Annotated in this window: 54 protein-coding genes (1 of these 54 running past the window's edge); 26 read left to right on the top strand and 28 right to left on the bottom strand. The window is 69.9% G+C overall.

Annotated elements, in window-relative coordinates; all coding sequences use genetic code 11:
* Both IG54_RS0111050 and IG54_RS0111045 read right to left on the bottom strand, forming a co-directional pair.
* Positions 1-173, bottom strand: partial view of a DNA cytosine methyltransferase gene (locus IG54_RS0111050; RefSeq protein ID WP_030780740.1) — the 5' end (the start) only. The gene continues 1171 nt to the left of window position 1, outside the view; only the first 173 of its 1344 coding nucleotides appear in the window; the start codon lies at positions 171-173; its stop codon lies off the left edge, out of view.
* Between the two features lie 205 nt (positions 174-378).
* Entirely contained in the window at positions 379-1353 is a 975-nt protein-coding gene (locus tag IG54_RS0111045; RefSeq protein WP_234336100.1) for an RNA ligase family protein, read from the bottom strand.
* A 137-nt stretch (positions 1354-1490) separates the two neighbouring features.
* Here IG54_RS0111045 and IG54_RS0111040 point away from each other — a divergent pair, with 137 nt between their 5' ends.
* On the top strand, positions 1491-2051 hold the full coding sequence (locus IG54_RS0111040) for a hypothetical protein (protein ID WP_051819428.1): 561 nt from the start codon (positions 1491-1493) through the stop codon (positions 2049-2051).
* Positions 2052-2113: 62 nt separating this feature from the next.
* On the opposite strand, the gene IG54_RS0111035 is transcribed toward IG54_RS0111040, so the two are convergent.
* The 8 genes from IG54_RS0111035 to IG54_RS0111000 form a co-directional block, all read right to left on the bottom strand.
* Positions 2114-2977 (bottom strand): hypothetical protein, encoded by an 864-nt coding sequence (locus IG54_RS0111035; RefSeq protein WP_030780735.1) that lies wholly within the window; start codon positions 2975-2977, stop codon positions 2114-2116.
* A 155-nt stretch (positions 2978-3132) separates the two neighbouring features.
* Positions 3133-3765: a hypothetical protein gene (locus tag IG54_RS0111030; RefSeq protein WP_030780732.1), complete on the bottom strand. Its 633-nt coding sequence runs from the start codon at positions 3763-3765 to the stop codon at positions 3133-3135.
* 84 nt (positions 3766-3849) lie between these two features.
* A complete protein-coding gene (locus IG54_RS0111025) occupies positions 3850-4533 on the bottom strand; it encodes a hypothetical protein (protein ID WP_030780729.1) in 684 nt (227 codons plus the stop codon).
* A gap of 79 nt (positions 4534-4612) precedes the next feature.
* Positions 4613-4996, bottom strand: a complete 384-nt coding sequence (locus tag IG54_RS0111020; protein ID WP_030780726.1) for a hypothetical protein — start codon at positions 4994-4996, stop codon at positions 4613-4615.
* A gap of 64 nt (positions 4997-5060) precedes the next feature.
* A complete protein-coding gene (locus tag IG54_RS0111015; RefSeq protein ID WP_030780723.1) occupies positions 5061-5273 on the bottom strand; it encodes a hypothetical protein in 213 nt (70 codons plus the stop codon).
* Positions 5274-5339: 66 nt separating this feature from the next.
* Positions 5340-5723 carry a hypothetical protein gene (locus tag IG54_RS0111010; protein WP_030780721.1) on the bottom strand — a complete coding sequence of 128 codons (384 nt, stop codon included), beginning with the start codon at positions 5721-5723 and terminating at the stop codon, positions 5340-5342.
* A 205-nt stretch (positions 5724-5928) separates the two neighbouring features.
* Positions 5929-6126, bottom strand: coding sequence for a hypothetical protein (locus tag IG54_RS37860; RefSeq protein WP_037896857.1), 198 nt, complete (start codon positions 6124-6126; stop codon positions 5929-5931).
* Between the two features lie 14 nt (positions 6127-6140).
* Positions 6141-6524: a hypothetical protein gene (locus tag IG54_RS0111000; protein ID WP_030780718.1), complete on the bottom strand. Its 384-nt coding sequence runs from the start codon at positions 6522-6524 to the stop codon at positions 6141-6143.
* A 263-nt stretch (positions 6525-6787) separates the two neighbouring features.
* Between IG54_RS0111000 and IG54_RS0110995 the strand changes: the two genes are divergently transcribed.
* From IG54_RS0110995 to IG54_RS0110925, 15 genes are all read left to right on the top strand, one after another.
* Positions 6788-7207, top strand: coding sequence for a hypothetical protein (locus IG54_RS0110995; protein ID WP_030780714.1), 420 nt, complete (start codon positions 6788-6790; stop codon positions 7205-7207).
* A 77-nt stretch (positions 7208-7284) separates the two neighbouring features.
* Positions 7285-7530 carry a hypothetical protein gene (locus IG54_RS0110990; protein ID WP_030780711.1) on the top strand — a complete coding sequence of 82 codons (246 nt, stop codon included), beginning with the start codon at positions 7285-7287 and terminating at the stop codon, positions 7528-7530.
* A gap of 145 nt (positions 7531-7675) precedes the next feature.
* The gene (locus IG54_RS0110985) at positions 7676-8086 is read left to right on the top strand and encodes a hypothetical protein (RefSeq protein WP_030780708.1); all 411 of its coding nucleotides are present in this window, start codon (positions 7676-7678) and stop codon (positions 8084-8086) included.
* 72 nt (positions 8087-8158) lie between these two features.
* Positions 8159-8644 (top strand): hypothetical protein, encoded by a 486-nt coding sequence (locus tag IG54_RS0110980; protein ID WP_030780706.1) that lies wholly within the window; start codon positions 8159-8161, stop codon positions 8642-8644.
* A gap of 164 nt (positions 8645-8808) precedes the next feature.
* Positions 8809-10533 (top strand): hypothetical protein, encoded by a 1725-nt coding sequence (locus IG54_RS0110975; protein WP_158708852.1) that lies wholly within the window; start codon positions 8809-8811, stop codon positions 10531-10533.
* Positions 10534-10685: 152 nt separating this feature from the next.
* The gene (locus IG54_RS0110970; protein WP_030780701.1) at positions 10686-11099 is read left to right on the top strand and encodes a hypothetical protein; all 414 of its coding nucleotides are present in this window, start codon (positions 10686-10688) and stop codon (positions 11097-11099) included.
* Positions 11100-11172: 73 nt separating this feature from the next.
* A complete protein-coding gene (locus IG54_RS0110965; protein WP_051819427.1) occupies positions 11173-11661 on the top strand; it encodes a hypothetical protein in 489 nt (162 codons plus the stop codon).
* Between the two features lie 62 nt (positions 11662-11723).
* Entirely contained in the window at positions 11724-11963 is a 240-nt protein-coding gene (locus IG54_RS39210) for a hypothetical protein (protein WP_051819426.1), read from the top strand.
* A gap of 80 nt (positions 11964-12043) precedes the next feature.
* Positions 12044-12676, top strand: coding sequence for a hypothetical protein (locus IG54_RS0110955; protein ID WP_051819425.1), 633 nt, complete (start codon positions 12044-12046; stop codon positions 12674-12676).
* A 94-nt stretch (positions 12677-12770) separates the two neighbouring features.
* Positions 12771-13640: a hypothetical protein gene (locus IG54_RS0110950; protein ID WP_030780694.1), complete on the top strand. Its 870-nt coding sequence runs from the start codon at positions 12771-12773 to the stop codon at positions 13638-13640.
* Between the two features lie 91 nt (positions 13641-13731).
* Positions 13732-15300 carry a hypothetical protein gene (locus tag IG54_RS0110945; protein ID WP_051819424.1) on the top strand — a complete coding sequence of 523 codons (1569 nt, stop codon included), beginning with the start codon at positions 13732-13734 and terminating at the stop codon, positions 15298-15300.
* Positions 15301-15401: 101 nt separating this feature from the next.
* On the top strand, positions 15402-15806 hold the full coding sequence (locus IG54_RS41975) for a hypothetical protein (protein ID WP_030780687.1): 405 nt from the start codon (positions 15402-15404) through the stop codon (positions 15804-15806).
* 84 nt (positions 15807-15890) lie between these two features.
* Positions 15891-16301: a hypothetical protein gene (locus tag IG54_RS41970; RefSeq protein ID WP_030780685.1), complete on the top strand. Its 411-nt coding sequence runs from the start codon at positions 15891-15893 to the stop codon at positions 16299-16301.
* A gap of 72 nt (positions 16302-16373) precedes the next feature.
* A complete protein-coding gene (locus IG54_RS0110930; protein ID WP_051819423.1) occupies positions 16374-17432 on the top strand; it encodes a phosphoadenosine phosphosulfate reductase family protein in 1059 nt (352 codons plus the stop codon).
* 62 nt (positions 17433-17494) lie between these two features.
* The gene (locus IG54_RS0110925; protein ID WP_030780678.1) at positions 17495-17947 is read left to right on the top strand and encodes a hypothetical protein; all 453 of its coding nucleotides are present in this window, start codon (positions 17495-17497) and stop codon (positions 17945-17947) included.
* An 86-nt stretch (positions 17948-18033) separates the two neighbouring features.
* On the opposite strand, the gene IG54_RS0110920 is transcribed toward IG54_RS0110925, so the two are convergent.
* Genes IG54_RS0110920 through IG54_RS0110905 form a run of 4 tightly spaced genes read right to left on the bottom strand, consistent with a single transcriptional unit; the run spans position 18034 to position 20870 of the window.
* The gene (locus tag IG54_RS0110920) at positions 18034-18615 is read right to left on the bottom strand and encodes a hypothetical protein (protein WP_030780675.1); all 582 of its coding nucleotides are present in this window, start codon (positions 18613-18615) and stop codon (positions 18034-18036) included.
* The gene (locus IG54_RS0110915; RefSeq protein WP_051819434.1) at positions 18612-19778 is read right to left on the bottom strand and encodes an MAB_1171c family putative transporter; all 1167 of its coding nucleotides are present in this window, start codon (positions 19776-19778) and stop codon (positions 18612-18614) included. Before IG54_RS0110915 ends, IG54_RS0110920 begins: the two co-directional genes overlap by 4 nt.
* 49 nt (positions 19779-19827) lie before the next feature.
* Positions 19828-20418 carry a hypothetical protein gene (locus IG54_RS0110910; RefSeq protein ID WP_030780666.1) on the bottom strand — a complete coding sequence of 197 codons (591 nt, stop codon included), beginning with the start codon at positions 20416-20418 and terminating at the stop codon, positions 19828-19830.
* Positions 20415-20870: a hypothetical protein gene (locus IG54_RS0110905; protein ID WP_234336104.1), complete on the bottom strand. Its 456-nt coding sequence runs from the start codon at positions 20868-20870 to the stop codon at positions 20415-20417. Before IG54_RS0110905 ends, IG54_RS0110910 begins: the two co-directional genes overlap by 4 nt.
* A 250-nt stretch (positions 20871-21120) precedes the next feature.
* Here IG54_RS0110905 and IG54_RS0110900 point away from each other — a divergent pair, with 250 nt between their 5' ends.
* Positions 21121-21612 carry a hypothetical protein gene (locus IG54_RS0110900; RefSeq protein WP_158708851.1) on the top strand — a complete coding sequence of 164 codons (492 nt, stop codon included), beginning with the start codon at positions 21121-21123 and terminating at the stop codon, positions 21610-21612.
* Between the two features lie 629 nt (positions 21613-22241).
* Here IG54_RS0110900 and IG54_RS0110895 read toward each other — a convergent pair.
* Positions 22242-22769: an NUDIX domain-containing protein gene (locus IG54_RS0110895; protein WP_030780658.1), complete on the bottom strand. Its 528-nt coding sequence runs from the start codon at positions 22767-22769 to the stop codon at positions 22242-22244.
* A 194-nt stretch (positions 22770-22963) separates the two neighbouring features.
* Here IG54_RS0110895 and IG54_RS41965 point away from each other — a divergent pair, with 194 nt between their 5' ends.
* Positions 22964-23137 carry a hypothetical protein gene (locus IG54_RS41965; protein WP_158708850.1) on the top strand — a complete coding sequence of 58 codons (174 nt, stop codon included), beginning with the start codon at positions 22964-22966 and terminating at the stop codon, positions 23135-23137.
* 32 nt (positions 23138-23169) lie between these two features.
* Here IG54_RS41965 and IG54_RS39205 read toward each other — a convergent pair whose 3' ends face one another.
* Entirely contained in the window at positions 23170-24000 is an 831-nt protein-coding gene (locus IG54_RS39205) for a helix-turn-helix transcriptional regulator (RefSeq protein ID WP_078593965.1), read from the bottom strand.
* Between the two features lie 411 nt (positions 24001-24411).
* Between IG54_RS39205 and IG54_RS41265 the strand changes: the two genes are divergently transcribed.
* From IG54_RS41265 to tgmC, 5 genes are all read left to right on the top strand, one after another.
* Entirely contained in the window at positions 24412-24561 is a 150-nt protein-coding gene (locus IG54_RS41265; protein ID WP_234336098.1) for a hypothetical protein, read from the top strand.
* 259 nt (positions 24562-24820) lie between these two features.
* The gene (tgmA, locus tag IG54_RS0110875; RefSeq protein WP_030780655.1) at positions 24821-25087 is read left to right on the top strand and encodes a putative ATP-grasp-modified RiPP; all 267 of its coding nucleotides are present in this window, start codon (positions 24821-24823) and stop codon (positions 25085-25087) included.
* Positions 25087-25929, top strand: coding sequence for an MvdC/MvdD family ATP grasp protein (locus IG54_RS43560; protein ID WP_324615412.1), 843 nt, complete (start codon positions 25087-25089; stop codon positions 25927-25929). Before tgmA ends, IG54_RS43560 begins: the two co-directional genes overlap by 1 nt.
* 718 nt (positions 25930-26647) lie before the next feature.
* Entirely contained in the window at positions 26648-28405 is a 1758-nt protein-coding gene (ltrA, locus tag IG54_RS0110865; RefSeq protein WP_030780650.1) for a group II intron reverse transcriptase/maturase, read from the top strand.
* A 175-nt stretch (positions 28406-28580) separates the two neighbouring features.
* Positions 28581-29705, top strand: a complete 1125-nt coding sequence (gene tgmC / locus IG54_RS0110860; protein ID WP_030780648.1) for an ATP-grasp peptide maturase system methyltransferase — start codon at positions 28581-28583, stop codon at positions 29703-29705.
* Between the two features lies 1 nt (position 29706).
* Here tgmC and IG54_RS0110855 read toward each other — a convergent pair whose 3' ends face one another.
* From IG54_RS0110855 to IG54_RS0110810, 12 genes are all read right to left on the bottom strand, one after another.
* Positions 29707-31173: a DUF6177 family protein gene (locus tag IG54_RS0110855; RefSeq protein WP_030780645.1), complete on the bottom strand. Its 1467-nt coding sequence runs from the start codon at positions 31171-31173 to the stop codon at positions 29707-29709.
* On the bottom strand, positions 31170-35225 hold the full coding sequence (gene eccCb, locus IG54_RS0110850; RefSeq protein ID WP_051819422.1) for a type VII secretion protein EccCb: 4056 nt from the start codon (positions 35223-35225) through the stop codon (positions 31170-31172). Before eccCb ends, IG54_RS0110855 begins: the two co-directional genes overlap by 4 nt.
* On the bottom strand, positions 35222-36334 hold the full coding sequence (locus IG54_RS0110845; protein ID WP_030780640.1) for a hypothetical protein: 1113 nt from the start codon (positions 36332-36334) through the stop codon (positions 35222-35224). Before IG54_RS0110845 ends, eccCb begins: the two co-directional genes overlap by 4 nt.
* Positions 36335-36343: 9 nt before the next feature.
* Entirely contained in the window at positions 36344-37708 is a 1365-nt protein-coding gene (gene eccD / locus IG54_RS0110840; protein WP_030780639.1) for a type VII secretion integral membrane protein EccD, read from the bottom strand.
* A 31-nt stretch (positions 37709-37739) separates the two neighbouring features.
* Entirely contained in the window at positions 37740-38042 is a 303-nt protein-coding gene (locus tag IG54_RS42895) for a hypothetical protein (RefSeq protein WP_078593963.1), read from the bottom strand.
* 75 nt (positions 38043-38117) lie between these two features.
* Positions 38118-39137: a hypothetical protein gene (locus tag IG54_RS41960; protein WP_158708849.1), complete on the bottom strand. Its 1020-nt coding sequence runs from the start codon at positions 39135-39137 to the stop codon at positions 38118-38120.
* Positions 39134-41533 (bottom strand): hypothetical protein, encoded by a 2400-nt coding sequence (locus IG54_RS0110835; protein WP_030780637.1) that lies wholly within the window; start codon positions 41531-41533, stop codon positions 39134-39136. Before IG54_RS0110835 ends, IG54_RS41960 begins: the two co-directional genes overlap by 4 nt.
* Positions 41530-41931: a DUF6507 family protein gene (locus IG54_RS0110830; RefSeq protein ID WP_030780635.1), complete on the bottom strand. Its 402-nt coding sequence runs from the start codon at positions 41929-41931 to the stop codon at positions 41530-41532. Before IG54_RS0110830 ends, IG54_RS0110835 begins: the two co-directional genes overlap by 4 nt.
* Positions 41932-41936: 5 nt before the next feature.
* On the bottom strand, positions 41937-42248 hold the full coding sequence (locus tag IG54_RS0110825) for a pore-forming ESAT-6 family protein (RefSeq protein WP_030780634.1): 312 nt from the start codon (positions 42246-42248) through the stop codon (positions 41937-41939).
* 45 nt (positions 42249-42293) lie between these two features.
* Positions 42294-42623 carry a hypothetical protein gene (locus IG54_RS0110820; RefSeq protein WP_030780631.1) on the bottom strand — a complete coding sequence of 110 codons (330 nt, stop codon included), beginning with the start codon at positions 42621-42623 and terminating at the stop codon, positions 42294-42296.
* A gap of 205 nt (positions 42624-42828) precedes the next feature.
* On the bottom strand, positions 42829-43434 hold the full coding sequence (locus IG54_RS0110815) for a GNAT family N-acetyltransferase (RefSeq protein ID WP_051819433.1): 606 nt from the start codon (positions 43432-43434) through the stop codon (positions 42829-42831).
* A 66-nt stretch (positions 43435-43500) separates the two neighbouring features.
* Complete coding sequence (locus IG54_RS0110810) at positions 43501-43740, bottom strand: response regulator transcription factor (RefSeq protein WP_037896854.1); 240 nt, start codon at positions 43738-43740, stop codon at positions 43501-43503.
* 257 nt (positions 43741-43997) lie between these two features.
* Here IG54_RS0110810 and IG54_RS0110805 point away from each other — a divergent pair, with 257 nt between their 5' ends.
* The 3 genes from IG54_RS0110805 to IG54_RS0110795 are packed head-to-tail and all read left to right on the top strand — an operon-like array spanning position 43998 to position 56292.
* Positions 43998-45410, top strand: coding sequence for an MFS transporter (locus tag IG54_RS0110805; RefSeq protein WP_078593959.1), 1413 nt, complete (start codon positions 43998-44000; stop codon positions 45408-45410).
* On the top strand, positions 45407-48877 hold the full coding sequence (locus tag IG54_RS0110800; protein ID WP_051819421.1) for a type I polyketide synthase: 3471 nt from the start codon (positions 45407-45409) through the stop codon (positions 48875-48877). The genes IG54_RS0110805 and IG54_RS0110800 overlap by 4 nt, the downstream gene beginning before the upstream one ends.
* On the top strand, positions 48874-56292 hold the full coding sequence (locus tag IG54_RS0110795) for a non-ribosomal peptide synthetase (RefSeq protein ID WP_030780614.1): 7419 nt from the start codon (positions 48874-48876) through the stop codon (positions 56290-56292). The genes IG54_RS0110800 and IG54_RS0110795 overlap by 4 nt, the downstream gene beginning before the upstream one ends.
* Positions 56293-56387: the final 95 nt, after the last annotated feature.

Below are 56387 nucleotides of genomic sequence, written 5' to 3'. Positions count from 1 at the left end.
TCGACGACGCGCTCGGGCTCCCCTTCCTCCCATGGGAGGAGCCAGCGGCCGGGCCATGGCGCGGCTATCTCGTCGAGCTGGGCCATGACGTGCGGGGGTATGGGGGCGCCGGTGGACTTGTAGGAGAGGGCGGTGGTGACGACGCTCTGTTCGGCTGCTGACAGCTCGGGCATGTGTGGGCTCATTCGCTTCGGGTCTGGTTGGCGGTTGCTCTCCACCAACACTGAAATAGTACAGCACATGTCACCGTGGTTGTGTCTATGCAGCTCAAAGCGCTGCGTGTGACGCTAACTGGGGTACCGGGCCCCGTGATGAGCGAGGTGCCTTGCAGGGCCGCGGCCGACAGCCCCACGGCGCAGCACTCAGGCGGGGCGCTCCCTACAGGGCCGGTACCTCGTGCGGAGTCAGATCGTCACGGACGCGGAGGTAGCGCACAGGGTGCCGGTGCCTGCCCTGATCCACTGCCGAGTCAGTGCGAACCTCCACGACCAACTCGGGCCGGACGGGGAGGAAACGCAGATACTCCCGCGAGCCCCACCCCGCGCTGATCCGTACGTCCGCCCACGGATGCTCGGGCCCACCCGGCACCAGGAGCGCCCCGAGTTCTCGACGTGCGGCGGCGGTCAGCGGCGTGGTGCGGGCGACGTACCGAAACCGCCCGGCCGAGTCGTAGCGGCCCAGGAGAAGAGAGTGCGGCGCGGATACGGGGCCGGTGACTCCGGCGACCACCGCTTCGGCCGACTGGAACGAGCGCACCTTCCACCAACCGCGCTGCCCCGGCCGGTACAGACCGGACGCAGGCTTGATCACCACGCCCTCCACGCCCACACGGCCATAGGCCGGGTCGAGCCATTCCGCCGCGACCTCACGGTCCCGCGTGCAGGCCACCAGCGTCCACGGGGGGCGCAGCACCCCAGTTGCGAACGCCGCCTCCAACCGGGTCCAGCGTTCGCCGTACGGGCGGGAGAGCCAGGCTTCGCCGTCGGCCTCCAAGAGATCGAACGCCACGAAGTGAGCCGGGGCCTCGCGCGCCGCCTCAGCCGCACCGCGCCCCGTACGGCGGGCCCGCTGCTGGAGCGCCGCGAAGTCCAGGCGGCCACCAGCGAACACCACCAGTTCGCCATCTACGACCAGGTCGTCGCGCACGCCGCGGGCGGCAGCGACCAGCTCGGGGAAGGCCGGTGCGAGGTTCGCGCCGCCGCGGCTTTGAAGGTGGAGGGCGCCGGAGCGGATGAACGCGAGCGCCCGGTACCCGTCGATCTTCTGCTGCCACAAGGCGTCCGGCATCTGGCCCGCGGGCGGCAGCACGTCTCGCGCCCGCGCCAGCATCGGTGTGATCGGCGGAGTCAACACCCTCCCACCCTCGCGCAAGGACGCGGACGGTGCTCGGCGGAGGGGCCGGACGGCCGACGCGATGCCGTCCCGGCTCATCCCGTTGGGAGTCGGACGAACCGCCCCCAGCTCGGCGTCATCTGGCGCAGAATCCCTGCATGCACCCGTGGATCAGCGGCATCCTGCTCCCCGCCGCAACGGCCCTCTTCATCGGTCTCGTCATCACCCCACGACTGGAGGCCCGCAATAAGCGCGTAGGACTCGTGCACGAAGCACGCGACGAATTCAGCCGCCGCGTGCTCACCATCTTGTCGGCCTCCGCCCGCCTCCGGGCCACGCCCATTCCGGAAACCCTCACCGAGCAGCGCCCCGCCCTCGCGGAGAAGATGACTGCCGATCGGGATCGGTGGGTGGACCAACTCGACGAGGCCACCCGCTACATGATCGACAACATGGAGACCTTCGGGCTGAGCTACCCAACGGAGCGGGGTCGTGATCTCATCGGCCGTTTCGTCACCCACTCCCGCGCCATCGTGCTGTCCGAGCGAACCATCGAAGTGAAGGCGGACCGGCTGGCCTCTCTCGCGGGCCCCGTTCAGCACATCTTCTTCACCCGCCGTTGGCGACTCATCACCATCGTGCGGAGTTTCGACGAGTTCGACCAGGCCCTCGTTGCTCTCGACGAAGACCTAGCCGAGCAAGTCCCCACGTCCCTCTAGCCACCCGGTGGTCCCCACCCCGCAGCCTGACTCATACCGGCCCCGCTACGAGACGAGATTGCTCAGGTGCCGTGCTGTTCGCCTCCGAGGCGCGCGGCAAGGTGGACCAGGTGGTCGATGCCGACGCCGTGCAGCTCGGCGACCACGGGCGTGGTGTCGCGGACGCGGGCGACGGGGTCGGTGGGCGGGGCGATGTACCCGAACGGGCCGGTCGCGGCACCGAAGCTGAGTCCGCCGTCGTCGAGCTGGTCGACGTCGGTGTACTGCACTAGGTGCGTGGCCAGTCGGCGTCCCAGCCGGGTGGTGATGGAGCGCATCGGGAACCTGGGCGTGGCGGCTGGGGCCTCGGGCAGGAACATCGGCAGCACGCGTTCCACGGACGCGACGGGGCCGGTGACGGTCAGGTCGCACGCAGGGTTCGCGCCGACGAGCGTCACCGCGTACCGCATTCCAGCATTCCCCCACGCCACGACGTTGCTGTTCGGCTGGTCACCGGCGCGGTACAGCGTCGCCGGGCCCTGGGCGCGCACCGCGCTGCCGACGAGGTCCAGGTGCCGCAGCCGGGCGTTCTCGGCCTCCGTGGGCCGGTCGGAGTACGCGAGGGCGGCGGCGTCGTCCAGGCGCGGCAGGACAAGCCGCAGGATCTCGCGGACCACAGGCTCCGACGCCATCCGGTCGAGGGTCAGGTCAGGCTCGTACGGCTCGCGGTCGTCGAGCTGCCACGCGATGTCGGTGCGCCAGGGGTGCACGGCGAGGATGAGGGTGCCGGGCCGCCCGGCCTGTGTGAGGCGCGCGGCGGGGCGGGTCGTCCACCACGCCGCGTACGGGGCGACCTTCCAGGCGTTGCCGTCGCGGTGCGGCAGGCGCTTGGCAACGCTGTGGGCGAGTGCCGGCGAGACGGTCGTGGGGGCGGTGGCAGTGGCCATCAGGTGGTTCCTTCGGGTCTTCCGGCGTTGCTCTCGCCGGGGAGTGGACCGGCAGGGGACGGCTTGCGTCGCCCCCTGCCGGACAGAGACGTCGGCCCCGGTTGTTCTCCGGGGCCGCGCGCCCCGGTCCGGTGACCGGGGCGCGGGCGGGGCGATCAGCCCTTGGTGGTGTGGAGGCTGAGGACGAGGTCAGCGACGCGTTCGGCGAGGGCGGCGAGTCCGTCGGCGGCGCACCCGTCCATGTACGTGCGGCTCCCGCCGCGTGCGTCGTCACCGAGGTACAGGTCCCCGTCGGCGTCGACTGCGAGGGTGTAACCCTGCTCGTCGCCCTCCTCCTCGATGTATGCGCCGACGCCCCAGGGCAGGGCCTCGGCTTCCCAGCCGGGGCCGAGGATCTGAACGGCGGCGCGGGCGATGTCGGAGACGCTGAACGGGTACTCGGTGCCCGGCGTGGGGCGGTAGCGGCCGTGCTCGTCGTACGGCAGCGTCACGTCGTGCGCCCGCTCGAACGCCAGGATCGCGCTCATGGTGATCGTGACGGCGACCTGGTGCTCGGCGTAGCGGTCCTTGCGCGGTACGGCCTGGGCTGTCGCGACGGCTCGGGTGGCGCGGTCGAGGTGCTGGGCGGCCATCTCCCAGAGGGGGACGGTGGTGCGCTCCGCCGCGTACTCGTGCATCGCCTTGAGGCGGTCGGTCAACTCGTCGGCTTGGGACTGGCTGCGGAGAGTGGCGTACGCGCCGTACGCGGCGCGGGCGGCGGGGGCAAGCGGGGAAATGGTGCTGCTCATCAGGTGGGGTCTTTCGGGTCTGGGCCGGTTGTTCTCCGGCCGTAGGGGCGGGGCGCACCGCGTGGTGCGCCCCGTCAGGGGTGGTCAGTTCGTGGTGTCGCGCGGGATGGCGGGGCAGTCGTAGCCGAAGCAGTCGCAGACCATGACGTCGCCCCAGGTCTGCGTCTTGCCGCACGCGCAGATCGCCGCCTCGCGGACGGTGAAGCGGATGGTGGAGCCGCCGCACGCGATGCACTTCAGGTGCCGCTCGGCGACGTGCGCCCGGTTGCAGGGGCGGGAGTTGTCGACGCGGACGGCGCCTTCGAGCCGCTTCCACTTCGCGAGGATGTTGAGCACCGCGCGGAACCAGCGCTCGGGGTCGGCGTCGGCCGCTGCTGTGTCGGCGTGGAGGCGGGTGAGTTCGGCGCGGAGCGCGGTCTCCTCGGCAGTGTGCTGCTCGCTCACCGGGAGAAGCCGGGGCAGGGTCGGCAGCGGGACGGTGGTGAGGGGCGCGGTGATGTATTCGACCACCGTCTCCGGGAAGCGGCAGACGGGGTGTGCGGTGATCAGGTCCAGTGCGGCGGCCAGGGAGCGCCACATCTGAATGAAGGGCTCGTTGGTGGTGCCGTCGTAGGCATCGCAGGCGGTGGCGGCGGCGTCGAAGTGCATGGCGATCGGCTGGAGTGCGCGGATCGTGTCCGGGCCTGCGAAGCGGTCGCGGGCGACGTTGGCGGCGGTACGGGCGCGGGTGGCGGCGGCGATCTGGACCGGGTGGGCGATGGTGGTCACTGGGGTTTCCGTTCGGGTCTGGGCCGGTTGCTCTCCGGCAGGGGTGGGCGCACCGAAGTGGTGCGCCCCGAGGGGTGGTTCAGGAGCGGCAGGCGGCCGATGACGGCGCGGTGCAGTCGGGCGGGCAGGTGGAGCGGGGAACGTTGTTCAGGAGGGCGCGGACGGCGTTGGTGCCCTTGGCCTTGCAGGTTTCTCGGGCGTCGTTGCCGTGGACGACTTCGGCGTGCAGAACCTTGCCGCTGGTCCGGCCGATGGTGATGACGCCGAAAGCGCCGTGCGGGCCGTCGGCGTTGAGGTAGAGGCGGCGGGCGTTGCCGCGCGGCGGGCCCCAGGTGGGGCGCAGCTCTTTCGCTTCGGCGAGTCGGATGATGCCGATCGTGTACGCGGTGAGTCCGGTGACGTCGATGCTGGTCTCGGCGGCGCCGGGGAGGGGTTCGGGGGCGGGGGCGACGGTGGTGTTCATGCTCGTGGGCTCCAAGTCGGGGGCGGGGCCGGGGCGCGGTGGAGTACCGCGCCCCGGAGTGGGGCTACTGGGGGTTGCGGACTCGGCCGTCGCGGTAGACGAACAGCAGGGGCGCGCCCTCGTCGGTCCGTACGGCGGCGGTGTGGGCCGGGTAGCGGGATGTGTCCATGGCCTCGTGGGACCGCTTCACGATCTCCTCGCGGGGCAGATCGTCGGGCAGGTCGGTGATGGTGGCCTGGCGGACGTTAGACCAGTTCGCGTAGAGGTCGATGCGCATGGTGGTGCTCCTGTTCGGGGTGGGGCCGGGGCGCGGAGTGTGCGCCCCGGTGGGGGTGTGTGTCCGTCAGGCGGCGGCGAGGGCGGCGCGGATGGCCTTGTACTCGGCCTTGCGCGGCTTGTAGTTCGCGACGATCTGGGCGACCTGCTCGGCGGTGTAGCGGTAGACGGTCACGACGCGGCGGGCGTGGCCCCGGAGTGTGCGGCGGATGCGGGCGGCGCGGCCCCGGATGCCCGCCTTGCGGGCCTGAGTGCGAAGCGCGTCGGCGGCTCCGGCCACGACGTCGAGCGGGGCGCCGGTGGCGATGATGTGGGTGGCCAGTGAGCGGGGGCCGGAACGGACGCGGCGGGCGGCGGTGATGACGGCGCGGCGGACGCGTCCCTGTTCGCGGTTGGCGCGGGCGCGGTTGCGGATGAGGGCGGCGGCGCGGCGGGAGTTGGCGGAAGCCATGGGGGGCACCTTTCGGTTCGGGTCTGTGTCGGCGGTTGCTCTCCGCCAACAAGGAAAATAGTACAGCACGCGTCGCTCAGGGGTCAATTCGAGATGCTGCACCGACGATTGTGCCGTGACTCCACTTGGAAGAATGGGTGGTGCATGTTGGCTGTGCCGTAGCGCTCGCGCCTCGATATGACGCGCGCTGTACTAGATGACGGCCTTAGAACAGGGCGTCGGCCTGAGGTGGTTCCGCCGGTACCCGACGGCGGGGGACGGCCTGCCGGGCGGGCATCTCGTCACCGAATAGCGCGGCCGTGCCGTACTGGTCCGGGACAGCTGGCACCCGGGCCCCCGCCAGCACGGCGCGCTCGTCGATGAGGGCGCGCGAAGCCCGCCGGTCGAAGTCGGCGCGCTCCATCTGCCCCCAGTTCCTCACTGGCCCTTCTCCGTCCGCTCCCGGGCGTTCAGGTCGATGACGGTCAGGCGCCCGTCCTCGTCGGTGATCTTCAGCTCCGGCGGCCATGCATCAGCGCCCTTGCACTCGCTAGGGACGATGCGGTTGCCGCACGCGCGGTTGCCCACGGAGCGGCAGTTCCAGCCGCTCCCGCCCTCACCGATCCGCCCGTCACGGTTGTCGCTCCCGCGCGGGCTGGTCCCGTCGGCGTAGACGGTGACGCTCTTCGTGCTGCTCGCTGCCTGCCCGGCCCCGCTCTCGCCGGAAAGGGCGGCGGCGAGCCCGAGGGCGGCGGTGGCCAGTCCGGCGGCCAAGAACGTCCCGAGCCGAGTGGGCCGGGCGTGGGTGCGCAGCTTGCGCATGGCGAAGTCCCTTTCAGAACGGGTCTGTTGCCCGGTTGCTCTCCGGGCCGGTGACGCGGTCCGAACGGTACACACACTCGAACGAAAAGTACAGCTCACGGTGCAACGATGGTACGAGACTCGTTCCGTAGTGCGGTTGGCCTGCTCTTTTTATTCCTGGGTTGCGCTCTGGCGACGTACGCATTACCTTTTGGGTGTCGGCGGGACACCGCCACACAGCCCGGAGAGCAACCGGGCGCAGACCCAAACCGAAAGGGACACCCATGTCCGTCACCCTGGCCAAGGCCCCGCGCTCCTTCACCGTCCTCATGCAGGACGGCACCGTGCACGCCGTACTCGTCACCCCCGCCACCCAGGAAGACCGCGATCTCCTCTACTTCGACGCCTACTGGGGTGACTGCCTCGACTTGTACGAGGTGACCGCCGTCGACCGCTTCGGCGCACACCACGAGGCCATCGCTATCTACGACCGCAAAACCGCGATCGAGGACCACATGGACCGCATGGGCATCGAGTACGACGCCGCCCACTCCGTGTACCAGGACCTTCGCGCCTGGGCCCTCGCCATGAGCGCTGCCGACAGGGTCCGCTGGATCAGCCACCCGCTCACGACCCGCGCCCCGCTCACGCACTTCGTGCTCGCCGAGGTCATGCGCGAACACCGCGAGCCCACCCCCGCCTGACCGGCCCGCACCGCACGCCCTCCACCGGGGGGCGGTGCGCACCGCCCCAACTCGCCACACCCGCAAGGAGCACCGCCATGCCCACACAGCCATCCCCCATCAGCGCCCGCTTCGACGTGCACCACCACCCCGACGGTGAAGGCGACGGCTGGAGGGAGTTCATGCGCCTCATCGGTGGCCGCCTCTACTACTTCGAACACGGCTACACCGCACAGGGCTACCAGACCTTCCGCGCCTACGTCCGCACCCCCCGCACTGACATCCCCATCGAGCCGGGCCCCGTCGTGAACTGGCGACTCGTGCACGAGCTGCACACCGACTAACGGCGCCGCTCACCCGCACCCCGTCACGCCAACCACGACAAGCACAACGGTCTGAAACACCGACGCCCTACGCGTGCGCGCGCGTAGAGGGCTCTCAAAACTCGCGAAATCCCGCGCGTTCACCCCCCGAAAGGTCTCCGTACACATGCATGCCTCCACGACCACGGCCCCGCTGTCCCCGGCGCAGGTCACCATGACGCTCGACCAGTGGGACCGGCCCGTCGTCGTACCGCCCGACGATGTCGCGGCCCGGTTGTCCACCTCCAGTGCAGACATGAAGAACTACGGCTACGGCCAGTTCGAGTCGCGCCGCTTCGGCGCCGAGACGTACGAGACGCGCCGCACCATCTTCGATGCGGTTCTTGCCGCCCACCCCGACGCGCTGGGCCTTGGCCAGTACGAGCGGTACGGCACCGGCTACTTCTGCGGCTGGACCGTCGGGGCATCCGGCTGGGACATGGACGCGCGGACCTGGAAGAACTACGCGGCGACCAAACACCTGCACGTGTACGACCTCCACCTGAACCACGACGGCAGCAGCCACTTCGGTTTGTGACCACCCCCGGGCGCCCGCTCCCCGGCGGGCGCCCCGCCCTCCTTGCACTCCTCCTGAAAGGGCCCCTCCGCCATGCCCATCTCCCTGGACAAGACCGTCCGCCCGTTCACCGTCGTCCACCAGCGCGGACAGGTCTTCCACGTCATCCCTGCCCGCCCCATCTTCGAGCCGGACTTTGCGTCGGGCCCGTACGACGAGGTGTGGCAGGACATGTTCGCTCGCCGCCTGAAGTCCACGACGGTCCAGGCCGTTGACCGGTGGTCCGCCATAGAGGCGGCAGCCGAGGAAATCGGCCCCTACATGACCGAGCACGAATGGCTGCTGAGCCGGATCGACCACTACGCGCGCCACAACAAGTCGGTGAACCCGCACCTCCCCGAACGCGGACTCGTCATCGACGTTGTGTTGGAGTCCTCGTTCACGCCCGTGGTCGACCCGACCGGCCCCGCGATCGTGTGGGAGGACGCGGCGGCCGAGGAGCGGCGCGCGTGGCTCGACGAGCAGCCGACAGGGGTTCTCCTGCGTTGGTACCGGCACATTCGGCAGATCGCCCGCTGAACCGCCGAAGAGCGGCCCGGCTCCCTGCTGGGGGTCGGCGCCGACCGTATTTCCCCGTTCCTCGCACGCGACTAGCGCCCGCTCATGGGGTCTGTGGCCTGCGTGCGGGGTCCCCTACCGACCGGCCTGGTCACGCCCCAGGCCCGCCCACGTTGAGGTCCCTCGTGAGTACACCTGCCAGCACTCTCGCCCACCGCTCCGTGTTCGCCGTCCCAGAGGCGGAAACACTGCTCGACACCGTCCGATGGGTGTCCGGGGCGTGGCTGAAGAAGAAGTTCCCCCGCACCACGGTGCAACTCGGCACCGGCCACCACGCGCTCGACGAGTCGTCCCAACTCCTGTCGCAGGCCGCCTATGACGACGGAGGCACCGAGTACGCCACCCGCCTCCAACTCCGCGAGGACAAGGCCGAGGCGACGTGGCGCACCACCGTGACGGCCGCCCGCTGCACCACCGCCCGCAGCGGCACGGTGAGCGTCGACCTGGAATGCTTCCCGAACACCGCTCAGACACTCCGCACCAGCAAACCCGCCATCGTCCGCGAACTCGTGGCGGAGCTGGAGCCGCGTGACGGCATGTCGAGGCTCAGCGTCAACGCGCTGCGCGTCACCCGCGACCGTGTGCACTCCTTGGTCGACGTGCTGTGTGACCCAGAGCGGCAGATGCCCACCCTCGTTGCAGCGCGGCCCATCCAGCACGATCCGCTGTGGTCGAAGCGCGTGGCCGGCACGATGCGGGACGTCGCCGGGGACGCGTCCACCTACCTGCTGTGGGACCTGGACGCGGTCGACGCGTTCCGAGAGACGATCGGCCACGAACACCGAGTCGGCCCCGGCTGCGTCCGTACCTTCCTCCCGCTCGTCGATCCGGCGTGGCCAGCGGACGCGGCCCGGCACCGGCTCCTGGGGTCCACGCGATGGACTGATGCGAGTGACCAGGCGTGGCACGGCATCGCCCGCCGCGTCCACGCCCTTGCCCTGGAGCGTCCATTGCCCCGGCAGCTCTCGACTCTCGCATTCCCCGACCGCATTGCCGAGCAGCATCGGCAGGAGCGCCGCGAGACCCTGGACAAGGCCCGTCTCCTCACCGCGGTCCCCGCGCGGGGGGCGGGGGAGCGCGACGAGGAGCTGCGCGCCGAGGTGACCTTGCTGAACGGCTTGTTGGAGCAGGCCGACAGGGAGCTGTCGGAACTCGGCCGGACCGTGCACTTGGCCGAGCGGACGAACATGTCGATGCAGGAGCAGATCCAGGCCGTCATCACCGACCGGGACGGTGAGGTCGAGGACCACCTGACGACGCTGGACGCGTTGCAGCAGGCGCGGGCCGAGGCCGACCGGCTCCGCCTGCTGCTGCTGCGCCAAGGACGCTCGCAGGACGTCGTGGAGGCGGCCGAGAACCTGCCAGGCATCCCCTCGTCGTTCGAGGCGTTGTGGGAGCGCTTGGGCGAGCTGGAGCACTTGGAAGTGACTGCGGACCGGCGGACGGCTCTAGGGCTCGACGAGCACGCCATGTCGCGTACGTGGGCGGCAAAGTGCTGGACGGCGCTTGTGTCGCTCGACTCGTATGCCGGTGCGGCGAAGGCCGGTTTCAACGGCAACTTCTTTCAGTTCTGCAAGACCCCGCCCGCGGGCGCGAAGCCGTACCCGGTCAAGCAGGTCGCGATGACGGAGAGCGCGTCGACGATGCGCCAGTACGGGCACGAGCGGCTGTTCCCGGTGCCTGGAGGGGGGCGAGTGGAGATGCAGGCTCACCTGAAGCTCGCCGGGCGCGGCCGGATCGCCCCGCGGATGTACTTCCTGGACGACGTGAAGGGGACGCGGGACGCGAGTGCTGGCCGTCTGATCGTCGGGTACATCGGCCCGCACCTGACCAACATGATGACCAACTAGACGCGCGCCCTCGCTTCGTCACAGTGCTCGGTACGCGGCAGGTGGCGAGGCTGTTGTCGCAGGGCGCACTATGCCCACCGTGACGCGTGCTGTACTATTTCTGGTGTTGGCGGAGAGCAACCGCCACAGACCCGAACCGAAAGGGGACCATCATGTCCTTGACCCTGACCCTGCCCACCGTGGAAGACCTCACGGCCATGTGCGGGCCGCTGCGCACCGTCATCGCCGACTCCGGGCCCGTCGACACCCAGCCCGAGCACCACGAGGTGTACTCCTTCGAGATCCTGGGCGGCAAGACGCTGCGGGAATCCGTCATCAACGGCCAGGCCGGACCCCTCCTCATCATCCGGCTCGTCGAGTACACCGACCCGGTCTCCCACGCCACGCGGTACGGCGTGGAGAAGTGGAGCGTCACCGGATACCGCACTGTCGACCACACCGTGCGGCTGGTCTCCGACACCGAGTACGAGCGGCAGGTCCGCACCGAGTTCGACGCGCCCACGCTCGCCCTGGGCCGGTCGATGAGCAGCCTGGCGACGTTCTTCGACGCCACTGACGTCCTCTGACCAACCGCCCGCACAGGGGCGCAGGTCGAGCAGCGTCCTGCGCCCCGCCCGCCCCGTACCGAAGGACGGCACCATGACCACCACCCGCACAGCCCCGGCCACCCCGACTCCCGCTCACCGCCGCGCCCTGCTCGGTGCACTCGCCCACCCCAAGGGACGCGTACAGGAGACGAACACCCGCGTCCTGGACGCCCTCTACCTCGCCCGCTGGGTGACCGAGGTGACCAACACCGGCCGCGCCGCCGCAGGCGCACACTGGGCCGGATACGACGGGCCGACGTTCCTGGTCATCAACAGCCGCGGGCGCCACGCCCTGCTCACGGAGGCAGGCCGGACCGCGCTCCGCGGCGCCGGAGAGGACGGGTGCCTGCCCGGGGGCACCCCGTGGCCGACAGCGAAGACCCTGCACCGCGACGGCCTGGTCGAGTACCGCGACAGGAACGGCACCGTGCACCCCAACGACGGCGACGACGGCGTACGCGGCCCGCTGCACTTTCCGTACGTGACGGAACTGGGCCGCCGACTGATCACGGGATTCCCGCAGGCGCAGCGCGCCGCCTGACAGCACCGTGGGACGCGCCACCCTCACGCGGCGCGGCCCCGCCCTGAACGGAGAGCACCACCATGAAGACCACCGACGCGAACGCCATCCTCAGCCACCTTTGCGAGTGGGCCAGCCAGCGGGAGGGGAACGCCGACCGGACACGCGAGGCCGGCACCGCGGACGCGTGCACCTGTGTCATCAACTGCGCAGAGGGCCCCGGCGGATGCAGCCTTTCCGGCCGTCGCCACGTCCACCCCCGCACCCGCACCGGCCAGTACGGGCCGTGCCCGGAACACTCCGACGCCCCCGGCGACCTGTAGCCAGCCCTGCACGCCACCCCGCGCCCGGCCCGTTTCCCGGCGGAGAGCAACCGCCGACAGACCCGAATCGAGAGACCCGCATGTTCAACACCACCGTGATCGAGGCGCTTGCCGCGGCCGACGTCCCCGCCTTCTACGACGAGGACCAGAGCCTTCTCATCGCGCACGCCGCGGACGTACCGCAGGACCGAGCCCCCCTTGGTGAACACGTCGTCATCCAGCCCCGCGACAGGGACGGCGGCGGCTACTTCGCCGTGGCCTGGGAGCCCGACGGCCTTGCCGACTACCTGGAGATTGCCGACGTGTACGAGACCTCCGGCACCGACGTGGACCTGTGTGCCCGAGCCGTCGCCGAGTGGTTCACCACCCCGCGGCCGTCTGCCGGGGGCGTACTGCTCGTCGCGCTCGCCGAGTGGGGCATCACCGCGCACACCGACGGCATCGGCATGAGCTACGCCATCCCCGTCGACCCGTCCACACCCGAGGCGGACATCCGCAACCGGCCGCACCTGTCAGTCGGCGACCGCAACCCGTCGGTCGAACACGTCCCGGCCGCACACACGGGCTGGACGCTGTTCCTCCACGACGAGAACGGGGAGCCGGTCGGCGACCCGCTGTACATCAGCGGCGATGGCGGCCCGGTGGACTGCGACAGGGACTCGGCGGCCGTCGCCGAGGCCATCGCCGACTTCCTGACCTCCCCGGCCCACTGATCCACCCTCGGGGCGCGGTCACACACCTCGCCCCGGCCCTCCCACGGGCGGCAGAGCAACCCGCCCCCAGACCCGCACCGAAAGGCAGCCCACCATGACTTCGCCCACCTCTCGCAACCTGGCCCTGAACGTCGAGGAAGCCGAGCTTGCCCTGCGCCAGGCGCGGCGCACCGTCAGCAGAATCCAAGGCCGCTTCGACCAGGAAGCCACCCGGCTCAACGGGTATGAGAACGAGGCCCACCTGTATCCCCGGCACGTCAGCGTCAAGAGGACCAGCGCCGCCCGCGAGCGGTTGGCCATCTGGCGGGAGCGGCTTCAAGAAGCCGAAGCGCTCTACGCTGCCCGACAGGTCGTCACCTGTGCCGCACGGCTCACCTGCGCAGCGGCGTCCGGGCGTCTCCCGGTCCCCGCGTACACGGCAATAAGCTCCCGGCAGCTCAGCGACGAGACGTGGGTGACCAGCAAGCCCGTACCCCTGAGCGCCGAGAGGGCAGACGACCTCGTCAAGGCGTGGAAGCGCACCAAGGGAGCTGTGGTGACGCCCGGCCCCCACGGCGCCTTCACCTTCAGGGCCCCAGGGAAGGTCATCGACCTCCGCCCCATCGCCGGGCCCGCGCCGACCCAGGGCGACGTGCTGCGCGCCGCACTGACCACGTACGGGCTGGCCTCCCACCAGGGCGGCGAGGGCGGCACCTCATTCGTCATGGTCCCGCTCAACGGCAGCTCCAGAGACGACGCCTGGACAAGCCTGCGCCTGCTCATCGCGTCCGGTGAGCGCGCAGACCGGCCCGTTGCGGAGCACGACGAGCCGTGGTCGGCCCACCTGTACGACGCGGACGGCGAGTACGTCGACGAGGTGTACGTCGCAGAGCCCTCCGAGGGGATCGCAGAGGAGGCAGCCGACTGCGCCGCCTTCATCGCCGGGTGGCTGCACGTGTACTCCTCCCTGGACGTGCCGAACTGATTCGCCCGCCGGGGCGCAGCTCGTGACTGCGCCCCGGCCTGTTACGGCGGGAGAGCAACCCGCCCCCAGACCCGCACCGAAAGGCCCGCTCGTGGTTGCCACGGCACAGACCGCCCTGTTCGCCCTGCCCGAACCCCCGACCGCCGCGCCGACCGCGCGATCCGGCAAGCGCCGTACCGTCTTGTCGTACGGGCTCGGGGCGGATTCGACAGCGATCCTGCTGAAGTTCCTTGCCGATCCGGTCGCCTACGGCCTGGAGCCGGACCTGTCCGACCTGGTTGTCGTGCATGCCGTCACGGGCGACGAATGGAGCGATTCCCTGTCGTTCGTCGACCGCCTGGTGCTGCCTCTCCTCGCCGACCGCAAGGTGCGCACGGTCCAAGTCGCGCGCGGCGGGCGGCGGGACTCCGACGGCGTACTCATCCTCGACGACACCCGCACTCCGTGGCACATCTGGGCAGCGGGCCCGTGGCGGCTATCAGACGAGCTGCGGGCGGCCGGGACGGTGCCCCAGATGGCGAACGGACGTAGGACATGCTCCATCCGTTCGAAAGGCTGGGTGCTTGACGCTTGGGCAGCCTTCGAGTTCGGCACGACAGCCTTCCGGCGGGTCATCGGCTACCACGCCGGGGAGCGGCCTCGCGCTGAGAAGGACACCGGCATCCAGGCCCAGATCAACGCCGACGCGGGGCGCATCGTGTGCGAGCCGTACTACCCGCTGATCGAGACGGACGCGATGGACCGGGCCGCGGTCGAGGCGTACGTCTACGCCCAGCTCGGCGAGCGCATCCGCAAGTCGTACTGCTCACAGTGCCCCTTCAGTGCGTCCTGTGCATCCCGCGACCGGCACGAAGAGCGGCTGCGGAAGTACCCGGAGACCGGCGCCGCCGTGCTGATGATGGAGTACGCCTCGCAGGCCCTCAACGAGAAGGTCGCCCTGTACGGGGAGCGGTCGTTGTACCAGCAGCTCGCCGAGGACGAGCGCAACGACGAAGTCCTGACCCGATTCGAGCGGGAGCTGGACGAGGTGCCGTTCGCGCTGTACGAGGTCAGACGCCTCTACCTGCCGGGCCGCACGAAGGACTGCCGCACCTGGCACGGCAAGCGGTGCACCGAGCCGCGGTGGTGGTGCCGCACCAAGCGCTCCACGACATGCCGGCGCGAGCACCAGGCCGCGTACGAGCTGGCGTCAGGCGAGCGGGTCGACACCGCCCCGTGGTGTGACGGCGAGGAAGAGGCGTGCCGGGGCGAGCAGGTCAAGGGGCCCGCGTGGAGGTCGGTACGCACGGTGTGGGAGGGCTCCCGGAGCGAGGCGGACCTGACGCTGATGCAGTGGGGTCGTGAGGCGGGGGCGCGGCTGCGGTCGGGCCAGAAGTCGATGATCAAGCGGGCGCACTACCTGGACGCGGGAGAGGGCTACCCGTCGGCGGCCGCGTACCTGGTGGCCGCTCCGGCAGGGATCGAGGACAAGCAGCGGACGGCGAAGAAGCCGGGCGCCGGGTTCGAAGCGAAGTGGACGGCCGTCACCGGTCTGGTGGGGACGAAGTGGGCGCCAATCCGTCCGCTCGTCGTCCCGAAGCGGGAGCGGACCGCGGGGCCCGTCCCGGTGCGCTACCTGCGGCCACAGCAGCACCCGTCGCAGGTGAAGCTGACTGCCTGAGATGGTGGCCAGATGGACACCACCGTGACGTCTGCTGTACTATTTGGCTTGTTGGCGGAGAGCAACCGCCGACACAGACCCGAACCGAAAGGCCCAGCGCCATGACCGCGCCGTTCCTGTCCACTTTCCTGCCTGACACCCCCCGTAACCGCGACCATCTCCCCGCTGTCTGGCTGCGGGCGCGGGAACTCGGTTACACCACCCGCTCCACCCCGGTCGCCGAGCCCGACGGCTGCACCCGCACCCGGTGCGCCGGAGTGCACGAGGGCTATCCCGGCAGCGAGCACCGGTGGGCGCTGCACTGCCTGCTGTGCGCCGTCGACATCGAGGTCTTCTACAGCCACATGCGTGAGCGCAAGGGCAAGAAGCCTGCCCCGCCCCGCCGTCACAAGGGCTGCCAGTTCTCCGGGCCGCACCGCGCCAAGAAGCGCGCCGCTCGCTACGTCGAACTCGGCCTGGCCATCCCCGACTGGGACACCGACGCCCGCGCCGCACTGGCGGCCTGACCGACCCGCCGCCGGGGCGCGACGCTGCCCGCCGCGCCCCGGCACCCTCCTCCTCCCCAACACCACGCCACCAGGGATAACGCCATGAACCCCACCCACCCGGCCACCCCGTACGGCCCCCACCTTCCCGAAGCGGCCGCCTACCTCCCCGCCGACGACGAGAAGGGCTACCGGGACGTCGTCCTGCCCACGGGCACCCCACACGCGGACGGCACCATAACCGCGCTCAGCGCCCGCCTCGGCAAGCACATTCGCATCGCCATCAAGGACCTGCACCCCCTCCCGGAACTCCCGCCACTTGAGGGCGAACCCACCACCTGGTGGCGCGTCACCAACAAGGCGGGCCAGACGATCACCCAAGTCCAAGCGGACGACTACGCGGAGGCCAAGCACGCCGCCGAACAGGTCCCCGCCGCGCGCAGGATCGCCCGGCGAGAAGGGGGCCTGTCCTACAGGCGCTTGCGGTCCACGGAGCTGTCGGACAGCGACCTGTAACCCACCCGCCGGGGCGCACCCTGCGCCCCGGCCTCCCAACCGCCGTCCCTTCACCTTCCCGACGAGGTCACCGTGTCCGCTCAACTGGCCCTGTTCCCTGACACTGCCCCCGCGCCTGCCCCGAAGCGCGTTCGCCGCATCCACCCGTCCGTTCCCGACGCGCCGACCACCACCATCCCCGCCGCGCTGCTCCGCCTCGCCGACTGGATTCTCCTGAACAGCAGCGGAGGGAAGGACAGCCAGGCGATGGCCTCCCACGTCTGCGCCCTCGCGGCCAAGCTCGGCCTCCTGCACCGCGTCGTGATCGTCCACGCAGACCTCGGCGATGTCGAGTGGGAGGGCACCCGCAAACTCGCCCAAGAGCAGGCCCGCCGCCTCAGCGTGCGCTTCGAAGTCGTCAAGGCCGAAGGCGGTGACCTCCTTGCGCGCACCGTTGCACGGTTCTTCAAGCTCAAGGCGAAGGCAGAGAAGGAAGCGCGAGAGCAGGGCCTTGACCCCGCCACAACCAAGATTGCTCCAGCCTGGCCTTCGGCCTCGGCGCGATGGTGCATGTCGGACCTGAAGCGGGGCCCGATCCGAAAGCTGATGACGCGGCTCGTCGCCGAACTCGGCGACCTCGGCCGCCCTGTGCGCATCCTGAACTGCATCGGCCAACGGGCCGCTGAGTCGCCGCCGCGCGCGAAGCTCGCCCCGGTCGAGATCGACCGCCCGGCCAGCAACGGCAAACGCCACATCACGACATGGAGGCCGATCCACGGCTGGACGGACGCCGAGGTCTGGAAGGAGATAGCCCGCTCCGGTCTGCCCTACCACGAGGCGTACGACTGGGGCATGAGCCGCCTGTCCTGCTCGTTCTGCGTCCTCGGCTGTGAAGCAGACGTCGTCCTCGCCGCACGGCTGCGCCCGAAGAAGGCCACCGAGTACATCGCCGTCGAGAAGCAGGTCGGCGCCGACTTCAAGAACGGCCTGTCCATGCGGACGATCGTCGAGCGCGCCAAGGCCCTGGATGCCGAGCACGGCGAGTTGCGGCGGCCCCCGCGCGGCACAGCCCTCTCCCGGTACGTCGGCAAGAAGGCCACCCGCAAGTACCTCAACCGCGTCGACCGAGGCCGCCTCGACCTGGCGGCCTGACCACCCGCCCCACCACGCGCCGGAGAGCAACCGGCGCACAGACCCGAACTGGAGAGACCCGCATGCCACGCACCACCCGGCCCCACACCATCGCCGGACACCTCACGGCCGGTGGCCTCACGGACCTACGTCTGACTGAAGACGAGCAGCACCAAGGGCACCCCGGTCGGCATGAGCACGAGGGGTTCGCCGTACGCAACTACAGGGCCAAGGACGGCACACTGCTCACCGTCGCGGGAGCGTACGGACCGGACTGGTACATGACCTTGGCGCAGATCCGGTTCCGCCTGGAGCGGCCCTACGTGAAGTGCACCGTTACCGATGACGCGCCGGGCCTAGGAGACCACGAGGTCCTGGTGCGGTGGGCGACTTCCGCGGAGCTGCGAGCCCGCAGGCAGGCCCAGGCCGTTCGGCAAGCTCCGCTCGTCCGGATGCTGCGCCAGCAGGACGCTGCTGTGAAAGCAGCGGTCCAGCGGAAGGCACTCGAAGACGCGGGCCAGTCCGCTCTGTGGTGACGCGGCCCTGCCGGGCGGTGTCAGCACCGTTGAATGCGCTGAGCCCCGGACGGTAGTCCGGGGCTCAGCGCTGGTTAGGCGCGGCGTCAGGTCAGCAGGAAAGCCGTGGCGGTCGCAGCACCAAGGCAGAAGCCAGCCACGGTCTGGGCGATGGTGTGGTAGGTGAGGGCCACCCTGGACCAGCACACGGCCAGTGTCAGGACATAGGCGAGCAGCCACCACGGAGAGTGGACGGTGGCGAGCAGCGTAGGCACAGCGGCGGCAACCGCGCTGTCCACGCTTATCTTCCATTTCCCAAGGGAGTTCACGGTCAGAAGGCCAACGGTCATAGCCCATAGGGCGACCATGGCCACGAGGAGACCAGTCGGTGCGTGACCAAGGAGCATGGCGAGCGAGCCGAGGCCGATCGACGTCAGAATGACGAGAAATATTGGCGCCCTCTTCGCGCGGTCCACCACATGTCGGTCACCCCATGTGCCGCGCTTGCGCTCCCACTCGATGTACCCCGCCGGGATGAGCCCCGCGCACAGCGCACCGAGCAGACCCCAGGGGATACCTGTCCAGTCGCCAGCGGCTGCCAGGCCAATACCGACCATGCCGACCACGAGGACGTTGCGGGGCTGGAGAACATCAGTGACCGTCCGGGCCGCAGTGACGTCGTTTGTCATGCCGTTGCCCCCGCGACGGCAAGCAGGCTCTCCACCTGGGCCACGTTGCTCTTCTTGTAGGCCCTGGCCACCTGCCGCAGCCACGCGACCTCTCCGGCCTGGTCCGTGGCCGCGGGCTGCTCGAATGCCGCGACCGAGCCCGCCGGCACACCTGACGCCTTGGCAGCGAGCGCGGCCTTGATCCAGTACGCCTGAGCTACAGAGCTACGGGCCGTCTTTGTTTTGGCGGCCGCCATCAAGCCGTCGGGTACGTGGTGACGTAGCTTCTCGATCGCGTCGGCGACATCGTGAATCCACCGGTCGAGCCGGAGTTCAGCGTCCATCTCTCGTCGAGTCAGTTCGTGGTACCGGGAGCGCGGCGGCTCCATCGGAATAGCAGGAAAGGCGGCCATCAGCTCCCGCCACATCGGGTACAGGCGCGCGAGGGACAACCAGGCTCGGGCACGTCGGAGTCCCTTCTCCGAAGCCGGGACCGACACCCCAAGCGCGAACAGCACGAACAGAAGAAGCTGCATTGCCTCGGTGGAGGTCTCGACCTTGTGTGCAACTTCGGTGCTGGGGTGAACGGCGAGCCAGATCCACATGGCCACCATGCGGCCGAAGGAGTAGGTGACGCCGAGGACCATGGCGGAAGCCATCATGCCCAGACCAACGCGCAGCAGGCTGCGTTCTTCGCGTCGGAACGCTCCGGCCCACTGGTAGAGGCAGATGGCCGATGCGGAGCCCAAGTAGATGTAGAAGACGGTCATATAGGCGGTGGCGCCCCATTGACCGGCGTGGTCGCTGACGAAGTGGTCGCTCGGTATCGACCGGTCGACGATCGTGAAGAACATGATCGTCATCAGGGCGAAGCTGGCGAGCGCTGTCTTGGTGGCCGCGCGTTGGATGACGCGGCTCACTCGTACGGCACGAGCCATCTCGCCGTCGGCGGGCCCGTGCCCGTACACGGCAACGATGTAGTACATGATCGCCAAAATCGCCGCGCCAGCGGAGTAGTGCTTGAGCAGGACCGAGGCGTCGGTGATCGAGCTGTTGTTGAGCCCGATCCGCACAACCTCGGTCTTGGTCCACAAGGCGATGGAGAAGCCCAGGAAACAGCCCCAGAGGGATCTGCGGCGGGCGTCGGAACCGCCAAGCGCGCGCCAGATCGCGACAGCGGTCATCAGGGCGGCTACGAAGTAGCCAGCTATGTCGAGCACGGGGGTCCTTGCGTTACGAACGGCGGAAAAGGTTGCGAAGACGACGCTTTAGCCGATAGCCGCTGCCACCGGCAGGCCGAGAGAGGGTGTCATCCAAGCGGCCGAGCATGTCGTCGCTCGGCAGGTCGCGAGCCATGCGGGGGATGAGGGAGGCGCCGAGTTCGGCGATCTTCTCCTCGACCGTGCGGTAATTGGCGCGGGCCTGCACAGTGGCTTCGCCTGCTTGGACGCGCTTGATCAGCCCCGGACCGAAGGCCGGCAGCAAGGCCTGGAGTTCGTCGGGCGAGAGCTGGGTGCCGTGGTCAAGCCACTCGTGGACCAGCTCATGCAGCATGACGTGCTCGGTCAAGTAAGCCGACGGTCGCTCGCGGTACAGGACGACACTGAACTGGGTGTCCTTGATCCGCAGCCCGCAGGCCGTCCTCGCGGTGATCAACGAGTCAGGGATGGGCTGAATGATGATGCGGCGCCCACGCGCTTTCTCCATGTTGATCCGCAACTGCTCCACCGAAAAGGGGTTGGGGATCGGAAGGTCCGCCAGCCCCGTCCTGCACCGCTCTTGCACCTCACTGAGAGACGGCCCAGAAGAACTCGAGTCCGTCATGTCCCAGCCGGACGTTCCTGCGCCTCCTGGCGCGCCTTCTCCATGATGTCGAGGGCGAAGTTGAGCAGGTCGGGTGGGAGCCCTTCTTCGCTAATGCCCCGCCCTGCGATCCCGCTGATACCGCCAGCGCGCTTGTCGGCCAGGAAGCGGAGCCCGGCGGCGACTTCTGCCTCGACCTGCGATTCCGGCTTGAAGAAGCGCCAGTCACAGTCAAAGCCGAGGCCCATGGCCTTCAAGGTCTCGTCCCTGACCTCGGTGATCTCGCCTTTGCGGAGCTTGCCGAAGTAGCTGTGAGACAAGGCGCCCCCGCGGCCCGCCACGATCCGACAGAATTCACGGTCGCTCGGGGCACCATCCGGGTACGTCTCCTCCAGCAGGTAGTTGATCTTCTCCTGCAAGGTGCGTGGCTCCAACTTGTCGCCAGCACTCATCTCCGCCCCCAGGTTGTTCATGTCCAACTTTGCGTCGTATGCCACAAATGGCTTCGCCACTCTAGTCCACGCCGTTGGCCCTGAGCGCGATGTGTGTCTACGCCCTGTCTACGCACTGACCTGGGAACTTCTCCTGCATAGATCCGGCTTGCGTAAACACTCTACGTCACTGTTAACTCCATGACACACAGGGTCGCCCCGCGGGGGGTACGGCCATGCTTCGCCATGTCCCAACCTGGGGCACCTAACGCGATGGAATATGGGACGAACCGTGACGATCTCCGACGCAGTGCCCCTGCTCTGGACCTCCAGCCTGCGGACGTCCTCGGCTCGGAGAGCTGGCGCACCGCAGCTTCTCGGGCTGGAGAACTCCCTTGAGTTCCGCGTCGGCCCCGAACATGGACCCGCAGAAGCCATGCGCCGTTCGCAACGGTTCGCGGCCATGGTGCTGCCGGCGATGCTGGCAGCGGTCCCCGGAGCCGAGGCCGCCGCGGAATCGGTCCTGGCCGTGCTCGCGGAACTGGTCGACGTCACCGCCCGACACCGGGCGAGCGTCGACCTGTCGGGCCGGATCTCGTGCGACGGGTCCCACGCACTGCTCACCGTCGGGGAGATGAACCAGGTGCTGCCGCAGCCCGAGGAGGAACCGGGCCTGTACCTCGTGCGCCGTCTCACCGACGACTTCGGGCAGTACCAGGGTGACGACGGCGGGCGCGTGACTTGGGCGTCAGTGCCGGTCGGGCTGAATGGCTGGGCGCTTTAAAGCAGCCGAGAAGCCGACCTCGAAAAATGGGATTTACCCTCTGGGAGATCCCCGCCTCCGAAGTCGCGTAACCGAGCCGTCGGCGATCCAGAAGCCACCGGGATGCAGGTCCGAAGGCCGCCGTATTTTCGTAGCGGAGATGCTCGAAACTCACTCTGATCGCCTTGGATCGGTGTCGTTCAGTACGCGGTGATGGTCAAGGGGATACGGTGCACCGCCTGCTCTGGCGGGAGCCTCGAATTATGGAGCCGCCTCGCTCGGGAAATGTCAGCGCATAGCTCGACCGCTTGCAGGCCGCGTGACGCACGCCACGCTCAGTGTCCACATATTGGACACCGCTTGTTCGCTCCGCGTGCTCCGGAGTGGCGCACTGCCTCAGCCTCGTGGGAGCCTTGCGAGCCCGGACACTTGCTTGGTGCTGCGCCAGTCAGGGCAGCGAAACTTGGGCGGGCCGTACGGTGGGGAAGCGTAAGTAGCCACGAAGGTAGCCACGGAAGTGGCCATCCAGGGCGTTTGCGCAGGTCATAGCGATACGGTGACTCTCCCCGGCGTACAGCTGGGCTCGTCTGTCCCCCAGCGGGACCCCGGATCGCACCGGTTCGAATGAGATCTCGCGGCTACGTACGTAGTCATGAAGGCGGCCATACCTCGCCGTCTCGGAGGTACAGCGGCCGTCCCGCGTCCAGTGCCTTCAGGGCCTGCTCGAACCGGCGCCGGGTGCGGTCCCGGAGGCGGCCGGCGGCTTCGGCGGCCGTGACGAAGGCGGCTTCGGACAGCTCGTCGTCTCGTGGCCGTAGCCGGTGGATCTGGTCCTCGGTCGGGGTGCCGCTGTCGAAGATGAACGCGAGCTGATCATCCCAAGGGCCGTGCGGGGCCACCCAGTCCACCACCAGCAGTCCGAGCAGCGAGACGCGCAGGCCGAGTTCTTCCATCAGTTCACGACGTACGGTGTCCTCCGGCGGCTCGTTGGCCTCCGCCATCCCGCCGGGCAGATCCCATCCCGGTTTGTAGGTGGGGTTCACCAGGAGCACACAGCCGGACGGATCCCGCAGCAGCACATCGGCCGCCACGCGTTTGCGGGCCTGCTTGGCGTTGCCCTCCGCGAGGTACGCATTCCACGCGTCGGTGTCGGCGGGATCGGGTGCTGTGGGCTCCATGCGGTGGTGCCTCTCGGGGGCGGCGGAATCAGATCGGCCAGCAGGAGCATTCTGGCGCGGCGTGCATCATCGAACCGCGCCAGGTACTCCCGGACCGGCCGGTACCCCCGGTGTGGTTCCAGCAGCCGTCGTAGCCCGTCAAGCTGCTGCACCACACGGACCGACCCGAGAGTCGGGCTTGTACCGAGCAGGTCGTGGCCGACGCTCACCGCGGCGTCCAGGTCACCCCGGCGCACGTGGATGTCCACCAGGCTGATCCGGCTGAGAGCCAGGGACCGCGCCCGGGCCGCCTCGCGCAGCGCAACAGCTTGTTCGGCATGCGTCAATGCCTCGTCGTACTGATCCAGGTCACGCAGGGTCAGAGCTGACTCGCTGGCCAGCGCGGCGGCGTCGAACGGGCTCAGCCATGGGTGATCGGCAGCGGGTGAAGCCGCCAGGTCGCGGTGCGCTGGGACGCGACCGCCAGCGCACGCGCCTGCATGGAGTGCAGCCGCGCCGTCAGCGCGGGAATCCGAGGCCCCTGCGCTGCCAGTTCGAGCCCGGTCCGCGCCCAGCCGACAGCACCGGCCGCATCCCCGGCCTCAAGGGCAAGGTGGGCGCTGCTCGCAGCGACGTGCGTGGCCAATGGGAGGTCACCAGAGGCGCGGGCCAGAGGGAGCGCGCGGGTGAAATGCTGGGCCGCGCGGTCGTCATGACCGGAGTCATGACCCATCCAGCCCGCCATCTCGGTCAGGGCGGCTGCGGCGGCGAACACCTGCGGACCGCTGCCGATGTCGACCAGCCGGGGTGCCACCCGGTCCGACAGGTGCCGGACGACAGCCCCGTACAACCTGCCGCCGCCGGTCTGCCGGTCTGCGCTGCGGAAGTGATCCATCGCCACCAGGTCGTCACCGTCCGGCGGCGGCCGGTCCGTCCGCTCGTGTTCGGCGGTCGCAGGCGCGGGCTCCCACGAGCGGCGAGCCAGCCCCAGCAGACGGCCGGGGACGTGGAAGGCGTCGGAGATCTGCTCGAACAGGGTCAGCTTCTCCACCCGGCTCTTGCCGTTCATGTAGTCGTACAGCCGCCCCTGCGTGATGTCGACTGCGGCGGCGATGCGCCGCGTACTGACACCGCGCGCATTGAGCATCCGGAACACCGCGCCCATGTCCCGCTCGGCGCACGCATGGAGCAGGCGTTCATCTCCGAACAGACCGGAGACGACCTCACGCGGGTCCGGTGACAGACGGCCCATCTGCGACTCCCCGGAGTAGCGAATGGAACCGATGGCAGGGCCAACGTCGCTGACCTGACTTCGCGTTGGAGCCACCTTCTGGAGTCTCCCCGTCCTCTCCTCCGCGCGTTGACTGGCTGTCAGCCGCCGGGAGACGCGCCTGTGCATGCACCTCGGCGTCGCCCCGCACGCAGGCTTCTCCCCCCGAGGCACGCAGGCGGGGCATTCCCCAGCCGCCCAGATCAAGGCGTGACGATGACCATGACCAACGAGCGAGTGAGTCCAGGGCAATATCCGCGCCAGAGCGCCACCCTCGTGAGCGAGGCCACCAGTGTTCCAGTGGCGCGTCAGATAGTCCGCGAGGCATGCGCGGAGTGGGGCATGGACCAGGACACCGCAGAGACTGGCACGTTCCTGATCTAGTCCCGCCGCATGCCCGAGCTGCACATCGTTGGACCAGACGCCATCGGCGGCCGTGGACTCCTCCTGGTCGACGCCCTCTCCGACCGCTGGGGGACCGATCTCCTTCCCTGGGGCAAGCGGGTCTGGGCCGAGATCGCGATCAAGGTCGGCCACCAATGATCGGCCGGGCCGCATGCTGCGGCTCTCGCCACGCCGGACCCGTCCCCCATAGCCCTCCCTGCCGCTGTGCGCGGCAGTCCCTCAAGCGCGAGGGAGATCGCAACGCGCGCGCCCTATCCCTTGGGGCGGATAGGCCAACTACCTCCTGGCCGGGGCACAACGCTCGTTCACACGAATTGCCCCGGCTGAGCCCTCTCGCCGTCCGGAAGCCCTGGGCGGCGACTGCCGCTGTCGGACCACCTGAGAGACGAGGAGACTCATGCAACAGCCCTTGACGTCACTGGTTCAGGTCAAGCCCTGGGGACTCGGACGCATGCGGCCCTACCCGACTGCGGCCGTCCTCTCCGCTGCCCGGCCCGTCCTCGACCCGCACACGCAGGTCCCCGCGTGGGTCGGCCCCGACGGCGCACCGCTGACGGCGGAGGCCAAGCACAAGCGGTCGGAGACGTCGCAGGAGACGAGCACGAAGACCAGTCTGGACGGCACCCCGGACCAGGGCAGCGACCAGAACGGGGACTCTGACTGATGGCTGTGGGTGGGCCGCCCGTCCTCGTCGTCACGCGCCTGGACGACGCGACTGCGGATGAAGTGATCACCGAACTGGACCAGCGTCGCGTGCCAGTGGTCCGCCTGGACCCCGGCGACTTTCCCCGCGAGGTGACCCTGTCGGGCACCTTCGCCGCCATCGGGACCGGCGGCACCATCGCCACCGCGTCCCGGAGCGTCGACCTGGGGAACGTTCGCTCGGTGTACTGGCGGCGGCCCACCCCCTACGCCGCCGACCTTGCCATGGACGAGCAGACCGGGCGGTGGGCCGTCGAAGAAGCCCGCTACGGCCTCGGCGGCATCCTCGCCGCTCTCCCCGGCGCGCACTACCTGAACCACCCATGGCGCAACCGGGACGCCGAGTACAAGCCAGTGCAACTGGCCACGGCTGCCACCTGCGGCTTCACCGTGCCGCCCACGCTCATCACCACGACCCCGAGCGCGCCCGCACCTTTGCCGCCGAACACGGGCCGGTCCTCTACAAGCCGCTCAGGGAAACCGAGTACACCGATGACACCGGCCGCCCGCTCACCGTGTGGATCGAGGACGTCATCCCAGATCAGGTCGACGACCGTCTACGTCACACCGCGCACCTCTTCCAGCAGCGCGTCAGCAAGTCCGCCGACATCCGCCTCACTGCCGTCGGCGACTACCTCACCGCCGTCCGTATCGACGGTTCACCTGGCGTGGCTGGCGCCGCCACTACGACCGGCTCTCTTACGCCCCCGTGCCCGTCCCCCCGGCCATCGCCAGAGGAGTGCGCGCCTACCTCGAAGCTTTCGGACTCAGCTTCGGCGCCTTCGACTTCGGTCTGGACCGTGATGGCGTCTGGCACTGGTATGAGTGCAACCCCAACGGTCAAGTGCGACACGAAGCCGCACGAAACAACTGATCTGCGTTTGAAGGGAGAAACGGAAATGCTGGATCCGGACTAGTGCCCAAGGTCCGTCCCCATGCTCACATGCGTCTTCCGGTAACGGAGAGGTGTGAAGCTGAGCATAAAGCCCAAGGGCATCCAGGCCATCTGGAAGCCACAGGCGAGGGGAAGACTGGACGGGTTAGCGCAAGCGAACCTCTGTTGACGTCTCGTTATCGGGAATCTGCTTGATGGTTAGCAAGCGGCAGACGCAGGACCCGATGCTGGAAGGCATCAGACGGCCTCCGGGGTTTGTCCACCGGGGAGTAGGGCACCGTTGGTCCCGGGATTAAAGAGGAACCCACCCCAGTCGCATGTTGTGCGTGCGGAACGTGGAAACCCCAACAGGGTCCGGAGGCTACTCCGGTAAGCCGACCGCAAGGAAGGACCAACTCCCTGTGGGAACAGGATGACCCAAGAAGCTAAGGCCGGCACTCCGAAAGGAAAGGGGAAAAGGGGCATGCGGTACCTTCACTGCCGTCTCCATAACCCGCCGGACACGGGTTCAAGTAGCCCGGCTCGAAAGAGCGCCCACGTGGGTCAGGTGAGCCTTTGGAGTACCCCTGCGAAGACATCGGAACCCAGCGGACAAGTTGGACGTCGAGGAAGGGTGACGTGGTGAGTATGCGTCACGCGACCGAGATGAACGGACCGCAGGACGACCTCGATCTCGACTGGCACAGCATCGACTGGGCCAAAGAGGAAGAGAACGTACGGCGCCTTCGGCAGCGCATCTTCAAGGCTGTGCAGGAAAACGACTGGAAGAAGGTACGCAACCTTCAGAAGCTCATGCTGCGCTCGCGGAGCAACACGCTCATCAGTGTGCGACGTGTGACGCAGCAGAGCACTGGCCGCAAGACGGCGGGGATCGACGGGGAACGGGCACTCACACCCCATGGACGTGCCCAACTGGCGATGGGCTTACAAGCCTCATCCCAGCCCTGGCGATCTCGACCGGTCAAGCGGGTGTATATCCCGAAGAGCAATGGAAAGAAGCGCCCACTGGGCATCCCGGTGATTCGAGACCGTGCCATGCAGGCGCGTGTCAAGAATGCACTGGAACCTGAGTGGGAGGCTCAGTTCGAGATGCGGTCATACGGATTTCGTCCTGGCCGTGGCTGTCACGATGCGATCCAGTCCATTTTCAACACTCTCTCCGGCGTCGGGTATGAGCCGAAGAGGCAATGGATTCTGGATGCCGACCTGTCGGCGGCCTTCGACAAGATCGACCACGCCCATCTGATGATGATGATCGGCGAGTTCCCTGCGAGGGGTCTCATCGTGAAATGGCTCAAGGCTGGCGTGATTGAGAATCGAAGGTTCTCGCCGACGGAAGAGGGAACCCCGCAAGGGGGCGTGATCAGTCCGCTGCTGCTGAACATTGCCCTTCACGGGATGGAGGAGGCCGCAGGGTGCCTGTACAGGACCGTTAAGGGACGTAAGTCCTATTCGGTAGCGGGCACTCCGGTGCTGGTGAGGTATGCCGATGACTTCGTGGCCATGTGTCACAGCAGGGAAGAGGCGGCCAAGGTCAGGGCCGAACTGGAAGATTGGCTGAAACCCAGAGGTCTCAGCTTCAATGCCGAGAAGACTAGGATCATCCATGCCGCGGATGGGTTCGACTTTCTCGGCTACACCATCCGAAGGTTCGGCAAGAAACTGATCATCAAACCGAGCAAGGCGGCGCAGGGGAGAATCCGGAAGAGGCTCAGTGAAGAGGTCCGTGCACTGCGCGGTGCCAACACCGAGGCCATCTTGCGCAGGCTCGTCCCCATAGTTAGGGGCTGGTCGGCGTACTACCGGAACGCTGTCTCCAGCGAAGTGTTTGAAGCGCTGGATACCCACATGTGGCGAATCCTCTACAAGTGGGCAAAGCACAGCCATCCCAAGAAATCGAAGAACTGGGTCGTGACCCGGTACTTCGGGAGGTTCGAAAAGACCAGAAACGACAAGTGGGTGTTCGGCAACCGCGTCAGCGGTGCCTACCTCCCCAAGTTCGGCTGGACGAAGATCGTCCGACACCAGATGGTCAGGGGTGCCGCGTCTCCGGACGATCCGGCGGTACGCGACTACTGGGCCAAGCGGCGGCGCACCAAGACACCGCCTCCCATGGACAAGACAAGTCTCTCCCTGGCCTGGCGCCAGAAGGGAGTCTGCCCTATGTGCGGGGAGACGTTGATCACCGGTGCCGAGTACGAACCGGACAATCCACGGGAGTGGATCGACTGGTTCGACGCGATGAGGCGGCGGCTCCACCGCCACCACCTCATCTACCGACGCGACGGCGGGTCGAATGCTCGATCAAACCTCCGCCTCGTGCACTCCGAATGCCACTCTCAGCACCACGCGAACGATGGCAGGAAGAACAGCCAGAACGTATAACTGCACGCCTCTGTGGCTTGCTTGAGCCGGATGCGGTGAAAGTCGCACGTCCGGTTCTGAGGGGGCCGGGGTCCAGCAATGGGCTCCGGCTACCCGACTGGGCCTGGTTCCCCGACCACATCACTACTCCCATCAAGCACGCCATCGCCGACCGCCTACAGCATGGAGCCCTCGCATGACCGACCCCGCCGACCTGCGCCGCCAACTCGCCGCCGCTGTCCCCGTGGACGACCCGGCATGGCGCACAGCCCTCCAAACGGTGCCCCGTGAACTCTTCCTGGGCAACGGCCTGTTCCAGTTCGACGGCCGCCAGTGGACCCCCGTGCACCGCGAACGGATCGACCCCGGAATGTGGCTGAGGCTCGTCTACCAGGACACCACCTGGGTCACCCAGGTCGACGGCACCACCGCGGTCGATGCCACCGGACCTGTCACCGGTCGCCCCACCTCGTCCAGCACACTGCCCTCCCTGATCGTGCGCATGCTCGACGTCGCCGGGATCAGCGAGGGTCACAAGGTGCTGGAAGTCGGCACCGGCACCGGCTATTCCACCGCCATCCTGTGCAGCCGCCTCGGCGACAACGACGTGTACTCCATCGAGTACGACCCGGGCTTGGCCGCCGCGGCGGCCGACCACCTCCACGCCGCCGGGTATCACCGCACGCTGATTACCGGCGACGGCCTCGCCGGACACAAGGACGACTCCGAATACGACCACATCGTGGCCACCTGCGCCGTCCGCCACATCCCTACAGCGTGGTTGTACCAAGTACGCGCCGGCGGAACCATCACCACCACCATCAGCGGATGGATGCTCGCCTCCGGACTCGTCCGCCTCACCGTCCAGGACGACGGCACCGCCACCGGCCGCTTCCACCCCGACCAGGTCAGCTACATGCTCGCCCGCCCCCACGAACGCCCACCCCGACCCACCTTCCAGCAGCATCCCGGCCACACCCGCGCCACCCGCGTGAACCCCGCACTCCTGCAAGACTGGACAGGACAGTTCCTCGCTCAGCTCACCGCACCGTCCGCCGAACTCATGACCACCGGCACGGGCGTGGTCCTCGTTGACGTCGCCACCGGATCACAGGCGTGGACCGAACCGGACGGATGCGGCTGGACGGTGCACCAGCACGGCCCTCTTCGCCTCTGGGATCAGGTGGAAGACGCACTCACCGCCTGGCAGGGCGCGGGCTCACCCCCACACTCGGACCTCGGCCTGACCGTGGACCCGGACGGCACCCAACGCGTGTGGCTGGGAACACCCAAGGGCCGCTCCTGGAACCTGCCGGTCTGACCTACCGATCAGAAGGGCGCCCGCTCGCTCCGGGGGCGCTCTTGAGGTGAGCGCTGAGCTGCTGGAACGTGGTCCAGGCCTTGGGGTCGGTGCCGTCGCCGAGGGGGTAATGCAGCGCGGGACGCGCGGCCGGGCCGAGGGGGACGGGGTGCAGGGCCAGTGGCGGGCGGCCGGCGTGGGCGAGGCCGATGTCGTGTACGGCGTGGGGGCCGAGCGTGAAGGTGAGGGGGCTCGGGAGCGGCTCGAAGTGCGGCGGGACGGTCAGCTCGCGGCGGGCGGTACGGAGCGTGGTGAGCATGGACGTGAGGTTGTGCTCGGCGGCGAGGGTTTCGACGAGGGGCGTGACGGCGTCCAGAGGCAGTCTTTCGCCGGACGCGTGGCCGAGGGTGAGGGTGGCGTGTTCCTCGACACCCGCGGGGGTGCGGGTGATGCGGAGGGTGGCGATGGCCGGGCGGTCGGGGTGGCCGATGACGGCGAGCCAGGTGGGTTTCGGGGCGCGATTCCGGGCGAGGTCGGTCAGCTGGCGGGTGGACCAGGGGAGGGCGATGGGCTCGGCGGTGTTCCAACCGGCGGGCGGCCTGCCGGTGAGGTGGTGGAAGGCGGCCTCTAGGGCGTGTCCGAGGGTGAGGTCCTCGGTGGCGGGGTGCGTGGTGTGCAGGGAGAGGGTGAGCTGGCGTTCACCCGTGCCTGTTCCCGTGCCGGTGCCGGTGGAGGCGGAGGCGGGTTGGAAGGCGGGGGCGCGGCGGGCGTTGCCGTCCTCGTCCCGTACGGGGTTGAACGCTCCGTCATTCCAGTGGAGTTGGGCCCCGCCGAGTCCGTCGTAGTAGCCGCAGTCGGGATCCTGGACGACCCAGCGGTTGGGGTGGGCGCGAAGGGCGTCGCGAGCGGGGAGGGTGAGGCGGGTGTGGGATGGGGTGAGGAGCTGGAAGGCGCGGTCGGTCCCGGCGGCGGTGCGCACGGCTTCGGTGAGCCAGGTCGTCATGGCGACGACGGGGCGGTCCTGCATGACCACGACGGCCTGGGCCGTGACGAGGTCCAGGGCCGGAGCCGAGGTGGCGGCCGGGGCCGGGAGCTTGGTGGTGTCGGTGGTGAGGGGGACGACGTCGGTGTGGGCGGCGTCGGGGGGCCAGACGGCGCCGCCGAGGACGGCGGCGACGCGTCCCGCGAAGGAGCCGGCCAGCCGTGCCGCTTCGGGGACGGCGGTGGTGGCGCGGGCCTCTGTCCACCAGAACGGGCCCTGAGGGATCGGTACTTGACTGCCCAGGAGGCGCCCGGCCTCGCTGGGGACGTGGACGAGCTGGGGCGCTTCGATCGAGACCAGCGGGTGACCGTCGGGCGCGCAGAGCTGGACGACGGGGCCTTGGGCCACGGTGCTGACGCCCAGGTCGGGGCCGCCCGCGAAGAGGCCCGCGAGGATGGTGTCGACACTGGGCATGTCGGGGGTGAGGGTGATGACGTCCTTGGTCACGGGCGCTCTGCTTCTTCCGATTCCGGTGCCGGTGCCGGTGCCGGTGGCGATTCGGAGTCCGGTGCTCGGTCCGGCTCTGCCGTCAAGGCGGTCTGGATGAGTTGGTGGCGGCGTCCGCGGCGGACGAGGGTGCCACGCCCGGGCGGTTGGGCCGAGGCGTACAGCCCAGGGAAGAGCTGGCCTTCCGTGCGGTCGCCGGTCATGAGCAGGGCGGTGGCGCCGGTTTCGCGCAGGGTGCTCAGGAACGGGTCGTACAGGGCGCGGGAGGCCCCGGCGACGCGGCGGGTCACGATGAAGTGCAGGCCGACGTCCTGGGCCGAGGAGATGTAGGGCAGGAACGCGGCGAGGGGTTGTTGGCCGGCGGTGGTGAGGATGTCGTAGTCGTCGATGAGGATCACGATGCGGGGTCCGGTGAAGGTGGGCCCGTCGGCGAGCGTGTCCGGGTCGGCGGTCTCGGGCAGCCGCTTTTCGAGTTCGCCCGCGATGCCGGTGGCGAGGGCTGCGGCGAGCTTGGCGTTGTGGGCGTATCCGCCGCGGTAGGGCTCGGGAATGTGGCCGCGCAGGCCGCGGCGGGGGTCGAAGACGCCGAAGACGAGGTCCTTGTCGGTGTGGCGGTCGACGAGCTGCCGGGAGATGAGTTTCACAAGGTTGGTCTTGCCGCATTCGTTGTCGCCGAGGATCAGCAGATGCTGGTCGGTCCCGAAGAGATCCAGGAGCGCGGGGGCGAGGGCGTCCTGGTCCACGCCGAGCGGGATGCGGGCCGGTTCGGCGGCGGCGGAGAGCAGCTGGGCGGCGGGCAGGCGGGCGGGCAACACGCGTACGGGGGCGGCGAGTTCGCCGTGCCAGGTGGCCCGGGCGGTGCGGGCGGCCTGTTCGAGGGCGGAGGCGATGTCACCGGTGGTGGCCAGGCCGTCGATGCGAGGCAGCGCCACCTGCGCGAAGAGCTTGCCGTCGGTCAGGGCCCGGCCCGGGGTGTCGGGGGAGAGCGTCTCGGAGAGCTTGCGGTCGATGGAGGAGTCGGAGGGGTCGTTGAGGCGCAGTTCGACACGGCTTCCGAACATGGACTGGGTGGCGATGCGTACGTCGTTCCAGCGCAGCATTCCGGCCACGACGTGGATGCCGTAGCCGCTGCCGCGCTTGAGGAGGTCGGCGACGGTGTCGTCGAGGTCGGTGAACTCGTCGCGCACCGCGCCGAATCCGTCGATGAGCAGGACGACGTCGGTGGAGTTCAGTTCGGTGAGGCCACCCTGGGCGCGCAGGCGCCGGAGCTGGTCCACGGAGTCGATGCCGTGGGCGCGGAAGAGTTCCTCCCGGGCGGCGAGTTGAGCGCGGACCTCGGCGACGGTGCGGGCGGCGCGCTCGTGGTCGGCGCGGCCCGCGATGCCACCGACGTGCGGCAGCCCGGACAGCGCGGAGAGTCCGCCGCCCACCAGGTCGAGGCCGTACACGGCGACGTCGGCCGGGGTGTGGGTCAGGGCCAGCGAGAGGGCCAGGGTGCGGAGCAGGGTGGTCTTGCCGGACTGGGGGCCGCCGATGACGGCGGTGTGCCCGCCGGCGACGGTCAGGTCCAGGTGCCAGGGGGCCTGCCACTGCTGGGCGGGATCGTCCAGGAGCCCGAGGGGGACGCACATCGGACCGCTGTGCTGGGCCAGGTGCAGGCCGTGGGCGGAGGCCCGGACGGGTCCGGCGGCCTGGTCGAGGGTGAGGGCGTCAGGCAGCGGGGGCAGCCAGATGCGGCGCACCGGGGGCGCGGCGCCGGTCAGCCGGCCAACCATCATCGAGAGAACGGTGGGGCCGGTCTCGCGCTCGCGCGTGGTGGGTTCCAGTGGTGCGTCGGCCTCGAGGTCCTGTTCCGTGTTGAAGGTGGGGTAGGGCCAGGCGAGCGGTTCGTCCGCGGACCGCTCGTGGAGAGCGGGGCCGCGGTGGGCGCCGGATACGTATCCGGCCTTGAAGCGTTCGTAGGTGGAGGTGTCGACCTTGAGGTAGCCGAAGCCGGGCAGCGGAGGAAGCTGGAAGGCGTCCACCGTGTCCAGGACGGTACGGGACTCGTCGGCGGAGAAGGTGCGCAGGCCGAGCCGGTAGGAGAGGTAGGTCTCCAGGCCCTTCAGCTTGCCCGACTCGATGCGCTGACTGGCGAGCAGCAGGTGCACGCCGATGGAACGGCCGATGCGACCGATAGAGAGGAACAGGTCGATGAAGTCGGGCTTGGCGGTGAGGAGTTCACCGAACTCGTCGATGACGACGAACAGATGGGGCAGGGCCTCAAGACCGAGTTCGGGGCGTTTGCCGCGCAGGGCCGCGTAGTGGCCGATGTCGGCCACGTTCCCGGCGTCCTTGAGGACCTGCTGACGGCGTTTGACCTCACCGGCGAGGCTGGTGTGGACGCGCTCGACGAGCCCGCTGCTGTTCTCCAGGTTCGTGATGACCCCCGCCACGTGCGGGAGTTCGGCGAAGGGGGCGAATGTGGCGCCGCCCTTGTAGTCGACCAGGACGAGCGCGAGGTCCTCGGGGGAGTGGGTGGCGGTGAGGGCCAGGATCAGGGTGCGCAGGAGTTCGCTCTTGCCGGAACCGGTGGCGCCCACGCACAGACCGTGCGGGCCCATGCCCAGCTCGGAGGACTCCTTGAGGTCCAACAGGACCGGTTCGTGACGGTCGTCGAGACCGATGGGGACACGCAGGAAGTCGCGTTCGCCGCGTGACGCCCACAGTCGGTCCACGTCGAGGGCGGCGGGGTCCTCGACGCCGAGGAGCTGGGGGAAGTCCACGGGTCCGGAGATCGGCGCACCCTCGTCGGCGGCCGACTCGGCCGACAGCCGTAGCGGAGCCAGCAACCGTGCCAGGCCTTCGGCGACCGCGATGCTCACGGCGTCCGCGGTGCCGCGGACGGGCAGGGTGCCGGGAACACGCAGGTCCTCGACGGTGACCTGATCACCGTTGACCGTGATGCGCACGCTGACCTCGTCCGGTTCGTGGATCTGCCGCTCCAGCAGGTGCAGCACGGTCACACCCATGGCGGGCAGGCCCACCGCACTGTCGGGCCGGGGGAGTTCGGCCGCGTTCCGCCCGTACTCGTCACTCACGACCAGGAGCCGGTCGGACACCCGCAGGGCGTCCCTGTCGGACAGGCCGCGCCGCACCTCTGCGGCATACGAGGCACGGCGCCGCAGGTCATGGGCGCACCGGCGGGCCAGCGCCGCCGGACTCGGCGCGATCCGCCGTGCCGCGACGGGGCCGTCGCTCTCCAGTACGTCCAGGACGTGGGGCAGCCACTTCGCCCACTCCCACTCTCCGAGGCCCTCACCCGGAACCGCGAGGGCGATCGCCACGTCATCGGGGGCGTGCGTCACGGAGGTCTGTATCAGCAGGGCCCGTGCCACCCGCAGTACGCCCTCACGATCACCGACGACGCTGACATTGCCTGCCCGGTCCAGCGGTGCGGTCAGCGGGAAGTCGGTGGCGGTGGTGAACCGGTGCTGGAGCGCCCGTGCTTCGTTCAGCATGAACGGGTCGGGCGGGGTGAGGACGTTGGTGGTGGAGTTCTGCCCGATGACGAGCGCCTCGACGGGTACGTCGCCGGTGCCGAGCCGCACCTGAAGGAAGTCCGCGTCGAGCCGACGCCGCTCCCACAGCCGGGCAGGATCGCGCACCAGGTCGTACAGGGCGAGGGGCGGCGGGTTCAGCAGCCGCGCCCGGTCGCGCGCCTCCCGCTCCGCCGCTGCCAGTTCCTCGCGCTGCTCCTCGACGTACTCCAGATACCGCTCGCGCTGCGTGCGCCGGGTGCGCTGGGCCTTCCCGCGCTGTGAAAGGAACAGAGCCACCGCCCCGAGCAGCGCGAAGACGAGGACGATCGCGCCGACCGCGGCGAACTGGCTGTTGCGGATGACGGTCATCATCACCACCGAGCCCATGACACCGGCCATGGGAAGCAGCGCGGTGGCGGCATTGCCCATCTTGCCCTCGGGCAGGTTCGGTGGCGGCTCGATGGTGCGCTGCCCGGCCGGCTGGGGCGGGCGGGTGGAGCGGGCCGGGCGGTGGACGAGATGCTGGGTCATCGCACCCGCACCGCCCGCTCCATCGTCTCCGCGGCCAGCCGCACGGAGGCCTCACGGGAGTGCTGGGCGAGCATGCCGGTGTGGATGGGGCCTCCCTGGGCCAGGTGACGGTCGTAGGGCAGGGCGACGACGGCCGCCCCGGTTTCCCGCAGATGTGCGGCGGCTGCCTTCACGTCCAGCGTCGTATCGGGGGAGGCGGCGGACAGCGCGACCACGGTGGTGGCCAGGGCCGAGTGCGGCAGCTGGGCCAGCCAGTCCAGCACGACGCGGGTGCCACCCACGCCCTCGGCGGTCATCGGGGCCACCACCACCCGGGCGTGGGCGGTGTCCATCGCAGTGCGGGCCACTTCGCCGGGCAGGGTCTCGCAGTCGACCACCGTGACGGCGAAGTAGCGGCGCAGCGCGAGGGTGACCGTGCGGTAGGTGAGGACGTCCAGCGGGGCGCCGACCCTGCCCTGGCTCGCGGGCAGCAGCCAGCCGCCGTCGGCCACGGGGACCAGATAGCCGGTGACGTCGGTGAGCCGCATGGCCGGGTCGAGGATCGGGGCGAGGTCCGCGCAGGACCAGCGCACGGACTCGGCGCCGAGCCGGACCGGGAGGGTGCCGAGCGCGGCGTCGGCCTCCAGGGCGAGGACGGGGTCGTGCCGGTAGTGGTTGAAGGTACGGGCGAGCACCGCGGAGACGGTGGACTTGCCGACCCCGCCGCGGATGGAAGTCACCGCGATGACCCGCCCCGTGGTCACCGGCTGCTGTACTTCGCGGGCGAGCCGGGTCTGCTCGGCGACCTCATGTCCCACCGACGCGGTCAGCTTGCGCAAGGAACGCCCGGTTCGCCGGACCGCGGAATCGCCGTGCTGCGGGCTCCCGAGGGCGCGCGTCAGACGTGGGTCGACCGTAGGGACGGACTCCGGGGTGGCCGGCGGGATACGAGGGTCGCGGGCGCCGGTGCGTACGGGGTGGGCGGGACCCGTCGGCCGAGGAGCCTGCCGTGGCTCCACAGCAGGTTCACCATCCGTCCGGCGGAATGCGGCGGGGGGTTCGGCTCCGGGAGCGCCGCTCGCCCCCAGCTCCCTCAACATGTTCCGCTGCCAGTCGTCGTCGTGAGCCATGCCGACCCCCTACGCGAAGGTGTCGAGCAGACGGCCGTACACACCGAACACCCCGATGACGAGCGGCAGCAACGCGATGACACCCACGGACTCCACGAGATCCCCGGCACGACGGAGCCGCACCCGCACATGCTCGGGAGGCTGAACCGCGAGCACCACGAGCGAAGTCAGGGCGAGTACGACGAGCACGGCCAGCGGCCCGGCGGCAGGGGAACGCTCAAGCCACACCACGACCAGCGCGACGACGACGACCGCCGCGGCGGCGACCAACGCGACCACCTCGGCGACCAGCGGGAAGGCCCGTGCCCGCAGCGCGAGCACCACCGCGGTGACCGCGGCGAGCAGCCAGGTCCACACGGTCGGCGCACTGAGCGTCATCACTCCTGCGGCGGCCGCGGAGACGGCCGACACCACGGTGGCGATGGCCAGCCCACGGTGGGTGGAGGTCAGGGCGGTGTCCACCCGGTACCGGCTCACCGAAGACCCGCTCGAGCGCTGGTCGTCGAGCCCCGAAAGGCCGGAGGCCATCAGCGCGAGTCGTGGCAGTACTCCGAGCACCACCAGAGAGACGACAGCGAGCAGGGCCCCCGCCCGGGTCTGTTCGGTCGCCATGCGGGCACCCCCCTGTAGAGCGAGGGACGCCTCCCACAGGACGAGGCAACCGAGGGCTGCTACCGCCCCGATCAACGCGCCCCGCCCCAGTGGGGAGAACCATCCGAGGAACAGCAGCGTCAGCGTCGCGGCCAGCACCACGCCTGCCAGCCGCACGGCGCCGGACCAGTCGTTCGCGTCGGCCAGCGTCCAGGCCCCGAGGGCTCCGACAGTTCCGGCGCAGACGATCAGCGTGGCGGAGAGGGCCCGCCGCTTCATGCGCCCCAACAGGGCCCCCGCGACGCCTGCCAGGACGGCGACGCCCACCAAGGCGCGGCCCGCCGCGGCCAGTTCGAACTCCCCGCGCGCCAAAACCCCGGCGGCAAGGGCCCAGACCACGGTCGCGAGCCCGGCCACCACCCGCCGAGCCGAGGGCTGCCAACGCCAGGCCCGCCCGCCCAGATCATCGGCGGCCTCATCGGTGACGTCGTGCACAACCGGCGCCGAGGGCGCGTCCTCGGCCCGCACCAGCCGCAGCACGGCGCCGTCGGGTATCCGTGCGGACTCCAGCGTGCTGTCGTGTGCGAGGGCCGAACCGTCCGCCGTGACCAGATGCCGCAGCATCGGTCGGGCGGCGGCCTGGTCGTCGAGGAGTCGCAGCACTTCCGGAAGGAGCAGCCCGACCGGTTCCTGGGACGGCAGGACGAGGTCCACCCGCCGCCGCTCTCCCACCAGAGTGACCCGGCTCAGGGCCGTACGACTCGTACCGCTCGTGCGGCTCATCGGCCCCGCAGATATCACGCGTTCGAACCTATCATCGAGAAGAAAGTGTTGAAGAAGGTGTCATGGAGGGCGAAGGGGACGGTGAGGACGGTGAGGGAGAAGGCACCGAAGAGCTATAGGGACTCTTCCCGATAAGCCGATGCGAAATGAACGACCATCCCACGCACCCGGCACACAACACGGCTGCGACCACCACCCCGGCGAACACCTTCCCCACCCGCTCGTCCACCGAGCGCCGCTGCCGCTGCGCACCGAAGACGAGGGCATCCCGCAGCCGCCGACGCCGCACCGACACGGACTCCAGCAACTGGCTGTCGTAATCCTGGGCTGCCACGTCTACCTGCCGTTCACGATGTGTGAGCCTTCATCAACAGGCGCTGTCGTTCGGGCAGTTCGCTTCATGTGAGTGTCACTCGCGTCCGGAGAGTTCTTGCAGATACTCCAGAGAATCTGCCACCTGACGTGAGTCCGTCACGATGGCTCCGAATTGTGAGTCGACGGTTCCTTTTGACTCCAGTTCGCGGAGTGCCCGGGACGGCGACAACCCGCTTCTCTTCGCTTCACCCAGATGCACCAGCCAGGCGATGCCCGCGTCGATTGACACATCGCCGGCGGGGCTGTGCGGCTCGTACCCTGCGGCGTTGTCTCCGTCCGAGGCCCAGAGGTAGCCGATGACATCGTCACCCACGGCTACTTTCACAAATTCGACCGGGGAGTCGGTCTCTGCCTTGTACAGCGCTGTGTTTTGCGGAAGCCTGGCCAGAATTCTATCGGTCCGGCGAGGCACTTCAAACATGTACCAGGAATCGAGTAGGTCTGGGTCTTCATCTGGAAGATCTTCGAATCCGTACTCTGTGGGAGTGCCATAAGAAGTGGAATCTCCAGGAACGATGTCAGCTCCTGTTAGTCGCGTGATCCCGGATAGCGCAGCACACAACCGCGGAGCGTTTGTTTCCTGCACGCCAGGTTGCCTGTGTCCACGCAGGCTGTGTGACATCCAGGCGTCTGAGAACGTGTACAGCGTTATCGTTCCGGCGCCACTGGCCCACGCATCTACCGAGATCATGAAAAGCTTCTCGGCGATACGGGGCTCGGTGTCGCGCAGGCAGATTCCAGGTGTGGAGAGGTCGATGGTCACCACCTCGGCGTTCTCCGTACCTTCCGCAGCTGGCAAAACCCCAGACAGCTCAGCACCGGCGACCACACTCGGAGCGCGCACAGGGATGCGTGTTCGGCTGAACATGAGGGAGCCGTCGCCCTTGGAGTTGATGGAGACGTCCGCACGTGCGGCGCCCTGGGCAAGGCCGGCCTGCTGCAAGATCAGCCACGTGTCGAGAACGCCCCTCACGCAACGATCGGCGAGGTGATCACCAAGAGCCTGGGCCTTGGTCTCCCATGACCAGCTGCCAACCGGGAACATCGTGATCACAGAACACCTCGGGGGTCGACCTTGGAGCCTGGCGGTATCACGATCGTACCGTCCTCGAGTCGGAGTACGAATAGAATGCCACGACCCTTTTCGCTCTTGAGGGGGTGCTCGCCCCTGTGTACCTGAAGAAGTTCCTCTGTGATGCCTCTGGATTTCCAGTCGGCGATCGTTCCTTGACCGTCTACGAGCATGATCTTGACATCAGATTCAGACTTGGACAACTGGCCCAGGTTTTCCGCTTTGGCGATTGATTCGAACGGGTGCTTGGGATTGTTCAAACGCTTCATCTGGTAGCCGTAGGTTTTTCCTGTGTCATCCGTCACTCGGATGTCGATATCGGCCTTGATGGAGGGGTTCTTGATCTCAAATTCGACGTTTCGCAGGCCCGCCCTGTGAAATTGATCACCGAGTCGGATTTGGTCAATTCCTCGAATGTACTGTCCGCTGACGCCTGAGCCCAGAGATGAGACGACATCCCGAAACCCCTCGGCATGTGACAGGTGTCCGGAGCTGATGATCTCCGCGACTTCACGCCCGTACTCATGCTCTGCCAGACGACTGATGGCTTTTTCCACAACCTTGGGCTTCATGTTGTTCCTGGGAATCCCACGAAGACCTTCTCGGAGTCGACGCTCCGCCTCCCCACCCAAAGCCATGGGCCCCGAGGGGCCGGGGCTCGACTCGGGTGCGTTCCCGGCTTCGTCGCCGACACCGTCTGTAGCGCCAGTTTCTCCTACGGGGCTGTGGCCGGTGTCTCCCGCATGATCTCCGGGCCCGTCACTCACATGCCCGGCGCCCGCCGATTCTCCACCACTGTGTGCTGCGCCCGCGCTGCCAGACCCGCCTCCCGCGTGGTGTCCGGTGTGGGACGAGGACGAGTCGCCGCGTGATGTCGGTTCGTGGCCGCCGGAGTTGTCGTGCGGTGGGGTGTGCGAACCGCTGCCCTGGGAAGGGTTACCGGCCTCGCCCGGACTGCTATGGCCCTCTCCGCCGACTGGGCCATTCTCCGCGTGGCCGACGGCTCCGACCGCAGCGTCGCCGCCGACATCTGTACTGGCCTCGGGCCCCCGCGCCCCCACCCCCGCCAGCTGATGCTCGCGTGACGTCCCGACGGAGGGGACGCGTTCGTGGGCGGGGCGTTCGATGGGGGCCGGGGTGGTGTCGGGGACGCCGTCCTTGACGATGACGAACTTGCCGTCGGTGAGGTGGAGTTCGGTGGTGGACGAGAGGCGCCAGACGCTGCTGGTGGACCCGGCGCCCGGGATGTCGGCGAATCCCGCGCGGGCGCGGGCGGTGACGTCCGCGATCTTCGGTATGGCTCGGGTGGTGGCGCCCACGGTCTTGGCTGTCGCGCTGAGAGGGTCGAGGGCCTCGCCGACCTTGGCCAGGGTCCCGGCCGTTTTGGCGACGGCCCCGCCCTTGGCCATTCTCGCGACGGCGGCCAGCGGTCCGGAGGCGAAGGTGAGGCTGTTGAAGATGACGGTGCCCGTGGCCTTGCCCGGGTGTTCTTCCCAGTCGTCCCAGCCGACCATGGACTTGGCGAAGGCCTTGGCGTATGGGCGGCCCTCGGCGGCTTGTTCCTTCCAGGGCGAGTCCTGCTTGTTCAACGGGTCGAAGAGGTAGGACTCCAGGCCGAGAGCCGACATGTACAGCCCCTTGCGGGCCGCGGCGCCGTCCGCGCCCGGACTGATGAGGTCGGCGAATCCGGTGACGGCGCCGACGAGGTTGTCCTTGACGCTGACGCCGGCCTCCTCGACGTGGTGGGAGAAGTCCCACTTGTCGTAGGTCCTGGCCTCGGGGGTGCCCCAGGGCAGCTTGTCGGCGTGCTTGAGCGCTTCGGCGGTGTAGCCATAGACCCGCGCACCGAGCGGGACCAAGGTGCCCTCGTAGCCCTGTGCGACGTACTGAGTGCCGTCCACCAGCGCCGTGATCTTGTTGTTGGCGGTGATCTCGGCTCTGGTGAAGGCGGCCTGGGCCTCGGCGATCTCGGCCCAGAGGGCCGTGTGCTGGTCGATCTTGTCCTGGTCCTGGGTCCACTCGGCGTCGATCTCGCCGCTGTCGGTCTTCAGGCCCTTGACGAAGTCGGCCACCCGGCCCCGCAGCCGGTCAAGGCGCGCGATGACGGGCCTGACCGCGCCGGCGTACTCGTCCAGCGCCTGGGCGACCGTCTCGACCTTCGAGGCGAACACGTCCGCCCGATCCCGCACCGGCGCCGTGGAGGCGAACAGGTCTTCCGCCTCGGGCGCCCGGTAGAAGGCCCCGAGCCCCTGGAACTTGCTGTGCGCCGCACTGCCCGCCTGACGCAGGGCACCGGCATGACTCCGCAGTCCGGAGGTGTGCTGCTCCAACTGCTCGAGATCACCCGTGAAGTGAGGGACGTCCGCCGCACTGATCACAGGGAGCCCCCCGTGGGGGGAGTCGACCACTCCAGGACCGGATCGATGACACTGGCGGCGGAACGCTGCACCTCAGCCGCGATCTCCAGGTCGCCCGTCTCGTAGGCCGCGGTGGCCACCATCGCGCCGGTGACCGACTGGGCTGCCCTGGCACCGATGAACTGCACTTCCTTAGCGGTGCCTTCGACGAACTCGACGAGCGCTGCGGCGACCAGACCCGTGACCGGACTCTGTCCCCCTTCGGAGGCTCCTCCCGATACGAGGGCCCCGGACGACTTCGCGGCACCTCCCAGGTCTTCGCCGTACCCACCGACGTGCCGCTCCAAGGCGCCCAGTGCGTCGTTCACCCGTGACAGGACGTCGCTCACCCCGCCCGGCTCGATATCCCACTTCGGCATGCCGGTCAGCCGATGTTGGCGACCGCGGCCCGCGCCCGCGCGAGCGTCGACTGGGCGGTGCCGTCGTTCTGCTCCAGCGTGGTGCGCACGAGACGAATGATGTCCCGCACCTCGTTGGCGGCCTTGTTCCAGCGGACTTCCTTGCCGTGGTAGTCGTCTGACACACCGTCGGCCTGGTAATCGGCCATCGCGGCCTTCACCGCGCGGTCGCGGTCGCCGAGCACCCGCTCCAGCTGGCCGATGATGATCTGCAAACCGCCCTGAACGTCGGACGACGCGGCGGTGTCGTAAGAGCGGCGGTTCTGGTTTCCAGCCATGCTGAAGTCCCCCTGCGTAGGAAAGTTCGGTGCGGTGTGGTCGGATCAGCCGGCGAAGCGGGCGCCGTCGAAGTTCGCCGCGCCCATGTTCTGGTGGGCGTTGTCCGACTGTTCCTGATCACCCGAGCCGAACGCGGTGTCCATGCCGGCCTGCCCACCCAGAATCGAGGAGAGCGCCCCGTTCAGATCCGCGGTGATCTCGTCCGCACGCAGCTTGAACGAGTCGAAGGTCACCTTGCCCGCTCCGTTGAACTTGCCCTCCAGCGGCTCCGCCGCCTGGACCAGGAGGCCGATCAACGTCCCGAGGTCGTCGCTGGATCCCGCGGTGTTCTTCCCGAGCACCGCGAGAGTCGTGTCTCCCATGTCGAACTTCACAAGCCCACCCCTGTGCATCCCCGATTGTGTGCGCGCCGCGAGCAAACTGCCGTCACAGCAGGCGCATACGCCACTCACGCCCCGTAGCGTATCGAACATCCTGTCCCATCAAGCGTTGCAGGCGCAACGCGGTTGGATGCGGTGTGGCGTGATCCCGCCCACGACCCGACGGCGTTCCCTACGGAGTTCCCCTACGGCGTTCCGCTTACGGTGCTGAGGTGGCGGCACGGCGCACATGGCGGTGGCCCTCGGCCGGGTACATGGGGGGCCAGGGCGGGAGGGTCTCGGTGAAGGTGTAGGCCGTTTTCTCGGCGACGCGGCAGGAGGCCGGGTTGGTCACCTGGTGGAGGAGTTCCAGGCGGTCCAGGCCCGTGGGGCCGAAGGTGGTGAAGGCCCAGGTGGTCAGGGTCTCCAGGGCGCGGGGTGCGACGCCGCGGCCGCGGGCCCGGACCGCCGTCCAGTAGCCGACCTCGGCCGAGGGCCTGCCGGGCGCCGCGTCCTTGAGGGCCACGTGGCCGAGCAGTGCGCCCTCGGAGCCGTCGGGCCCGGCCTCCAGTACGGCGAAGGCGTACCGCCTGCCCGTGGCCCACCCCTCCTGTTGCGCGCGGATCCACTGCCTGCCGTCCGCCTCGTTCTCCACGGTGGAGGCCGCCGCGGGGAGGCCGGGGGGCGCGCCCCGATGCCCCTCGACCAGTGCGGTGACGTCCTGCTCCCGCCAGGGGCGGAGGGTGAGGGCCGGGGTGGCGGGGGTCGCGTCCACCTTCAGTACGACGGATGACTTCAGTACGACGGAGGGGTGGGGTGGGTTCATGCTCGTCATTCTCGGCTCTCCCGTCCGGGGAGACTCAAGCCCTGCGAGGCTCAGGCCCTGCGAGGCTCAAAGCTTTCCGGCCGGCGCGGCGACGTCCTCCGCCATGCTCAGGCGGATCAGATGCGCCACCGTCGGCGCCGTCCGCTTGCTTCGGATGCGGCGCAAGTACGTACTCACCGTGTGCACGCTGATGCCGAGACGTCGCGCCACCTGCTTGTGGGAGAGGCCCTCCGCGATGTGGGCCAGCACCTGGCGCTCCCTGTGGGACAACGCCGGGGCTGTCTGCGGGCGGCTGGTTACAGGCATCTTCCCTCCGGGAGGGACGGGCGACATCTTCGGGGCTGTGACCGCGACTTGATCTAACCACGGCCGTGCGGAAACAGAAAGGAATCCTTGTTCGTCCGGTGAAGACCCTGCCATACCGAGGGCGGCTGACCCTGTCAAGTCACCAACTCGGGTGACTTTAGGCGCGCTTCGGAGCGAGTGAGTGTGAAGCGGTCTCGGCTGAGCGCAGCCGTGCACGACCGGGTGAGTGGCAGCACTGAGGCGGACCAGGGGGAACGTTGAGGCACTTTCGCCTGCTCGTCGTGGGTAACGGCGTTTCGGCCTACGGGAGTTACCTGAACCTGGTCGCCCTGAACGTCTTCATCTACGAGGTGACCGACAGCGCCCTGGCCGCCGGGCTGTTCATGGCCGTACGTCTGATGACCAGCGTCGTATCCGGCTTTGTGAGCGGACGGCTGGTCTCGGCGTACGACCGTAAGAGGTTGATGGTCGGCGCCGATCTCACGCAGTGCGCCGCCATGGTAGCGCTGCTGATAGCTCCCGCGGGCGGACGTGCGGGGCTTTTGTACGTACTCGCTGTCGTCACCGGGTTCTGCTCGACCCTCTCGGGCGTCGCCCTGCGCAGCAGCATCCCCGAGATCGTCGGCCCTGAGCTGCGCGTGCGCGCCAACTCGCTGCTCGCCACGGGGCGTTCGCTCGCCATGATTGCCGGGTTCGCCTCGGCGGGCGTCGTGGTCGCGCAGCTGGGATACGTCGCCGCCATCTCCCTCGACGCCGCCTCCTTCGCGGTCTCGGCGAGCGTGCTGATGTCCCTGCCCATTCGTACCAAGGCCGAGAGGGCCGAGAGGGCCGAGAAGGCCGAGAAGGCCGAACAAGCCGAGAAGGCCGCGGGAGGTTCGGAGGGCGGGCAGAGGGGTGGTGCGGGGGAAGGCAAGGCCGAGAACCTCGGCGCTCTGGTTCTGCTGCGCGCCGCACCCGTACTGGCCGTCATGATCGCCGTCAGGGCCGCCGACGGCCTCGGCTCGTCGTCGCACAATGTGGCCCTGCCCGTCTACTCCAGCGCCCTTGATCCGTCCCATCCGGCGACGTTCGTCAGCCAGTTCTGGGCCACGTGGGCCATCGGCAACATCGTCATGCAGCAGATCTGCGGGCGCTGGGCCGGACGCGGCGGGCGGCAGGGACCGGGGGAGCGGGCCTTCGCGATCGGGGCCTGCGTGATGTCGGCCGCGTTCATCGTGGTCTTCGCCGGGCTGCCCACGGGCGTCGCCGTCGCGGCCGCGCTGGTGGCGGGCATGGCCGACGGGCTCACCGAGATCGCCTACGTCAGCCGGCTCCAGGCCGCCCCCGACGAACAGCGCGGCCGGCTCTTCGGTCTGTCCGCCTCCGTCGAGAACACCGGCTTCGGGCTGGGGATGCTGGTCAGCGGCGCGCTCCTCGATCGCTTCACGCCCCTCCAAGTAGTGGGCCTGCTGCACGGGTTGGCGATCGCGCTGTGCCTCGGGATGTTCGTGGTGCTGGTGCGGTACGGGCGCACGGGTGGCGGGGCGGTGCCGGCCGCGGGGGCGTCGTCCGCCGAGGGGGTGGCTCCTACGGCCGGGCTGTCCGGCGAGGGCGCGACTTCTCCAGCCGGGCCGTCCGCCGAGGGCGCGGCTCCTCCAGCCGGGCCGTCCGTCGAAAGTGAGGCCCGATGACTGCCGCCGCCCCCGCCACTCCCCCTGCCGCCCGTGACGCCATCGCCGTCGTCGGCATGTCCTTCCGGCTGCCCGGCGCCGACACCCCCGAGGAGTTCTGGCACACCATCCGCACCGGCGCCGACCGCATTCGCCGCTTCACCGACGCCGAACTGGACGCCGCGGGCGTGCCCGAGGAGCAGTACCGGTCCGGGGAGTTCGTCGGGGCGAGCGGCACCCTGGAGAACATCGCGGGGTTCGATCCGGCCTTCTTCGGGATGAGCGCGAACGAGGCCCGCATCACCGACCCCCAGCAGCGGCTCTTCCTGGAATGCGTGCACCACGCCCTGGAGAACGCCGGATACGCGGGCGGGGAGGACGGGGAGGACGGGGATGACGAAAAAGGGGGGCAAGGGGGGCAAGGGCGGCAAGGGGGTGGCGGTCGGCATGGAATAGGTGTCTACGCCAGCACCGGGTACCACCTCTACACCCTCCAGACCTACCTCCAGAACAACGTCCTGCCGGCCGGCGTCGCGGACTGGGTCGCCGGTCTCCAGGTCACCGTCGGCAACTTCACGGACTTCACCGCCAACCGCGCGTCGCACCGCCTCGGCCTGACCGGCCCGGCCGTCAACGTCCAGACGGCGTGCTCCAGTTCGCTTACGGCCCTGACCCTCGCCGCGCAGGCCGTGGCCCTCGGCGAGTGCGACATCGCCGTGGCGGGCGCCACCGCGCTCCACGTGCCGCAGATCCTCGGCTACCAGTACGTCAAGGGCTCCATCCTCTCCAAGAGCGGCTATCTGCGGCCCTTCGACGCCGACGCGGACGGCACCGTCGGCGGTACGGGCGTCGTGGCCGTCGTACTCAAGCGCCTCGACCGCGCCGTCGCGGACGGCGACCACATCCACGGCGTCATCCGCGGCTGGGGGGTCAACAACGACGGCGCCGACAAGCGGGCGTTCACCGCGCCCAGCGCCGACGGCCAGCGCCGCGCCATCCGCCGCGCCCTGAAGCGGGCCGGGGTCGACGCGGGCACCGTCGGCTATCTGGAGACGCACGGCACCGGCACGTTCAAGGGCGACCCGATCGAGTTCGAGGGCGCCACCGCCGCGTTCCGCGCCGACACCGACCGCACCGGCTACTGCGCGCTCGGCTCCGTCAAGGCCAACATCGGGCACCTCGACGTGTGTTCGGGCCTGGCGAGCCTCGTCAAGGCGCTGCTCGTACTGCGGCACCAGGTCATCCCGCCGATGGCCAACTTCCGCCGCCCCAACCCCGCCCTCGACCTCGCGGCCAGCCCCTTCTACATCCCCGACTCGCCCCGCCCCTGGCCGCGGGGGGCCACACCGCGCCGGGCCTGCGTCAGTTCGTTCGGCGTCGGCGGTACGAACGTCCACGTCGTCCTGGAAGAGGCCCCAGAACCCGTGCTCCGCCCCGCCGACGCCCTGCCGCCGCCCGGCGTCCTGGTCGTCGCGGGCCACACCGAGGCCGCGCTCGCCGAGAACGCCCTCGCCCTCCGCGACCACCTGCGCGCCCACCCCGACACGCACGCCGCGGACCTCGTGACGACGCTGGCGCTCGGCCGCGCGCACCGCAGGCGCCGCCTCGCCGTACGGGGGGATACGGTCGCCGCGCTCACGGCCGGGCTCGACGCCTGGCTCGCGGACCCGAAGCCGGGCGCCGCCGCTACGGACGGGCTCGGCACCGGGTTCCTCTTCACCGGCCAGGGCGCCCTCCACCGGGGCACGGCACGCCTGCTCCACGAGCGTTTCCCCGTCGTACGCGAGGTCCTGGACGACTGCGAGCGGCAGTACGCGGCACTCACCGGCGGCGACAGCCTCCTCGCCCCCCTGCTCGGCACGGAACACGGAACGGCACACGGACCGGAGCGCGAACCAGGAGCCGAGCCGGACTGGCCCACCGACGTGGCGCAGCCCGCGCTCTTCGCCTTGCAGAGCGCGCTCGTCCGCCTGTGGAAGACGGCCGGGATCACACCGGCCGTGGTCGCCGGGCACAGCGTGGGGGAGTACGCGGCGCTGCACGCGGCCGGGGCGCTCTCCCTCGCGGACGGGTTGCGCCTGACCGCCCGGCGCGGCGCGCTGATGCGCCGTCTCTGCGCGCCCGGCGGGATGCTCGCGGTCCCGGTCGAGCTGAGCGCGGCGCTTGACCTGGCCGCCGAAGTGCCCGGCGTGGAGCTGGCCGCCACCAACGGCCCGCGCAGCCAGGTGCTCGCAGGCCCCGACGCGGCCGTGGAGAGCCTCGTGGCCCTGCTGGCCGAACGCGGGATCCCGGCGCAGCGGCTCGCGGTGCGGCACGCCTTCCACACCGCGCTGCTCGACCCCGCCCTCGACGGTCTGCGCGAGCTGTGCGCCGAGGTGGACCTCACGCCGTGCGAGGTGCCGTTCGTCAGCGGCCTCGACGGTCGCACCCGGCCACCCGGCTGGGCCCCGGACGCCGACTATGTCGTACGACAGGCGCGCGAGCCGGTGCGATTCGCCGACGCCCTGCGGGAACTCGGCACGTCGCACGCCGACGCGGGCACGCTCCTGGAGCTGGGCCCGCACAGCACGCTCAGCGGGCATGCGCGGCGCGCGCTGCCGGACCGGGCGGTCCACCCGACGCTGTGGCGCGGAGCGGGACTCGGACCGCTCTGGGACGCGGCGGCGGGCCTCTACCGGGCCGGGGCGCCGGTCGACTGGCGGGCTTTCATGGGCGGGGCAGGCCGCAGGATCCCCCTGCCCGGCTACCGATTCCAGCACAAGGACTACTGGACAGGGCCGGAGAACCACCTTCCCCGGCCCGCACAACCGGCAAGGGATGGGGCCGAAGTGGCAGCCGAAGTGGCACAGGACGAGGCAGCGGTCGAGCGCGTACTCCAGCACATCATCAAGGTCACCGCGAAGCACCTCAGCTACGACACGAGCGAGATAGCGGAGGACGCTTCCTTCTTCGACCTCGGCGCGGACTCGCTGCAAATGATCGGCGTACTGCGGGAGTTGGAGGAGGAGCACCGCGTCAAGGTGTCGATGCGGGAGCTGTTCGAGGAGGCGGGCTCGGCGAAGGGGCTCGCGCTGATCATCGTAGGGAAGATGGGGGGCGGGGCGCCGCACGCGGCTCCCGCGACCGCCGTTGCGCCTGCCCCGACTCCTGTTCCCCCTTCTGTTCCCGCTCCTGCTCCGGCCTCTGCTCCGACTCCCGCACCCGCCCCCGCGCCCCCCGTGCCCGAGCCGGTCACGCCCGCCGTGGCACCGGCCCCGGCGCCCGCGCCGACGTTCCGCGACCCCACCCAGATCGCCGCCCCCGCCCCGGTCGCCCCTCCCGGCCCGGCCGCCGAGTACGCCACCCGCCGCGAAGTCGAAGACCTCGTACGCCAGGTCCACCAGCTCTCCCAGATGCAGCTCCAACTGATGGGCCAGCTTTCCCAGTTGCTCGCAGCGCAGACGGCCCAGACGGCCCAGGCCACCCGCGCCCCGGGGGAGAACCGATGAGCGCGCCCCAGGGGTCCGTCTCCGCCGCCGTCGACCAGGACCTCGCCGCGATGGCCGAACTGTCGCGGCGCATCGCCCAGCAGATGGGCACCTCAGCGGCCGAGGCGCGGTCCACCGAGGAGCCGTCCGCCGAGTTGCCGTCCGCCGAGGAGGAGCGGCCCGCGCCCCGTCCCGCCCAGCACGGCCCCCGCCTGGAGGTGCCCCGCGCCTCCGGCATGGTCCGCGGCGGCTCCCCGGAGTCCCAGCGGGCCCACCTGGACGACCTCGTACGCCGTTACACCGCCAAGACGCCCACCTCGAAGCAGATCACCCAGCGCTACCGCCGGGTGCTCGCCGACAGCCGGGCCGCGGTCGGCTTCCGCAGCGGCACGAAGGAGATGCTGTACCCCATCGCGGGCCGCAGGGCGCAGGGGTCCTGGCTGGAGGACGTCGACGGCAACCGTTACGTCGACATCACCATGGGCTTCGGCGTGCTGCTCTTCGGCCACGAGCCCGCCTTCGTCTCCGAAGCGGTCCGCGAGCACCTGTCGCGCGGCATCCAGCTCGGGCCCCGCAACGTCGAGACCGGGGAGGCGGCCGAACTCCTCGCCGAGCTGACCGGCATGGAGCGGGTCGCCTTCGCCAACTCCGGCACCGAGGCCAACTCCGCCGCCATCCGCCTCGCCCGCGCCGCCACGGGCCGCTCCAAGATCATCACCTTCGAGGGCGCCTACCACGGCCACAACGACAACGTCCTCGGCCGCTCCCCGCGCACCGGCGGCGACGGCCTGACCACCGTCCCGATGTCCGCGGGCGTCCCGCACAACGCCGTCGCCGACCTGCTCGTCCTGCCGTACGGCGGCGAGGAGAGCCTCGCCGTCATCGAGGCGCAGGCGGGCGACATCGCGGCGGTCGTCGTCGAGCCGGTGCAGAGCCGGCATCCCTCGCTGCGGCCGGCCGATTTCGTGCGCCGCCTGCGCGAGGTCACCCGACGGCACGGCATCGTGCTGCTCTTCGACGAGATGCTGACCGGCTTCCGCCCCGCGCCGCGCGGCGCCCAGGACCTCTACGGCGTCACCCCCGACCTGGCGACCTACGGCAAGCTGCTCGGCGGCGGTTTCCCCATCGGGGCCATCGCGGGGCGGGCCGACATCATGGACGGCATCGACGGCGGGTACTGGAGCTACGGGGACGACAGTTACCCCGGGGCCGACACCACGTTCTTCGGCGGTACGTACATCCAGCACCCCGTCTCGATGGTCGCCGCCCGCGCCGTACTGGCCCACCTGAAGGAGCACAGCCCGCGCCTCCAGGAGCGGCTGAACGCGCGCACGGACGAACTGGCGGGCACGCTCAACGCCTTCTTCGAGGCGGAGGAGTTCGCGCTGAGCATGAGCCACTTCGGCTCGATGTTCCGGTTCGAGCACCGCGCGGACATGGAGCTGCTCTACCACCACCTCATGCTGCGCGGCGTCCACGTGTGGGAGTGGCGCAACTTCTTCCTCTCCACCGAACACTCCGACACCGACGTCGAGTTCATCGTCGAGGCGGTGAAGGGATCCCTGCGGGAGCTGCGCGACGCGGGGTTCTTCCGTACGCGGGTGAAGACGGCCCCCGCCGCGGCCCCCGCCGCGAAGGTGCCGCAGCCGAGGACCCAGGCGATGGCCTGGAACAGCACCGCCGCGGCCGCCGCCCCGCAGGTCCAGGCGAAGGACCGGCAGCCTGCCCCCGCGGCCGCCGCCCCGCCCGCCGAGGTGAAGGAACGGCGACCGAGCCGCCCCCTCGACTTCGGTGTCTACTTCTTCGGCGACTATCCGCAGGACGAGCGCTCCCCCCGGCACGGCAAGTACGACCACCTCCTGGAGACCGCCCGCTTCGCCGACCGCAACGGCTTCCACTCGCTGTGGATCCCCGAGCGGCACTTCCACTCCTTCGGCGGCCTCTTCCCCAACCCGGTCGTCCTCGCCGCCGCGCTCGCCCGCGAGACCGACCGCATCCGCATCAACGCGGGCTCCGTCGTCCTCCCGCTGCACGACCCCATCCGCGTCGCCGAGGAGTGGTCGATGGTCGACAACCTCTCCGGGGGGCGCGTCGGCATCGGCTGCGCCAGCGGCTGGCACGCCAACGACTTCGTCTTCTTCCCCGAGCGCTTCGGCACCCACAAGGAGACGATGTACGAACAGGTCGCACAGGTACGGCAGTTGTGGCGCGGCGACGCCGTGCGCCGTACCACGGGCGACGGCGAGAGCGACCTGCGTCTGTTCCCGCGGCCCGTCCAGGACGCCCCGCCCATGTACACGGCCGTGGTCGGCAACCCGGCCTCGTACCGGCTGGCCGCCCGCCACGACCTCGGCATCGTCACCAACCTCATGACGCAGGGCGTCGACCAGCTCCGGGAGAACATCGCGCTCTACCGCCGTACGCGCGCCGAGCACGGCCTGGACCCGGACGCCGGGCACGTCGCCGTGCTCCTGCACACCTACCTCGCCGAGGACCACGAGGCGGCGCGCGCCGAGGCCCGGGACCCGCTGTCCCGGTATATGCGGGCCTCCCTTTCGCTCTTCGGCGGCGTCGCCAACAGCCTGGGGCACCAGGTCGACCTGTCGGCGATGACGGAGGACGACCTGGACGTGGTGTTCCGCCGCGCCTACGACCGCTACTGCGACCAGCGCGCCCTCATCGGCAGCCCCGAGAGCGTGCGGCCCGTCGTCGACGGGGTGCGTGCCGCGGGCGCCGACGAGGTCGTCGCCCTGGTCGACTTCGGCGTGGAGACGTCCGCGATGCGCGCCGGCCTGGTCCACCTCGACGCGCTGCGCCGATCCTGCGCGACGCCGACGCCGACGCCGACGCCGACGCCGACGCCGACGCCCGCGGTGACCCCCACGCCGACCCCGGCCGCCCCCGAGGCCGATGCCGGGGCGCCCTTGTCGCCCGGCCAGCAGCGGATCTGGTTCCTGGAGCGGATGCTGCCCGGCCGCACCGCGTACAACGAGGTCAAGGCCATCCAGCTCGACGGCCCGCTGGACGTCGAGGCGCTGCGGTCCGCCCTGTGCGCGCTCACCGCGCGGCACGAGCAGCTGCGCACGGTCTTCCGCGAAGTGGCGGGAGACGCACGGCAGTTCACCCGGCCGCCCGGCGAGGTGGACTTCGCGGTCCTCGACGGGACGACGGCCCCCGGCGGCGACACGGTCGCCGCCACCCTCAAGGCGGAGAGCGAGCGCCGCTTCGACCTGACGGACGGCCCCCTGTTCGTCACCCGCCTGGTCCGCCTCGGCGCCGAGCGGCACGTTCTCGTCCTGTCCCTGCACCACATCGTGATGGACGCGGCGTCGGCCGCCGTCCTCGCCCGCGACGTGTCCGCCCTCTACCGCGCGGAGACCACAGGGGACCCGGCGACCGGCCTCCCCGCCCTCGACCACACGTACGCCGACCACGCCCGCCACCAGCTCGACTCCCTCGGCGACCCGAAGGCCGCGGAGGACCTCGCGTACTGGAAGAAGGTGCTCGACGGCGAGCTGCCGGTCCTCGACCTGCCCACGGACCGGCCGAGGCCCGCCGTGATGACGTCGAACGGCCGCGCTTTGTTCCGCACGCTCTCCCCCGAACTCTCCGCAGCGATACGGAAGGTCAGCCGCGAGCGGCGCAGCACGCTCTTCATGACGCTGCTCGCCGGATACGCGGCCGCGCTGGGCCGCGTCACCGGTCAGGACGACCTCGTCATCGGCACTCCCATGTCCGACCGCACGCCCCCCTACGAGAATGTCGTCGGCTTCTTCGTGAACACCCTGGCGCTGCGCCTCGACCTCTCCGGGGACCCGGACTTCGGCGCGCTCCTCGACCGGGTGCGCGCGGTCGCCCTCGACGCGTACGACCATGCCGACGTGCCCTTCGAGGCGGTCGTCCGGGAGCTGGCGCCCGCGCGGGCACTGGACCGCACGCCCGTCTTCCAGACGCTGGCCGAGTTCGAGACCGGTGATCCCTTCCGCTTCGAGCTGCCCGGGGTGCGGGCGACCCCGCTCGACTCGGGCCCCGACAAGGCACTGACCGACCTCAGCGTGTACTTCACCGACCAGCCCGACGGCGTCCGCTGCCACCTAGAGTACAACACCGACCTGTTCGACGAGGGTACGGTCGACGCCCTCTTCGGGACGTTCCGTGACGTCCTCGCGGAGGCGGTGGGAGCCGGGAGCGCGGTGCCCGAGGCGTGGCGGCGCGGGCGCACCCGGCAGCGGACCCGCGGCACCGTCCACGCCCTGGCGTCCCGGTGGGCCGAGGCGGCGCCCGACCGCACCGCCGTCATCAGCGGCGAACAGAGGCTGACCTACCGGGAGTTGGACGAGCGCGCCGAGCGGCTCGCGGCCGTCCTGCGTGAGCGCGACCCCGGGCGTGCCGAGGCGGGGGGCGGCGCACCCGTGGCCCTGTGGCTGCCGCGGGGCGCCGACCTGATCGTCGCCATGCTGGCCGCGCTCAAGTCGGGCCGCGGCTATGTGCCGTTGGACCCGGGGCAGGGCCGGGCCCGCGCCGAGGCGATCCTCGCGGAGAGCGGCGCCGGGATCCTCGTGGTGGACGGCGAGGGCCGGGTGGACGAGCGGCCGACACCCCCGGACGGAACGGCGGTGGTGGACGTGGACACCGCACCGCCCGCGTCCGTGGACGCGCCGCCCGGGACCGCTCCCGGCCCCGAGTCCCTCTGCCTGGCGATCTACACCTCGGGCAGCACGGGCACCCCCAAGGGCGTCGCCGTCCCGCACCGGGCCGTCGTGGACCTGTGCCAGTGGCACCACGAACGCTTCGGGTTCACCGCGGACGACCGCAGCGCGGCCGTGTGCGGGCAGAGCTTCGACGCCGCCGTGCTGGAGATCTGGCCCGCGCTGGCCGCGGGCGCCACGGTCGTCGTCGCCGACGAGACGGTCCGCAAGGATCCCGCCGCGCTGGCCCGCTGGTACGCGGACCACGCCATCACCTTCTCCATCCTGCCGACCGCCCTCGGCGAGGCCGTCCTCGCCCTGCCCGACGACCGGCAGCCGCCGCTGCGGCACCTGCTCCTGGGCGGCGACGTCCTGCGCACCCGGCCGCGCCCCGGCGCCCCGTACGAGACGGTGAACGTGTACGGCCCCACCGAGGTGACGGTGCTCTGCACGGTCCACACGGTGGAGCCCGCCGCCACCACCGACACACCTGCCGCCGCCTCCGCGGCCCCGATCCCGATCCCGATCGGCCGCCCGGTCGACAACGTCACCCTGCGGGTGCTCGACGCGCGGGGCCGCGAGGTGCCCGCCGGGGAGGTGGGGGAGCTGTACGTGGGCGGCCCGGGGGTGGCCACCGGCTATCTGGGCCGCCCCGACCTGACCGCGGAACGCTTCGTCCGCGACCCGCTGGGTGGCGCGGAGCGGCTGTACCGCACGGGTGACCTGGTGTGCTGGGGGGAGACGGGGGCCCTGGAGTTCCGGGGCCGGTCGGACGACCAGGTGAAGATACGTGGCTACCGCGTCGAGCCCGAAGAGGTCTCGCACACCCTCAACGGCCTCGCGGAGGTCGCCGAGGCGGTCGTCCTGACCCACCGCGACCAGCGGGGCGAGGCCTACCTCGCCGCCTACGCCGTACCGACGGCGACAGCCGCAACGGGCCACCAGGAGCTGGCCGACCGTCTGGCAACGGAACTGGCGGCACGCCTCCCCGACCACCTGGTGCCCCACGCCTGGTCGGTGCTGCCCGCACTCCCCCTGTCCGCCAACGGAAAACTGGACCGGGCGGCGCTTCCTGCCCCCTCGATCACGGTGGTCCCGGCCGGCGCCGGCACCCCGGCACTCCACCGGGCGCCCTCCGCGTCCCCCGCGCCCGTGCCCGCCGCGCGGCGGGACGTCGAGGCGCGCGTGCGGCAGCTGTGGGCCGAGGAGTTCGCCATCGAGGCGGCGGCAATCGGTCCCGACGCCTCCTTCTTCGAGCTGGGCGGCCACTCCCTCACCGCCGTCCGACTGGCCAACAGTGTCCGGGAGGAGTTCGGCGTCGAGTACCCCGTCGCCCGCTTCTACGAGGAGCCGACGCTGCGCGCGATGGCGGCGTTCCTCTCGCAGCACGGGGAGGGGAGCGGGGCCACTGCTGCCGACGTACTCGACCGCGCCCCCGTCACCGCTCAGCAGGACGCCTTCATCACCCGGCATCTGACCCACCCCCGCCCCCAGATCTACAACGTGGCGATGCGCCTCACCTTCACGGGAGCCCTCGACGTACCCGCCCTGCGTACCGCGTTGACCCACCTGGTCGCCCGGCACGAGGCCTTGCGCACCCGCTTCGTGAAGGACGGGGCGACGGGCGAGTGGTGGCAGGAGGCGCTGCGGCCCCGGCCGGTCGAGCTGCCCGAGGAGGATCTGGTCGCGCGCACCGGCTCGGCGGACGAAGCCGCTGCCGAGGCCGAACGGCTGGCCGCGGAGACCGCCGCCGTACCGTTCGACATCGAGGCCGAACTCGCCCCTGTGCTGCGGCTGTTGCGCTACGGACGTGACCGCTGGGCGCTGGTGTTCGTCCTGCACCACTCGGCCTGCGACGGCTGGTCGGTCAGCGTCCTGCTGCGCGAACTTGCCGCGCTCTACCGGGCGGAGGCCACCGGGGAGCCGCACGGTCTGTCGGAGTCCGTGCCGCAGCCGACCGAGTACGCGCGCTGGCAGCGCGAGCGGAGCCGCACCCAGGACAGTGGCCGCCTCGTCGACTACTGGGCGCGGCAGCTGGCGGGCGCCCCCTTCGACCTGTCGCTGCCGCTGGACCGGCCCCGCCCCGCGGAGCTGAGCGGCGAGGGTGACGTGGTGCTGTTCACCGTGGAGCGTGCCGTGCGGGCGGGCGTGGAGGCGCTGGCGCGCAGGCACCGCACGACGCCCTTCGTGGTGACGGCGGCGGCCCTGGCCCGCCTCGTCGCGAAGGTGACGGGCGAGCCGGACGTCCTGCTCGGCATCTCCTACGCCAACCGCGAGCGGCGGGAGTTCGAGGCGCTCGCGGCCTGCACGGTGTCGTCCTTCACGCTGCGGATCCGCGGCGGCGGCACCGGGCCGTTCGGCGCGCTGGTGGATCAGGTGGCACGCGATACGGTCGGTGCCATCGACCATGCCGCGCCGATCCGGGCGGTGGCGCGGGAGCTGCGGGAGGTGCTCGGCACCGAGGTCCCGGACCGGCTGTCGCTCGGCTTCCAGTATCAGAGTTCGCTGGAGACGGACATCGAACTGCCGGGCGTGACCACGGCGGTGGAGGACCTCGCGGTGCCCGGCGCGCGCTCCGAGTTCAACTTCGGTCTGATCCCCACCGGCGACATCCTCTCGGGCTACCTGGAGTACTCGACGGACCTGTGGGACCGCGCCACGGTCGAGGCGTGGACCAGCGCGTACGTCGATCTCCTGGCCGAGGCCGTCGCCGCCCCCGGAGCCGACGCGGGGGAGGGCGCGGACTGAGCGGCCGATTTTGGACGTGACATGTCAATAATCATGGGGGGTCGCCTTGTCACCTCCGGTGGGCTGTGCCTCAATGGGCGGCGCCCCCGCACGCT

The organism is Streptomyces sp. NRRL S-920 (genome assembly GCF_000717945.1).
In the GTDB taxonomy this organism is placed as follows: domain Bacteria; phylum Actinomycetota; class Actinomycetes; order Streptomycetales; family Streptomycetaceae; genus Streptomyces; species Streptomyces alboniger.
The sequence above is the reverse complement of the archived record's forward strand: the minus strand, read 5'-3'. Positions and strand labels throughout refer to the sequence as shown.

Bases quoted from the DNA above. Each gene is read 5' to 3' on its own strand.
- IG54_RS0111040 (WP_051819428.1), top strand. From the start codon at position 1,491: ATGCACCCGTGGATCAGCGGCATCCTGCTCCCCGCCGCAACGGCCCTC.
- IG54_RS0111035 (WP_030780735.1), bottom strand. From the start codon at position 2,977: ATGGCCACTGCCACCGCCCCCACGACCGTCTCGCCGGCACTCGCCCAC.
- IG54_RS0111030 (WP_030780732.1), bottom strand. From the start codon at position 3,765: ATGAGCAGCACCATTTCCCCGCTTGCCCCCGCCGCCCGCGCCGCGTAC.
- IG54_RS0111020 (WP_030780726.1), bottom strand. From the start codon at position 4,996: ATGAACACCACCGTCGCCCCCGCCCCCGAACCCCTCCCCGGCGCCGCC.
- IG54_RS0111015 (WP_030780723.1), bottom strand. From the start codon at position 5,273: ATGCGCATCGACCTCTACGCGAACTGGTCTAACGTCCGCCAGGCCACC.
- IG54_RS0111010 (WP_030780721.1), bottom strand. From the start codon at position 5,723: ATGGCTTCCGCCAACTCCCGCCGCGCCGCCGCCCTCATCCGCAACCGC.
- IG54_RS37860 (WP_037896857.1), bottom strand. From the start codon at position 6,126: ATGGAGCGCGCCGACTTCGACCGGCGGGCTTCGCGCGCCCTCATCGAC.
- IG54_RS0111000 (WP_030780718.1), bottom strand. From the start codon at position 6,524: ATGCGCAAGCTGCGCACCCACGCCCGGCCCACTCGGCTCGGGACGTTC.
- IG54_RS0110995 (WP_030780714.1), top strand. From the start codon at position 6,788: ATGTCCGTCACCCTGGCCAAGGCCCCGCGCTCCTTCACCGTCCTCATG.
- IG54_RS0110990 (WP_030780711.1), top strand. From the start codon at position 7,285: ATGCCCACACAGCCATCCCCCATCAGCGCCCGCTTCGACGTGCACCAC.
- IG54_RS0110985 (WP_030780708.1), top strand. From the start codon at position 7,676: ATGCATGCCTCCACGACCACGGCCCCGCTGTCCCCGGCGCAGGTCACC.
- IG54_RS0110980 (WP_030780706.1), top strand. From the start codon at position 8,159: ATGCCCATCTCCCTGGACAAGACCGTCCGCCCGTTCACCGTCGTCCAC.
- IG54_RS0110970 (WP_030780701.1), top strand. From the start codon at position 10,686: ATGTCCTTGACCCTGACCCTGCCCACCGTGGAAGACCTCACGGCCATG.
- IG54_RS0110965 (WP_051819427.1), top strand. From the start codon at position 11,173: ATGACCACCACCCGCACAGCCCCGGCCACCCCGACTCCCGCTCACCGC.
- IG54_RS39210 (WP_051819426.1), top strand. From the start codon at position 11,724: ATGAAGACCACCGACGCGAACGCCATCCTCAGCCACCTTTGCGAGTGG.
- IG54_RS0110955 (WP_051819425.1), top strand. From the start codon at position 12,044: ATGTTCAACACCACCGTGATCGAGGCGCTTGCCGCGGCCGACGTCCCC.
- IG54_RS0110950 (WP_030780694.1), top strand. From the start codon at position 12,771: ATGACTTCGCCCACCTCTCGCAACCTGGCCCTGAACGTCGAGGAAGCC.
- IG54_RS41975 (WP_030780687.1), top strand. From the start codon at position 15,402: ATGACCGCGCCGTTCCTGTCCACTTTCCTGCCTGACACCCCCCGTAAC.
- IG54_RS41970 (WP_030780685.1), top strand. From the start codon at position 15,891: ATGAACCCCACCCACCCGGCCACCCCGTACGGCCCCCACCTTCCCGAA.
- IG54_RS0110925 (WP_030780678.1), top strand. From the start codon at position 17,495: ATGCCACGCACCACCCGGCCCCACACCATCGCCGGACACCTCACGGCC.
- IG54_RS0110920 (WP_030780675.1), bottom strand. From the start codon at position 18,615: ATGACAAACGACGTCACTGCGGCCCGGACGGTCACTGATGTTCTCCAG.
- IG54_RS0110915 (WP_051819434.1), bottom strand. From the start codon at position 19,778: ATGACCGCTGTCGCGATCTGGCGCGCGCTTGGCGGTTCCGACGCCCGC.
- IG54_RS0110910 (WP_030780666.1), bottom strand. From the start codon at position 20,418: ATGACGGACTCGAGTTCTTCTGGGCCGTCTCTCAGTGAGGTGCAAGAG.
- IG54_RS0110905 (WP_234336104.1), bottom strand. From the start codon at position 20,870: ATGAACAACCTGGGGGCGGAGATGAGTGCTGGCGACAAGTTGGAGCCA.
- IG54_RS0110895 (WP_030780658.1), bottom strand. From the start codon at position 22,769: ATGGAGCCCACAGCACCCGATCCCGCCGACACCGACGCGTGGAATGCG.
- IG54_RS39205 (WP_078593965.1), bottom strand. From the start codon at position 24,000: ATGGGCCGTCTGTCACCGGACCCGCGTGAGGTCGTCTCCGGTCTGTTC.
- IG54_RS41265 (WP_234336098.1), top strand. From the start codon at position 24,412: ATGCCCGAGCTGCACATCGTTGGACCAGACGCCATCGGCGGCCGTGGA.
- tgmA (WP_030780655.1), top strand. From the start codon at position 24,821: ATGCAACAGCCCTTGACGTCACTGGTTCAGGTCAAGCCCTGGGGACTC.
- IG54_RS43560 (WP_324615412.1), top strand. From the start codon at position 25,087: ATGGCTGTGGGTGGGCCGCCCGTCCTCGTCGTCACGCGCCTGGACGAC.
- ltrA (WP_030780650.1), top strand. From the start codon at position 26,648: ATGCGTCACGCGACCGAGATGAACGGACCGCAGGACGACCTCGATCTC.
- tgmC (WP_030780648.1), top strand. From the start codon at position 28,581: ATGACCGACCCCGCCGACCTGCGCCGCCAACTCGCCGCCGCTGTCCCC.
- eccCb (WP_051819422.1), bottom strand. From the start codon at position 35,225: ATGACCCAGCATCTCGTCCACCGCCCGGCCCGCTCCACCCGCCCGCCC.
- IG54_RS0110845 (WP_030780640.1), bottom strand. From the start codon at position 36,334: ATGGCTCACGACGACGACTGGCAGCGGAACATGTTGAGGGAGCTGGGG.
- eccD (WP_030780639.1), bottom strand. From the start codon at position 37,708: ATGAGCCGCACGAGCGGTACGAGTCGTACGGCCCTGAGCCGGGTCACT.
- IG54_RS0110830 (WP_030780635.1), bottom strand. From the start codon at position 41,931: ATGCCGAAGTGGGATATCGAGCCGGGCGGGGTGAGCGACGTCCTGTCA.
- IG54_RS0110825 (WP_030780634.1), bottom strand. From the start codon at position 42,248: ATGGCTGGAAACCAGAACCGCCGCTCTTACGACACCGCCGCGTCGTCC.
- IG54_RS0110815 (WP_051819433.1), bottom strand. From the start codon at position 43,434: ATGAACCCACCCCACCCCTCCGTCGTACTGAAGTCATCCGTCGTACTG.
- IG54_RS0110810 (WP_037896854.1), bottom strand. From the start codon at position 43,740: ATGCCTGTAACCAGCCGCCCGCAGACAGCCCCGGCGTTGTCCCACAGG.
- IG54_RS0110800 (WP_051819421.1), top strand. From the start codon at position 45,407: ATGACTGCCGCCGCCCCCGCCACTCCCCCTGCCGCCCGTGACGCCATC.
- IG54_RS0110795 (WP_030780614.1), top strand. From the start codon at position 48,874: ATGAGCGCGCCCCAGGGGTCCGTCTCCGCCGCCGTCGACCAGGACCTC.